Raw genomic sequence first — 57,671 nt, 5'->3', positions numbered from 1 at the left:
AAAAAATTTGTTAGTGATAAATCTAAAAGCATGAGTTTTGATAAGCTGTTTGTTTTTATGGTTATATTTGAAATTTTAATTAAGACACAAAAAATTAAAATGGATTCTCATTCAGCAATCATGGTAATTATGGGTAGTGCACTTATAATACAATTTATCAGTTATTTAGTTTGCAAATCCAAATACTAATGATTGAAACAAAATGTTCTTAACCTACAGGCATTTTTTTTGTATTAAGAGTTACATCGGCATCCCCTATACAGCTCACGCCAACAAATAAAACGGATATATATTATGGTACATAATGGTATAATTGACTTGAAATTGTTGCGTAATTGTATAGTAGGGCAACTTAGCGAATGGGGGAAGATATATGGAAAAGGGAAAATTAATCGGAGAAGGAAGAACAGCTGAAGTATTCGAGTGGGGACAAGATAAAATTTTAAAACTTTTTAGAATCGATTTACCTAAAACGGCGATCCAAAATGAATATGAAGTTAGCATTGGCATTTATAACCAATTGAATTCAACACCTAAAGTTTATGAACTTATAGAAGTTGATAATAGAAGTGGTATCGTATATGAGCGAATTAATGGAATAACTATGATGAAAGTAGTAGCATCTAACCCCTGGAAAGTAAAAAAAGAAGCACAACGGTTAGCAGAATTGCATAAATCAATTCAGCAAAAGGTTAATTTTAAGCTATCTACTTATAAAACAAGGCTCAAGGATAATATATCAAATACAGCGTTATTAACGGATGATATAAAAACGAGATTGTATAAATATATTGATAAACTTAAAGATGATAACATATTATGTCATGGAGATTTCCACCCAGATAATATACTTATAACAAAAGACGGAGAAATAGTCATCGATTGGATGACTGCAACTCAAGGGAATCCATTAACCGATATTGCGAGGACATCAATAATGTTTAAGTTTGGTGTTGTTCCCAATAAAACATTTCCTGAAAAACAAATTATTAATTTTATTAGAAATAAGTTTTATTTAGAATATATAAGCCATTACCTAAAACTAACAGGAGTTAAGATTGAACAAATTGAACAATGGGAACTTCCTGTTGCTGCAGCGCGACTTACTGAATGGTTACCAAAAGATGAAAAAACGGCACTATTAAATTTTATCGACAAAACAATGGAGACGTTAAAAATCTAAATTATTTAAAATTAGATTTGTTTAGATCTTTAGTATAACACTTCCATTATGCTTGCCTATAAAATATCAAAAGTGTTTAATAAAAGAATTGAAGAAGTATTTATTTTTGAGTAATATACCACACAAAAGGTCTATGTTATTTATGGTGTGGTTCTTCTCAATAGGAGTAATATAGACTTTTATTATTGCTTGGCGTAGACTATGGCTTACATCAGAGAGTCCAAAGAATTGCTCTATTAATTATTTTTAACGACATTTCAGCTCCGCAGGAGATGATTTAACCTATTCAGGATATACCAATTTAAATACATAAAAGGAGATAATACTATGTCTATGATTTATAGTGATTTATACCAATTCAGCAGTTATGTTTCGCCTATTAACCTTTCATTTCATCAATATATTTTGTTAACCGATGAACCAATTTTAGTTCATACTGGTAGCATAGAACAAGCAGAAACCCTAATACCACAATTAAAAGAAATTCTAGGCGACAAAAAATTAAAATATGTTTTTGTTTCACATTTTGAATCAGACGAATGCGGTGGCTTATCTTTACTGTTAAAGAATTTTCCTGAGGCAAAGACAATTTGTTCAAGAATCACAGCAAGGCAGCTAATTGGATTTGGGATTACAGATGAAGCAATAATTAAAAATCCTGGTGAGAAATTGATTAGCAGTGACTATGAACTTCAATTCATTAGTTACCCTTCAGAAATGCATCTATGGGAAGGTCTTCTTCTTATGGAGAACAAGCGTGGAATATTCTTCAGCGGTGATTTAATATTCGGTATGGGAAAATTTAATGGTGAAGTAATATATGGAAACTGGCAGAAAGAAGTAGATAATATCACATTAGAGCAGATACCAAGCACAGAACAAAGAGCAAAGGTTCAGCAGGCTTTATCCGAATTAAATCCAAAGTTTGCGGCTGTAGGTCACGGTCAATGTCTTAAGTTCTAACAGAAATAAGTATTTATGTAAAGCAACATAACTCTAAATGAGTTATGTTGCTTTTTTCTTACTACATCCAACAACAAATCAGATATACATGGGCGCTGTGAGCTAGTCAACTTATTCTCTTTTATACTTTCCAGAATTCAAACAAACTAAGATAAGTGGTCTCAATGATTTTTTAAAGTCTACATTAATTACCAAATATCTTAAGCATCTTAAATTTATCGTGATTTACTATTATTGAACCATTCAATCGTTGCTTTTCCATGCTCTTCAAGGATCTTATTACTAACTTGTTCATGTAGCCACCCTAAAGTCTTATTATTCAAAAACTGTCTCATCTGGTCTTCTGCTTCTAACATTACAACTTTTATTATGCAAGGACATTTCGTATGTGTATCAGGCAAATTATTTTTATCTAAAAAAATCTCATTTTGCCTAATCTCTGCACACTGAAATAACGGGGTCGTCCCTTCTACTGCTTCAACTATATTCCAAAAGGTTATGCTTTCTGGAATACGTGCTAACTCATATCCCCCATTAACACCTGGAATTGACTTCACAATCCCTGATTTCCTTAATTTTGTATATACTTTTGATAAATAACTTTCCGAAACTCCTTGAAATGCCGCTAAATCTTTAATTCCAACAGCCTTTCCCGATGGAATATCTACCATATATAATAAACAATGCAATGCATACTCTACTCCTATTGAAAATTGCAATACGCTCTACCTCCTAAATAACAAGATAATCTTCACATATGATACTTCATTATTAGTAAAGACGTTCTGGGTTATAAAGATTACCAAGTAACAGGCTTCGCGATTGAAGGTACTGCAAAATACCTTGAGTTAGGTTCAGATTTTGATATGATGAAAGAAAAGTTCTCTTTTTTAAATAGGGTGTTAGAGATAACAGTTACATCAGCAAAGCAAACGCTTTAAATTTTGTATTTTCTTAACTAATTTTAATTCCTTGAATAGATAAGTCGTGATAGATTACAATCTATCACAACTTATGATAATTATACCCTACTTATCATATTCCCCAATCATTCTTATATTCGATTTTTAAGATTTGTATTTTTATAATACATTTGTGCCTTTACTGCGAAAATAGTATATAGAATAATTAAACAAGGAAAAATCAACCAAAAATACCCCCTCATCATTGGAGGCCGCTGAAAAAAGCACTCTTTATTTAGTAGAGTTTTCAAGCTTGAATAGAAAAAGCATGAGATATTCATATTTTGGATATCTCATGCTTTTTATTTTATAATTAAGTTTTAAAAGCCCTATTTCATGCTTTTCAACTTAATTATTCTCTTTAGATTCACAGTGAAGATTGATAATGCACCTTGAATTTGCATACTAATTAAGCCTGACGATATTGCTACATCATAGCTATGTTGGTGCTTAAGTTCACTGTTTTTAGCCTCTATCATATAACGTTCCCTAGCTCGTTTTTTAAAATATTCACTTTTTTCGAACTCTATTTGATCTTTGTGAGTATTTGACTTTATTGAAACTGAATAAGTTTTAGATTTAGCGCCTTCTTTATAACACCCATCTTTATGAACACAATTTTTACACTTTTCTACATTAAAATAGTAGGTTAGCACTTGATTTTTACCAACATTCTTCTTTCCCTGTTTTGCTTTTTTAATAGCCATATGACCTGCCGGACATACAAATAAACCAGCATCTTTATTAAACTCAAATTCATCTTCTTTTTTTCGCATTCCTTGTGAAATTACAGGATTTAGTCTTGAAATTAATGCAATTTTATTTTCTTTTGTATATTCTAGGTTTTTCTTTTCAGAATAAGCTGTATCTCCAATTACTTCATTTACATCTATACCAGCCTCACGGCTTTTTTCTATTAAGGTTATGAGCTCCTTTCCATCACTTTTTTCGCCAGTTGTAATAACAGCTGCTGTAATTAAACGTTCTTCACTCATAGCAAGGTGTGATTTATATCCAAAAAAAGAACTATCCTCAGTTTTATGCCCCACTTTTGCATCCTCATCTTTTGATATTTTTAGATTTTCTAAGTCATCATTAATAGCTTCCATTAAGTAGTTTAATTTAGTTTTCACAGCTGGATTTGCTGCAGTTTCTGGCTTCTCGTTTATGGTATCAATTAATAATTTGCAGTACTCAAGAATATCTTCAAGTACTCCAGTTGTAACTTTATTAGGTAACTCTTCTTTAATACCAGGATGTACTCCGTACAATGTTTTTCTTAAGTTTTTTGCACGTTTCAATAATTCCTCGCTTGCTGACTTTTGGTTATAACGTGACTTGGTATGCGTAGCATCAACTATTATTGCTTTACTTTTTAAAACTCCCTCTTTTATAGCAAGTTCTACAGTCTTGTTTATTAATAAATCCAATAAATTCATGTCTTTAAGGCGAAGCTTTCTAAATTTAGTTAGTGTACTTGAGTTTATTAAATTTGTTTCTTCTGGGGCTAAATTTAGAAAATATTTAAAGGACATGTCATAAAGAGTTCTTTCAACAACATCTTCATCAGACAATTCATATATTACTTTCAAAAGTAAATATTTAAATAGCATTATGGGGTTAATAGCACCTCTACCCATAGATGAACTATAGTTAATCATCAATTCGTCATAAACAAATGAAAAGTCAACAAGGTCATTAATTTGCTTTAAAATGTTATCTTTCGGAATAATTAACGAATATAAGCTATGGTATGTATTTATTTTTATTTCCAATTGTCCTTTTAGCATAATAGTTTAGCCCCTTTTATTTTATTCTACTATACTAATTCGACATATCTTTTAAAATTCCTTTTTGTTTTTTAGTCTTTTATATAAAAAAATCGCCATCTTTAATTAGATGACGATTTTTCATATAGTTTTTCAGTGGCCTCCATCATTGCGAAAGGTGTTTCAAATAAGAATGACCCCCAAAAGGACGCTCCTGTCCTTTGCCATAATCCAGGCGTATAGTACAATAATTTCGGATTCAATACTGCCGAAATATCAGTAGTTTTTGTTGTAACCAACGATATTGATATTGGAATATAACATACTACCCATGATAGCCACATATTTGACAATTTCTTGTATCTCTCCGCTTTAGAAGAGACATCAGAAAAAATATCATCACCAGCTCTTTCATCTATTTTTTTGAAGTATTGTTTTCCAGATCTTTTTGTACCAGCAATATGTTCCCACCCGCAGTCCTTAAAAAGGATAATATAATTATGAAAATCGTCCTTTGACTTAAAGTTACGATAATCTACTTTTATAATAGTATTGGCAGATGAAGTTTTGCAAAATTCATATTTTGTATGTTTTATATCCAATTCCCAACCTCGGTTTGCCATTTCATTTAACCATTTTTCTTCTTTATCTAAGCTGATATAGCATCTAATTTTTTTCATATTGACACCTCTCTCTATTTCAAATTATTTTGAGTAATCTCAATCATATGTTTCATTCTTTCAAAATCAAGAAGTAATACTTTCTTTCCTTCGTCTGTGATAAGATAAACTTTACGCCTGTTGTCATCACTTTCAACAGGTTGAATAAACTTTAATTTCAGCAAATTTTCAATGGCTCCGTATAAAGTCCCTGCCGCTATTCTTACATTCCCGTCGCTTAATTCTTCAGCTTTTTGCATAATTAAATATCCATGTGCTGGTTCAAGTAGAGATAAAAGAATGTAATAAACTGTTTCTGTAAGTGGTAAATTTTTATTTTTTTTCATTTAATTCTCTAACTCCTTCGTTATAAAGTCTAACTATATATTTATATGATATACAGCTTGACTGTATATGTCAATACTAAAAAACCATATAACAAAAAGTTTATATGGTTAGTATAGTAATAAAAAAAGAAGGCATCTAATTGCCCTCTATATCTCTGTTATTAAATTGTTATTATTAATTTCTTTTACAGGTTTAATATTAAAAACTGTACTAAAATAAAAAAAACCACGCATAAGCTTTACTTAAACAGGATTTTTAGCTATAATTAAATGTGGATATGATTATGTGATAATAAACCCACTATATATTTCATCTTATTATATCACATAATGAACGTGAATGTCAATGATTTTTATAAAAACATGGGAGCGTGAGAAAATGAATGATTATGAGCTAAATAAACAAGAGGAACTTGTATATCTTAAAAGTACAGTTAACTTCCTCGAAAAAGAATTACGTAAAGACGAATATGAGATAAATTTTAGAAAAAGAGACCTTATTGCTTCAAGAAGAGATATGTGGCAAGAATCTGTTCACTCTTCAAATGATCTTGATAGGATTCCAGAAATGCTCCAACAACTCTCTGAAGTTGATAGTCAAAATTATAATTATGAAAAATCGGTGGAACGAATAAAAAAATATACACGGATTTTAAACTCACCTTATTTTGGAAGGTTTGATTTTAAGGAAGATGCTTATAATGATACAGATCAGATTTATATCGGTCTTTATAATTTAATAGATAATGATACAAGTTCAATTTTAATATACGATTGGCGCTCCCCTATTTCAAGTATGTTTTATCAGTGCGAACTTGGTAAAGGATCATATAATGCCCCCTTCGGAATAATTTCGGGTGATATTTTTATGAAGAGGCAATATAAAATTGAGAATTCTGAACTTAAGTATTTTTTTGATAGCAGCATAACAATTAATGATGATATCCTACAAGAAGTGTTAAGTCACAATTCTTCTTCAAATATGAAAAATATTGTTGAAACCATTCAAAAGGAACAAGATGTAATTATTAGAGATACTGAAAATGAGCTTTTGATTGTACAAGGCGTAGCTGGAAGCGGTAAAACATCTATAGCACTACATAGAATTGCATATTTGCTTTATGTTGGTATGGGATCAAAGCTATATTCCAATAATATTATTATAATTTCTCCTAGTTCTGTTTTCAGTAAATATATTTCTGGAGTTTTACCAGAACTAGGCGAGGAAAACGTAGAGGAAACTACTTTTGACGATATTGTAGTTGATTTTTTAGATAATAGATTTATATTTGAAAGTAGAAAGCAGCAACTTGAAACTTTGATTATTAATGATAATCAACAAAATTTAAATATAAAAATGGAGAACACTAAATTTAAAGGTTCGAAAACATTTATAACTATTTTGGATAGACTAATACATTATTATGAGCATAAATTAACGCATTTTGAAGACTTATATTATGATGGAAAAATTATTGAAACAAAACAGCAGCTAAATAATCTTTTCTTAAACGGTAAAATGAATATGCCAATATCAAAAAAACTTAAAAGAATTGAAAGTATGATGCTTAGTAAAATTCATCCTTTAAGAAAAGCAAGACTTGAAAAAATTCAGGGGATTGTTCAAAACGGCATAGGACATGAATTAGAACTAAAATCTTTTAGCAGATTAATGGCAATTAAAGAAGCTAAAGTATTAATGAATCATATTCATAAATTTACTGAGGTTGATTATTCGGATTTGTATAAATTACTATTTAATAAATCCGGACTTCTTTTAAAACTTTCGCAAGGGTTAGAATTACCAAAAAACATTAACCAAATGGTATCAGAAACCATAGAAAGTCTCCATAAAGGCTATATTAATTACGAGGACTGTGCTCCCCTTTTATATATCAAACTAAGGCTTAACGGTAGTCGCGCGTTTTCAGATATACGGCAGGTTGTTATTGATGAAGCCCAAGATTATTATCCACTTCAATACGAAGTCTTTAATCTTCTGCTACCTAGAGCTAAGTTTACAGTACTCGGTGACTTTAACCAAACCTTCGAAAAACGTGGTGATAAATCTATATATGATGATATAGAGAAAATTCTACACAAGAAAAAGAGCATAAAGCTTTCTATGAATAAAAGTTTTAGGTCTTCTATCGAGATTAATGAATTTACTCAGAAAATATTAAATAGCAAACAGGAGTTTGTTCCCTTTGAGAGACATGCATCGGAGCCGCAAATTATATTTAAAGACAATGAAGAGTTGCTTTATGAGACTATAATCCAAGATATTCATAACTATGAAAGTCGTGGTTATGAGTCTATTGCAGTTATTTGCAAAACGGAGAAAGAAACCCTATTGGTTCAAAAAAAGCTATCCAATTTAACTAACATTAAATTGTTAAATACAGAAAGTACTGACAGTATAAAGGGTACCCTTGCTATTCCTTCTTATATATCAAAAGGTCTAGAATTTGATGTAGTACTTGTGTTCAATGTTTCAAAGGACAATTATAACAGTGAGTTTGATAGGAATCTTTTATATGTAGCCTGTACGAGAGCACTACATCAGCTTGCTATTTATTATACAGGAGAAAAAAGTGAGTTTATTTAATGTATAAATCATTCTGAAGAAATCTTAATATTTTTTATTATATTTTAAATTTTTTCAGGGGATTTCTTCTTGTTGTGTTACTAAAGATATGAAAGCCTTTGAAAATATGGTAAATTAAGAGTAATTATACTTTAGTACTACAGATGGTTAGGTGGAAATAGATGATAAAAAATATTTTAAATATGAATAAAGAAAATTTCAAGAAAATATATGAAACAAATTTTAATTCTGTCTATTCTTTTGTATTTTTAAGATTAGCAGCAAACAAAGAAGCCACCGAAGACATAGTTCAGGAGACCTTTATCAGTGCAATGAAAGGACTCATTAACTATAAAGGTACAAGTTCCCATAAAACTTGGCTATGTGGAATAGCAAAAAATAAAATATTAAATTATTATAGAACTAACATTAGAAAAGAAGATTTTGCTTACACAGAAGAACTCGATTATGTAAAGGATAACCAAGATATTGAATTTATGATTATAAATTTGGAAACTAGAAAAATAATTCTAGAAACCTTAAATAATTTGAAACCTATTTATAAGTATGTCCTTATTCTCAAATATATGGATGATCATAGTGTAAATGAAATTGCAAATTGTTTATGCAAAACTCCAAAGTCTATCGATGGCATATTACAAAGATCAAAAAATAGTTTTAAAAAAGAATTTCTCAAAATATCAGGAGATGAATTATATGATAAAAGAAGATAAACTCTTAAAAGAAATGTTTAAATTCATAGATGTAGAAGTTGAACCTCCAGATGGAACGAAACAAAGAATATATCAAAAACTTTTTTATAATTCAAATCAACGCAGTTGTTGGTGTTTATCTTGTCTTTCTTGGGTTGCAGAAAAATTTTTGAAGTTGTTGATTCAGGTATGGATTTTAATATGTATTTTTATGACTATTTTCAGTCCAACTATCGCATTTTAATTTTCACGAGGAGGTTAAATAATTGAAATTTTTAAAATATTTTATCAAAGAGTGGTTATTCCCCATACTTGTAGCAATAATCTTGGCAATTCTAATATATAAATTCCTATTTTTTAATATTACAGTTCCCTCGGAATCAATGTATCCGACTATAAAGATAGGCGATAAAATTACCGTTACAAGAGTTTATAATAAAGATAACCTAAAAAGAGGTGATTTAATAGTTTTTGATTCTGAGGAATTAAAAATACCATTAATAAAGAGACTTATAGGACTTCCAGGAGATGAAGTTATTATAAAAAATAAGGGGCAAGTTTTTATTAATGGAAGCAAAATTGAAGAGCCATATGTAGTATATATGGAGGATTTAGATAAAAAATTTAAAATTCCTGAAAACAAATATTTGTTTTTTGGAGATAATAGAGCTAATTCATTTGATGCCCGAAGATGGGAAAATCCGTACATAGATGGTAAAGATATAAAAGGAAAAGCACAGTTTATTATATATCCATTTAAGAGATTAGGAAAATTTGTAATTGGAGATGATGCTCTTAATCATTAGAATTATTGACAAAGGTTTAATTTACGCCCCACTTCAAACTATCTGTATGCGAACCCAATGCAGTAACAAGTACATCTGTTACAAGATGTACTTGTTACGAATAGTTACCGTACCCCCTATTTAGTTATAGTTGTATTTATAAAATTTGTAGCAATTACAATTATTCCAGAAATAAGCGATCCCAATGCCCATTTTTCTTTTTCAGAAAATAAACCTGCAACTCCAGCAGTCAAAAGTGTAAGTCCTACAATTGAGCTCATTTGAGCACCTTTTTTTAAAACTTTTGGTGATGGATGTGTTGCTTTTTGTGCATCATCCATTGCTTTTTGATATGTTTTATTAGATATTTTTTTTGTATCATCCAATATTTTTTTATTATATTCTTTCATTATATCCTCCTTATAGAATCACATTTAATAATTGGTTCAAAATAGTATCCTTGAGTTAATTACTGCACTTACAAGTGCACAGACACTAAATATAATTGCTGCCCACGCCCATTTGTTTTTTTCACGTTTATGCTTACTTACAATCAGTCCAATGATACCTACACATAATATTACAAGTGCCAATATACTTCCTACAATAAACCCTACTTCCATTAATCTATCCCTCCCCTTTTATTTGCATCCGTCCATATCCGAATAAATATCCACTGTTTTTTGTATCAATTGATCACTCACTATATCAACACCTAGTTGTTTCATCATTTGCTGTAAAAATTTCAACCTACTAACTGTTTCCGAAAGATTACGCTCAAAAAGAACAGGATTAATCCATACATTTAAAAGAATCATAAAAACTTCTGCACATTCACTAGGATAGTCTGTTGTAATGGATCCATCTTCTTTCCCTTGCAAAATGATCTTAGCAATTTTAGGAGCATCCTTAATAATACAATCCTTAATACCTGTTACTACAAACTGTGGGTTTTTAATTTGTGAAATTAGGACATTATTCATAGACTGTATACTATTATCTGATAAAATACAGTCTAATATATTCACGAGTTTTTCTCTGGCATTACTTGCCCGTATATTTATAAGTAAATTATTAAACATTTGAGTAGCATAATTAGACCTTTGTTCTAGTACTTTATTCAAAATTTCTTCTTTAGACTTGAAATGATGATAAATCGCACCTTTTGACATACCTAATGCATTAATGATGTCTTGAATACTTGTTTTATCATAACCTTTTTCTATAAATAGTTTTGCTGAAAGTGACACTATGTTTTCTACTGTTCGTTCTGGATAATTATTTCTTGCCATTTATTTCTCCTTTTATACCGACCGTTGGTATGTATATATATTATTGTACTTTCCTTGTTTTGTCAATAGTCATTAATCCAACATTATGCAAATTTACAACGTTAGGCATTAAAAATGCTGATTCTGGTTCGTCTAAAATATATAAACCATTTCCACTAAATCTATTCCTAATAACTGCTAAAAAAGATTCTCCATGAGATTGTGAGTGTAGTGAACCCCCTCCATATAAACTGCAAGCATCTATATCGTCTATATTTGTAGCCATATTATAGAAGCTTTCTGCTCTTAAGAAAAAACCATCATTGGGTAGATATAAAAGGGAAAGCACAGTTTATTATATATCCTACACTTACCTAACATCTAATGATATTAGATTACTCGCACCGATATATAAGAAAACTCTGTCTTAACTTTATATTTCATCTTCTTCAATAACAATCATAACAGAATATTGAGTTGAAAACATACCACCAGTTGAACTATATTGGATGTCATTAATTTTCAATTTATTATTCTTGATAAAATCATTTACTTCCGTCACTAAACAAAATCTATTGGAGTTACTAAATATCCTTATTTGTCTCAAATGCTCCCATCCCCCTTCTATTTATCATTATAGATATTTTTTAAATCATACTTATATCATTTATTAAACACCACTTTTCTAAGATTAACCTCTAATCATTAATTTCATTTATTTCTGGTGTTTTTCTAAACAAGACTTACATACACAAGCTTTACCCTTTTTATCATTAGGAATCAAATCTAGAATGTACTTAGGGACTTTAACTGTATCACACCAACATCCACCTTGACCATGTTTACAATTATTGTCTTGTCCACAAAGTGGACATATTCTCTCTAATCCTTCTACTCTCACTATTATCACTCCTTCATCTTTTTTTACATTTTAAAAATGCTATTATGAATATAATAACATTATTTTACATGATATTATACTTTAATAAATATCTGTCTACACTACTACTTGTACAAATATAATACATATGAAGAGCTATCTAATGCAATTGCTAAATATATTATTGTTTAGGTTATAAATTCACCATAATATATTACAATTCAGATTTTAAAATAGAATAAACACATTGGTCATACTTACTTTCATTAATCCAATAATGTTCTCTTAACCTTCCATCTATTTTAAATCCATAGCTTTCACTTATACATTAGCTTAAATTTCTACCTTGATTCAATTACAATCTAATTTTAATTATAATGTATTTATATTTTTAATTTCCATATTTGATTTTTCATTTCAACTATGTTTGTTCCAATGCTTTTAATTGAACTATTTTCTTCACTTGCATTGTCAATCTTTACCTCTAGTCTGACTAAATGTTTTTCAATATCATCTAATTTTTTTTCAAGCCTTTCAATCTTATCTAAAGTAATTAACCCCATAAACTCATCCCCTCTTATTTATATGTTATGATTCAAGAAGTTCTCATACTCCTATGAACTATATAAAATATATTAATTTATCATGTTTTGCTATGTTGACATAATCATTTATTTTTAAGAACAAATTATACACAATTTATAAATTTGCATCAATAACCGTCCTTCAAATAAGAAACCCAGTTTCTCAAACTTCATTCGTTCCTACAAATTTGGCACAAATAATTTATTTAATTATACCACAATCACCATAAAACATGTATATTTTACCATTTATAGATGTGTAATAGCATCAAAGTGAAATATAATATATTTAAAAATTATGAGGAGGAAAAATATGAGCAATGTAGAGAGTGATATCAAAGAAAACCTCAAGCTGAGCAAGAGTCTAACAGAAGAAAATGATAGAATATTTACAGATATAGTTTGTTATTTGAGGGTAAGTAATTTAAGTGACGAAGAACAAGAAGAAATTATTAGTGATATATTGAGAATGTTTTTAGATTGGCAAGAGGAAGGTAATACTGTAAAAAGCATGTTGGGTGAGGATTATAAAAAATTCGCTGATAATATAATATCTGCTGTAAATCCTAAAACCCATGTTCTAAAAACAATTAAAAAGTATTTAGGACTTACAATTGAAGGATTTTGTATGATTTTCACTGTAGATTTTATTTTCTTATACTTGCCTAAGTTGGCAAAAGGAAGTGCTGATTTTAATGTTACTTATGACTACACATTATCTATGTTATTAAACGGTTTAATTGCAGTTGCAATATTTTCTATATCGATAAATTATATAGGTAAAAATGCTTTTGAACTTTCAAAAAAACATTATTCTAATCTTGCTAATTTTATATTTGGATGTAGTGCTATGGGTTTGATAATACTTTTATTATTATCATCGAAATTAAGCCCTATAATAGTCTTCTCCATAAATATTCGCTATATTATAGGTATAATAGCAGTTTATTGGGTTTATAAAGGGGTAAAAAAAATAATGAAATCTAAAGTGTTATGGATCCCGGAAAGTTAATAACGCCCTTCAACAATTCGGGATCAATATTAGAATTACTCGCATTTGTTTTAGTATTGCTATTTTAACATTTGGATCAAATCATTTAAGCACCAAATTGAAAAATATTGGTTAATAATACTCTCAATTCTTATAAGCAATTCTACTAGTAGGTCGTTCTTCTGGTTTGGTACATTCTGATCATATTTGTTTCGAACTATTCAGATTTTGTTCGGTAGAAGAAATGAGTAACATCTTACATGTTTTTTTCTCATTTTATTCTGAATCCACTTCTAACGCTTGTAATAATTGTTTTAAGAAAGCATGGCTGTTTTTAATCATGGCTGTTCTTTCATTAGAATCCATCTTTAGTAATGCACGTTCCTCAAAATGAAACAAGTGCGAAAGAATCTCATCAGCATATTGTCGTCCTTCATCCGTGAGCAGGATATACTTGTTTCGCTTATCCTCATCTGCGACTTTTTTTCGGATATATCCTTTTTTCTCAAAGGTTTCCAAAATGGTACTCACTGTTTGCTTGGGAAACAGGAGCTTTTCGCAAATAAACCGCTGTGTGCATTGATTTGGATACTCACGGATGGTATAAAGCGCAAAAAGCGCATTTGATGTAAGCCCGTGTGACTTCGCCCATTTTTCATAGAATGCACTGATCCCGAACCAATAATCATAATAACTTTTTACCTGATCTTTAATTTCGTTGCTCATACAAAATCGCCTCCCTGCTTCTAAATTTCATTGTATGGGCAATAAGTAAAATAGTAAATAGGATCATGGTTAATAGCTGCGCCCCCGGAAGTGCCATCCATACCCCTTTAATCCCCCAAATATGTGGTAATGTAAAAACGCACAATGGTGTGAAAAGAATAGGGTCTAAGTAAACAAGCAAGGTGGAGAAGAGTGTTTATTCGCAGGCATAAAAATAGGAACTAAACAGCTTTCCAATGCCCATCATCGGAAAAGCAACGCAGATGATTGGCAGTGCCGAATCAATGATTCTTGCAGTTTCTTCCGATGTGGCAAAAAATTGTGGTAGCAGTGTTCGTGCTGGGATTGAAAACAAGAGAAACAAACCACTGAATGTGACAACCGCTAAAAACCCTTTGTTACGTATCTTTTTCATAGCTTTGTAGTTTTTCGATCCATTGCAATAGCTGATTAGTGGTTGCATGCCTTCTCCGATTCCCTCTAATAACAAAAGGACTGAAGCAATTAAGTAGTTGATAACCGCATACGCTGAAACTGCTAAATCTCCGCCATAGGCAAGGCACTGCCAGTTATTAAATATGGTAATGAGCGATGGCATGAGTGATAATCCAAAGGGCGAAATGCCTATTTGCATCATTCGTCCAATCATCTTTTTGTTCAATTTAAATTGAGAACGCTCGATTTTGTTTTCTTTTTGCTTCCACAAGCAAATGATACTGCAAACAACTGTAATTGCTTGAGCCAAAACCGTTGCAAGGGCAGCTCCCGCAAGTCCCATAGGGATCACCATGGTAAAGCAGGCGTCCAATACGATATTTACAATTAAGCCACCTCCCATAATAATCATTGCCTGCACGGTTTTGTGGCTGTTTCGTATAAGTGGTATTAAACCGGAAGCTATGATTTGCATACTGCCACCGATGGCAATGATACGGATATATGAAATCGCGGCGTCATAAATCTTTCCGGTTGCTCCAATAGCTCTGACAAGGGTGGGACTAAAAATTACGAGAAAAGCAGTAACGACTACACTTACAGCAAGTAACGCAAAAAAAGTATTCGCTCTTGCCTCATTAGCCCTTTGGTTGTCATTCGCCCCCCTGTAAGTGGACATAAGGACAGAGCCGCCTACTCCAATTCCCATACCCAATGCAAGCAGTAAAGCAGTAATTGGCCAAACAAGACCAATCGCCGCAAGACCTATATCACCAACTGCGTGACCGACAAATAATCCGTCTACGATGGTATAAAGACCGTTCAGCAACATAGTCAGCATGGACGGGATTACAAATTTAAAAAACTGTTTTTCAATTGCTTTTTGCTCCATGTGTTCACCTCAAATAGTATTAGTCTGTTTTCGGACTAATATTATTTTAACATGCCTTTTCTTTTTTGTCACGCGGTCATTTTTAGTAAAAGTGATATATCATAATGTTCATTTTTTCTTTCTTACTACTTTTCTTACTCCTAAAATCATCAGGTCTAGTAAATTAAATATCACTCCTAAATTAACTAGTTATTTGTACCCAATAATTTATTTATACCATACCATTATAAAACATATTTTAGGGGTAGATGAAATTGTAAACATATTATCATTCCCATGTCTTAGAATATATGCACCGTTAGTGGTCCTGTTATTATGACGTTTCAAATATAAATATGTATACAGTTATTTTTGAAACATCTTAATAACTCAATTACACTTATGTTACATTCAGAATATCAATATACATTTAATATATTAAAACCCACATCTAATAATATGTCTTAACTTATAATTAATTTACCTAATATAATGCTCCTTAGCTTTATATCTTATTAATAACCTTAATTATTTCAACATCTAAATGTTCTCTTAGAATATGCAAAATTGCACTAAGACTTTTCTTTTTAAAAACTAACTCGTTGGAGCCAACATTATTGTAATATAGAATTTGCACTTCATTTGTTTTATTGTAAATCTCTACTTTTTTCAATTGACTCCATGCCATACAAGCATTGCCATATGCCCAAAATCCATTCTCATAAATACCTTGTTTTAATTTTGAAATAAGGTACGATTCAATAAATAAGCCTAATCCAAGTAACATATCAATGGACTTTTGCCTTTTATAAATCATTAAACTTCCTACTATTGCACCCATAAGAATCACTACAATCCTAAAGGATTTACTATTCTTTGATGGTATGATTAATTTTCTTTGCTTAATAAGTAATAATGTAGTAATGACTAGCATAGAAGACATTAAAATCAATGTTGGGATATATGTTTTAACCATGTTTTCTCCTTTCTTCTCTAATATAACCTACACTCCTGTGAATGCTATTTGGAAATTCTTTATTAATCAATTTGAGTCCCTTTCATTTGCTTTTTAAACATAATGACCTTATACCCTTATGGATTCATTCTACCACTTATCTAAGAACCAAAATTAAATTTCTTGATATAAAGCTAACCTTCTCTTATACCCCTCTTTCTGCCAACGTTAGCCATTAAAAATGCTGACCAAAGTGACTATATCACCTCAACCAGCTGTTTGTTTTTTTCTATCTTCAATTATGTTTTCAATCTTTAATGCCTCATCATTTTCTATATAATACTCACGCTGCTATATGCAACTTTATGATACAATGTTCTAACTATTTTTTTTGATTCTTCTGATTGAAGCACATTTCTTAAAGCTTCAATAAATTCTTCTTTATTATTACATTCATAATCCAATTTCAAAATATCATCCATTGATTTTTTATCTTTTAAATAATTACACTCTATTCCTATTGGGTAATCATTTTCCGCTCTAGAATACACTGTAAACAAAGTATATGAATAATTATCTAGACTAGGAGACACTATCTCGAAGTTTGTTGAAAGTGAATATTTTGATTTACTATCACTTATATTTATTTTTAAAAGTCTTATAAACAATACATCATTAACTTTCTTTTCAAATACTTTTACTTGTTTATTTAATATTGAAAATGGTTCCTCATTGTCTTCATTATTTAAATCTAACTTCCCCCATAAATCTAAATCACTCATTATTAAACCTCCTCATAAATTTTAAAAAATAATGGTAAATGGTCAGAGTATTGCTTTTTATTTGGCTTACTGTTCACAAGCAAATCTTTCTGTCCTATAGCATCGATTATCTTTAAATTCTCGATGTCAAAACCTTTAATCAAACTTGGTCTAATAAGTAGTTGGTCGAAGGTATTCCAATAATATGATATTACTCCACTGTTATTATAATAATATGTACCCATTACATTAGCAACTACATTACCCATATAATGCCACATCGGATTATAAAAAAGCTTTTTCTTTTCTCCATAACTATATTTATAAATTTTTTCAAAACCATAACTTCATTAATAGCACACCGTCTTTTCTTAAAAAATATCCTACCACTTATTATAGACTATAATTACATAACAAATGTAAGTCAATAACATTTAACTTTTTAAAATATATTATTTTTTTTATATTTAAAGAACAAAGGAATTAATGCGTAATATCCTTTTTGAACATGGCACCAATGGCACTTACTGTAGCATATGCTTACAAATATAAAGAAGCACCGTAACCCTAGTACTTCTTAATATGTTCCATAAAAGATTATATTCTGCTCCAAGTAACATTAATATTAAATCATATTGGGGTCAAGTCTATTAGTAGGCTCATCTAATATTAATAATGGTGGATATGTTAATACTGATTGAGCTATACCTATACGTTGTTTCATTCCTAATGAATAGGAACCAACCTTTTTATTAATAGTGAATATATGTATTCACTATTGCCGTTTTGGTTCCATTGATGTTACCTATTTATTACTTACAGTAATTTCTTGAATGAATTGTACATCAGATATAGATGTATCTAATGAAATATTTTTATATTTACCTATCATATCTTTACAATTACTTAGTCCGAGTCCCCTATTTTCGCCTTTGGTAGAGAATCCCTCTTTAAATAGTTTAGATAAAGCAGGGATATCGCCTTTAAAGGTATTTGCTACAACTAGGATTACAGAATTGATTTTGTTTATTAATGCAACATCAATTACTTTCTTTTCACTTTCTAAGGCTGATTCAATAGCATTATCCAAAATTATTCCTAAGCATCTACTCAAATCTATTATATCCATCTTAATAATTGTTATAGGTTCTACTATATCAATTATTATATCTATCCCTAATTCTTGAGCCCGAATTACTTTTCCTGATATTAAACCTTTAATTTGAGGTAGTTTTATGTTTTTTAACAGACCAAGTTTATAATTATTTTTATTCATTTTATTATTTAAAGGATAAATATTTTTATTAAAATGTTGTTCTAAACCTTCAATATCCTTTTCTTCAATAAACGTTGCCATTGATGAAATTATATTTATATAGTCATGTCTAAACTTACGCATGTCCATATATAGATTTTCTAAGTTATTAGTGTACTGCTCCAGATTATCTAACTGAATTTGTTTATATTTGAATTTCGCTTCTTTCTTTAGCACAAAAAATAGAGAGATACATATAATTATCATGATAGACCCATATACTACAATTGGAAGTGTGGTTTTTTCTGATATATAACCATCATCATAAAAATTAATCCAATTATAAATTACATAAAATAAACCAAATGAAAGTACTAACAGTATATTAATTAAAATAAAGCATTTTGACTTACCATTTTCAAATATGAAATCATTATATCGCATTAGTAATTTCCCTATAAATTTACTGAGGACATATACTATTAATGATATAATCGATAAAACACTATAATACACTAGAGTAGATAAAAAAATTTTTCCCCCAAATATTTTTGAGAATACGCTTGAAGTAAAATTATCTACAAATATTATTACTAAACATACTATTATTTGTAATATAAAACTCCTTATTATCTTGTTGTTCTTTTTGTAAAGAAAAAATACGGGTGTAAAATATACCGCTATTTGAGCTAGTCTAGGCTCAAATAAGAATAGCAATATATAAATAGATACTATAGTAAGCATCATAATAACATATTCTTTAATATTAAATTTATATGGGCTAATATTTCTAAAGGTAATTAACATCACAATTACTGATAATAGCACCTTAAAATGGTATTCCATTATTATTAACCCCCATTATCTCATAGTAAAAACATCCATTCCAATTATAGTATAAAACATACATAAATTGCAATAAATAAAAAATCCACTCACAATATAGGAATAATCCCATATTATGAGTGTTTCAACTAAATAAGTTCATATTTTTCATAATTATTATAATTATTTTTGAGTAGTTTATATGTACAAGGTAAGATGCTTAAACTTTGAAGTAGTAACGCAAACATTGTTAAATTAAATAAATCCTTATTTAATAATAATAGATTTATAAATATAAAAACTAAAGCTGTAAGTAAAACTTGCTTGTTTTTTTATAAAAATTGAACATAAATAGGTTGTTTATGTTAAAATATTTTAATAAAGCAAAAATTTGTTTATAAGCAATATTTACTAAATATAATGACAAAAGGGGACAAACCATGCTAAAAATTTTTATTTGTGAAGATAATATAGTTCAAAAAGAGAAGCTAGAAAATATTGTAAAAGACATTGTATTAATTGAAAATTATGATATGGAACTTAAGTTAAGTACTCATGACCCATATGAAATACTAAATACAATAGAGGATAAGAGTATTTCAGGTTTATATTTTTTAGACGTTGATTTACATTCTGATCTTAATGGAATTACATTAGCTGAAAAGATAAGAGAATATGATCCTCGAGGATTTATAGTCTTTGTAACTACCCATGCTGAAATGAGTTATTTAACCTTTTTATACAAAGTTGAAGCTATGGACTATATTATAAAAGATAATTATACTAATATACAACAAAGAATAAGTGAATGTATAAAAAATGCTCACGATAAATATAAAGCTAAATCATGTGAACTTCAAAGAGTATTTTCTATTAAAGTGGAAGATAAGATAATTAATGTTGATTTTAATGAAATCATCTTTTTCGAAACATCTGCAACTATACATAAAGTAATCTTATATTGTAAAAATAGACAAGTAGAGTTTTATAGTAAAATGAAAGAATTAGAAGATAGACTAGATGATCGATTTTGTAGGTGTCATAATTCCTTTATAGTTAATAAAGATAACGTTAAAGAAATAGATAGAAAAAAGCGTATTGCATATATGATAAACGGAGAAGAATGTCTTATATCCACTAGAGGTATAAAAAATCTAATAAATTAAATCATCTCCTGCCTTTGCCTTTTCTGGCCTTCTAATTTCTTCCATGATTTTACCTCAATATTTATTTGTTTTTCTTACGTTCAATAATCTTCACAACAATAACTATAGCAATTATGGCTACAATTCCTCCAAGGGCTGGCGACCACCATTTAATAGTTTGAATAATTCCTTCAGATACTCCTAAATCCAATAAAAAATTTCCCATATTATCCTCTCCTTTATTTTATTTTTTGTTCGATGATAATTTGTTTTGCATTTTCGTAAGTTGCAATGAAGTACACCATATACAATGCGATAATAATTGCGAAACTAGGCACCATATTTGTACCAATAGCCATTTGAATGGATAACTCCACTTTCTTTATTACTGCTTTAGTAATAAACGTAGATAAGACCATTGACATAATGAGTGGCAAAATAAAGTAAATCCCAATCTGTAGAAACAATGTTCTGCGAATCATTCTTCCATCAGCACCTATATTGGCTAATGTTTGATATCGTTTTTTGTTATCTTGCGTTTCAGTTAATTGTTGAAGTGCAAGTACTGCCAAACAAATTATAATAAGCACAAGACCAACATAAGTACATACAAATCCAAGAACTCCATATGTTCCAAAATACGCATTCTCCATAAAATCTTTTGTTATGAAGTAAATTTTCCCATCAACCGCTTCATCAGTCCATATTTTATTCATCTGTTTGAACAATAAATCTTTGTTCACGTTTGCTTTATAAACACCGTTTAATAAATATGATTCTGGTATTAACTTTGTAGCAATTTCATCTGGTACAATAATTGTTCCCTTATCATTTGCACCTATGGGTTCAATTAGTGCAAATGTCTTTTTTATATGTTCTGATCTTTGTGGTGTTAATTCTTGACCAGAAACTGTAATCTTCCCATTGCTTTTTAAAAAATGATCTACATAAGACATTGTGTTCTTGTACGTTGCATTTATAAGATATTGGTTTTTAGATAATCTAATTGGCTTCTCCTTTTGAAGAACCATTTGTTTATTAAAGTCCGTCTCTGACATAAAGGCAACTTTAGATTTTAACAAGTCCTTATCAACAGTAGCTAATTTCACGACTTGCCCCGTAAACATATCTCCATAGGTATAACCCGCAACATATAGAATACTCTCAGAATAATCCTTCAAATTATCTTGCATATGAATTCCATCTTTTTTGGATTTCTCTAGCGGAGTTACTTTACTCTTATTCACAGGCAACATAATGGTAACATCATAAGGTGTAGATTGCTTCGCTATATTCTTCATTTCACCAATAAGGCTAAACCCTGTTCCAAGCACTACAAGCGAGCACAAAAGTAATCCACTAATAACTGTGATAACAATATAATTTGTCTGAAGCTTGCTACCAATTTGTCTAAATAAGAATGGATTCAATCCATGAAAGTACATACGTTTATTTTTTTGAACAAACGAAATCATTACACTAGACGCGGTATAATAAAATAATAGAATACTAACTCCTATAAGTACCATAACTTTAGGCAGCGTTGTTTGGTTAAGTCCAGTACTTGAAAGTATGTATGCACCTAAAATCATACAAATTGCTGATGTAACAAATAATAAAAATGAAATCAATTTATTATGAACTCGCAATTCTTGATTCTTTCTGTCTGCTGTCAATAAATCAATTAATTTTACTTTAAAAATCGAACGCGTGTTAAATATCATAACAACCACAAAAATAATAGCAAAGTTAATAATTGTATCTTTTATAGCCGGAACAGATATAGACAACTGAAATGAAGACATGTCAGTTCCAAATAATTTTAATGCTATTATTGAAAGTCCTTGAGACAATATCACCCCTATACCTAATCCAATTATTAAGGAAAATATACCAACCAAAACAATTTCCCCCACAAAGATAGATGAAATGCGCCACTTGTTCATGCCAAGTGTCATATACATTCCCATTTCTTTCTTTCTTCTTTTCATAATAAACTGATTTGCATATAGTACAACAAAAGCAAGAATCACAGCAATAAGTTTTGATATAAGTCCTATATATTGAGTCAAAATATTGCTAAACATTTTCATTACAGACGATAATTTGCTTAATCCTGGTTGGGATGCCACTGAATTAAATGCATAAAATAAACTAACCGCCAGGGCCAATGTCAAAAAGTAGACCACATAGTCTTTAATACTCCTACGTACATTTTTAAAAATAAGCTTAAAAAACATCATCAGCCTCACCTCCTAAGACAGAAACAATTTCCATGATGCTATTAAAGAAGGTTTTTCGGTCGTTACTACCTTTGTTTAATTCATTGAATATTTTCCCATCTTTAATAAAAATAATTCTTTTACAAAAGCTTGCATTATACGCATCATGAGTTACCATAAGGATTGTGGTCTCTTGATTACGATTTAAATCTTCCAAGCTTTTTAATAGCATTTTTGCAGATTTACTATCAAGTGCTCCTGTTGGTTCATCTGCTAAAAGTAAAGATGGATGAGACACAATAGCACGAGCTGCTGCCACTCTTTGTTGCTGTCCTCCAGACATTTCATAAGGATACTTATTAAGTACTTTCTCTATATTTAAAGCCAAAGCTACATTATCTATTTCTTTTTTCATTTTATTTACAGGGCAATGATTAATGGATAAGGCTAGTGATATATTCTCATATGCTGTCAATGTGTCCAATAAGTTATAATCTTGAAACATAAATCCTAATTTTGCGCGTCGAAATTTGGAAAGCTTACTTCCACTTAAAAGAGTGATATCTTCTTCGTCTACATATACATGTCCTGATGTAATAGTATCAATGGTAGAGATACAGTTAAGTAATGTGCTTTTCCCACTTCCACTAGAACCCATGATCCCCAAAAATTCACCTTTATTAACTTCAAAAGAAACACCATTTAATGCATGTGTAACTTTACCTTTATTCCCATATACTTTTTCGATATCTTGAACTTTTAAAATTGTATTCATCTGTATCACTCCTCTTTTCTTATCTCTTACACTACTTTATCATTTTTTTATTTTTTCAACTATCGATTAACCTTACCGTAGCATTACCATTTTGTAAGGTTTCATCACCAAATGTGATAAATCCTCTCCTATATATTTAGTATAACTTTGTCAGCATCTATTTTTATAAAAAAGTAAAAACGTTATTCATTCACCTCATAAATGTTATTTGTACCCTATCATTTGTAACATCTGCTTGTTTTTTTGTAAAAATTTAAAATGCTTGCTACTAAATATAGTAGCAAGCATTTTTATATATTTATTTTACTTCTTAAACACAATTCTAAATTGTTATCGCATTGATTATACTATTTCGTCTTTGATTGATTCTATTACATTACTTTTTTTAACGCCTGTTGAAGAAATCTCATACGCCAAAAATATAGATGCAATTATAAGCATAGCATACGTTAAAATTGGTACAACTGGAAAAACAGATATAAACTCAGACCATGTGATTAACGTTAATCTTAACATATACCAACAAATAAATAATACTATTGGTATGCTAACAATAATTGGTGTTAATGCAAAAAACAAACCTTCTATCATCAACATTTTATTTAATCCCTTTGGTGTTAATCCTACTGCCCGAAGCATAGCAAATTCTCTTTTGCGCAGTCTAAGATTATTAGAAATGGTAGAAAAAGCATTAATAATGCCAATTATTCCAAACATTATGGCTACAGAGAAAATACCAATAGAAACGGCTTTTTGAATCAGTTTGTCATTATTTTTTTCTTCGAGTAGACTCCATATACTAAAATCTTCGGATCCAAGATAAGAACTGCAAATTCGAGTCAGTTCTTTCTTCACACGTGGGCTAGCGCCATCAACAACCAATAAATCAATTGCCATACTACTAGATTCAAGCACGCGTTCTGGCATAAAATTACTAACTAGTTGCTGATAGGTTTTCATAGGAACTATATATGCTAAGCTGTATCCACCCATTTCTAGCTCAGAGGGAGAAATCTCTGTAACATGGCCCACTTGAGCATTAAATTTATAATTTGTATTCATATCATTTTCTATTTTTTCGTTTATTACTAGCTTATCGCCTTCTTTTATATTTAACAATGGTATTTTTTGCACAACTTTTGAATTCTCTGATACATAACGTGTGCTATCTAATAATACTCCTGTTGTCACACCATCCTTATAATATGATTCGTCATCAGCACCAATTTTTTCACAATACTTTTTAAAAGATTTATCGCTTAATCCAACTAAATTTGTTATAATTCTATGCTTTCCATTCTTACTATATATATTATGTTTGGAGGGTACCTTAGCAAATCCTCCATATTTAGCAAAAACATCTGACTCCTGTTTTGATGTTACATAAGTTGAAGTACGTACCTGTCTTCTAATGACACTATCTTTAACTTCAGGCAGAGAAGTAACTTCATTTATCATCTTATCACTTGGTTTATCAATCATTTTTAGGCTAATCTTCATATCATGAGTAGGTATTTTAGCGTTTTTAGAATTGACTAAATTGAAGATGGCTATAATGTTCATATACCCCGCTATTAAGATAAAACACATTGAAAGAGACAATACAGCCGTACGCAAAGCCTTTTTGTTAGCTGAAAATTGTGATATTGCTAGTTCACCTTCTATACCAAATATTTTTTTGATTATTAAGTGGGCTTTTTGTTTTTTTAATTTTACTTTGGTACTATTCTGACGTATTCCAGTAATAGCAGATACTTTCATCATTTTTCTTGCAGGAATATATGCTGAAACTAAAATAGTAATCAATGAGATTATGATGGAAAAACCAACTACTACCCATGAAAAAGAAACATATGCATTCCTATAATCTTCTGTAACACTAAGAATTTTATTAACTTTAGAAAACACAATATTACTAAATATATATCCTATCATGATACCAATTGGTAATTGAATAATCCAGAGTAAAAGTCCTTCATAGAGAACAGAAGACTTAATTTGCCTTGGAGTTGCTCCTAAACTTTTCAGAATACTTAGTTCCTTAATCCTGCTGTTAGCAGATAAAGAAAATGCATTATAGATAATAAGAATAAATGACCCCATAACTAGTAACATAATTGTTATTGCCATTGCTATCATCATAATGATTTGAGTGTTTGCACCACTTTTATCGCTAATCCCATATAAAGTTAATAAAGGCGTATTATGCCTAACTGGATACTCTCCATGTTCATTTTTGGTTAATCCCGTAGATTTCGCAATCTGCGGTAATGTTTCATAGATTGTGCGAGGGTTCACAAAACGCATATAAACCGTAAGTTCATCTTCCGGCTTGATGCGCGAAGTATCCAAGTATCCCATGGCGATATATCCGGGGTATGCAGAACTCGCGGAAATATCCAATTCTCCAACTATGGTATATATATTAGTTTCTGTTGTCTTAAACTTCTCGCCTGATTGTTTGTAATCATTAGGTCTAATTAGTTCACTACCAAGCATTCGATTACCGGTAGGAAGAGTCAACTTATCGCCAATTTTATATGAAGGATTATCCGCGAAGAATAATTTTGATACAACAATTTCTCCGGATTTTTTAGGAAGTTTACCTTCAGTAAGAGTGTTTTTTAAACCCATGTCTAGCCAAAAATTTGTATTAGCATCTCTCAGTGATAGATACGGACGTTTTGTATTGGAAAGTTTAGCAGTAACCCACTGTCCTTTAATCATCGTGGCTTCAACCTCGGGATTTTCTGTGACATATTTTAATTTATCACCAGATATAGGGTCGCCTAATTCCCCATTCCAATAACCTGTATTTTCAATTGTTGTGGTTAATTTTGTTTCCCATTTAGAATGTATAAATATACATAGTGAGCATAGAAGTGCTGAAGCAATTATAATAGCAACTAGTATAGAAATTGTATGTCGCTTATTCTTTTTCATATGGTTATATGTGTATTCATTCATAATTTTCATTTTTTAATTACCTCATCTGACACAATTCTACCATCCTCAATTGTAATCACTCTATCTGCTGATAATGCAATTTTTTCGTCATGCGTAATCAATATCATAGTCTGATTATACTCTTTATTTGAAACCCTCAACATCTCAAGAATAGCTTCTGTATTTGCTCTGTCAAGATTTCCAGTAGGTTCATCTGCTAGAATAATAGACGGTCTATAAATTAATGCTCGTGCTATAGCAACTCTTTGTTGCTGACCTCCTGAAAGCTGATTTGGTAGATGACTAAGCCTTTCGTTTAAACCAAGCATTTTTACAATCTTATCAAATTCTTCTTTTTTAGGTTTTTTACCATCCAGCAGCATAGGCAATAATATGTTTTTTTCTACATTTAGTGTAGGAATAAGATTATAAAACTGATATATTATTCCTACTTTCCGCCTTCTAAATAAAGCTAATTCAGTCTCATTCATTGATGAAATATCAATGTCATCGATATATATTTTTCCTTTTGTAGGGTTATCCACTCCCCCTAACATATGAAGAAGTGTAGATTTTCCTGATCCACTTGATCCAATTATTGCAACAAATTGTCCTTTGTTTATCCTCAAATTTAAATTATCCAATGCAGTTACCTTTGTATCACCCATTCCATAGGTTTTTGTAAGATTTTCAGTTCTTAATATTTCCAAAATATTCTCCCCCTCTTTAATAAGGCCTGCTATCATAACATTTAGTTATTTTAGTCCTTATTTTCTTCTAACCCCATTATATCTTTGTTAAGTGACCGTTCGGTGACACTGCTTACAATCAATTCATTTCCTTCTGAAATGTAATTAATTCGAATAAAACTTAATTGTGAATCGCGCTCCCCCTATTTTTTTATTTTCTGCTCGAATTTCACCGTTTTGTTTCTTAACTATAGATTGAGCAAGAGCAAGTCCTATTCCTACACTATCTTTGGCTGAATTTTTACCTTTGTAAAATCTAGTAAATAAGTGTGGTACATCCTTCTTATGAAATCCTTCTCCATTATCTTCAATAATAATTTGTGTGCAAATAGGGTTTTGTTCATAGACTATGGAAATCTCTCCTCCACATGGTGTATGTTCTACACAGTTTTTAACAACATTTAAGATAACTTCATTGTTCCAATAAAAATCTCCCATAAAAGCTACATCACTATCCTCTTGAATAGAAAGTTGTTGCTCCTTTTTTTCTATCATTAAGATTAATGGCTCAACAGCAGTACATACCAATTCATAAACATTAATCCATTTACATTCTAATGTTAAGGTTCCTACATCTAGTTTAGAAAGTATTAACAATGACGAAACCAAATGATTAAGACGGTATATCTGAGCTGAAATACGCTCAATATACAAAGCATCCTCCCCATTTATAGGCCTATCATCTAATAATTCAATCATAAGTGACATTGACGTAAGTGGCGTTTTCATTTGGTGAGAAATATCTGCAAGGTAATTTGTTAATTTTTCTTTTTCTTTCCTTTCTTTTTCTCTGGTTTCTCTAAGAAGCACAACTGTTTTATATAGTTCATCTTCTAAAATAGAGAATTCGTCTTCTTTCTTCTGAGGATTTATTCTATAATTTCCTTCGTTGATAGCGTAAAGATATTCTGCAAGATTATCGATACGTTTACGCTTTATATGATTTAGACCTATCAGAAATCCTCCAAAACAAAAAAAGAGTAAAGTGATCAAAAACAAAATACCAACCGTAACTATATTAAAACTTTTACGATTATTATAAGAACCATATAAAAAATCTTCACTATATCCATAGTGCTCTAATATTTTTTTCCCTTTATTAATTTCTGTTATATTATTAGTTTTTAGCGATGATACCAATACTTGTTCAATATTAGGATCAGCCTTAACACCAAACGCTATAAGCTGTGCAGCTTTTTCATAAAAAAGCTTCTCTGTCTGCTTAAAAATGAAATCTCCAAGTATAATAGAAAAAATTGTTATACATAAAAAACTAATAACCATCCATACAGTAAATTTCTTTTTATTCATATTCCCCTTACTCATCCAACCTATAACCTATTCCTCTCACTGTTTTTATAATTGTATTATTCGTAAGTTTTTGACGAAGACGCTTTATAGCTACTGATAATGTATTATCATTTACAAATTCCCCATCGCTATCCCACAGTTTTTCCAATAAAATCCCTCGTGTTAAAGTACGGTTTTTATTTTCTAATAGTTGTTGAAATAGATTATATTCACCAATTGTAAGTTCTATTTCGAGATTATTTTTATATACCTTTGTTTCTGATTTAATCATTTTAATATTCCCACACCATAGAACATCTTCTTGTATCTGCTGTTTTACAGTTCTCCGCAAAACAGCCAATATACGAGAATGCAAAACACTTAATTTAAAAGGCTTGGTTATGTAGTCATCCCCTCCAATATCTAGTCCTTTTACAATATCGCATTCTTCATCCCTAATAGTAAGAAAAATAATAGGAATGTCTTTAATTTCTTTTACATAGCGGCAAAAATCAAAACCTGACCCATCAGGTAAATTTAAATCTAGTAATATTATGTCAATGTCTGTTTTAAAAAGCTCTTTCCCTTTTTTTAAATTCTCTGCATGGATAACTTTATAACTATTTCTCAATAAAAATGACTTTATACCTAAAGCAATTGTTTCATCATCTTCAATCAAAAAAATCTTAAGCATTCTCTAACCTCCTTAACCTTTACATTTAATAATCACACTATTTTTCTTTTTAACTTTCAAGTATAAATAATTTTTCTACCGTAGTGTTTAATAGTATAGCAAGGTTCATAGAACATAACAACGCACCAAGAAATTTCCTCATAATAATGACTCCATAATGTAAAAAGTTTTTCTACAATTTTTTTTAATACTAACCTAAACAAAATGTAAATAGTTTTATACTTTTGTTGATTGTGGTATAAAAATAATTTATAGATTAAGTGGCAGGATTCCCACCTGTTAGAATATACACCCTGTCGGGACGCACCGCGAATCGGTGCCATACCCCTAGTACATTTTAAAGTTATTATATTATATAAAAAAGCCATTCCCTTGCTAAAAACAAGTTAGTTAAATACATGAAAAAAGAGAGAAAATTAATCTCTCTTTTTATAAAATTCCATAACTTCTGACCTGCTAAACAATGTGCTTTTCTTTGATTTTTTAACAGGAATTAGCTTTGATTCTTTTAGTAACTGGCTGACGTATTGCCTTGACCTCCCAACAACATAAGTATGCCATATTCACTTTGCATATGAAAAGTGAATCGACAAAGAAATTTATCTAAATAATGTCATAGTCAATTTCTTAAAGGATTATTATATTAAATAGAGAATTACTAAAGTATAATTTATGTATCTAAACTTTAAAAGGAATTGTCAAGGAAACAAAAAGGTAGTAGCAACAGAAAGAAAGCTAAAATAAAAGCAGCAAAATCACATAAAAAAATAGCTAATCAATAGCTGATGCTAGCTTCGCAGAATTTAGAAGAATGTTAGAGTATAAAGCTAGATGGTATGGTAGAAAAATAATAATAGCAATGTAATAAAAGATATATTGTTAGAGAGGTTGGAATGACCTTGATAGCTTGAATAAACTTGTAGCATTAGCTATATTGATTGAGAGTTATAATGTAATTAAAAAAATATCTTGATTTGGAGTGAGTAAAGTGGAAAAAAGCAAAAGAACAATATACAATCAAAATTGGGAAGAAAAGAATAGGAAATATTCTAGTTATCTAAAGAGTAGGAGCAGTTGCAAATCATTTATACGCAATCACGCAACCATGGAAGACCTGGAATCAATAGAGCAGTTAATTTCAGAAAGAAAAAAAATATTATCAGATGAAGGCGAGAACAGTTAGTGTTCTTGTCTTTTTTTTACTATTCTGAATGTTTGCAACGATATATAAGAAAATTAGTCTTAGTCCAATAGAGATTTTATCCTAGGATCATTTTTGGCAAAATCAAGGGTTTTGTCTTTTTTAAATGCCCCTTTTACTAATCTTTCATATTTATCTTTGCCCCAACTGTTGGTCACATTAAATTTCATATGCTTATATAGTTTTGACTTCATAGCATCATCCATGCTACGTGCTTCATTTACCATATTTATAATCATTTCTATAGCTTTATCTTTATCCTGTTTTTCTTTTGCATACCATAAATCTAACGAATATTTATGGTATGCTCCTAAATCAAATGCATCAGCGACCTTTTTAGCACGCTCTATGTATTCTTCTGCTTCACTAAATTTCTTTTCTTTATATGACAGATTTATCATTAGAGATAACGCCCCAAAGGTTTCATGAGCATTTTTCCTTAATTCACCCTCATAAATGCCATAAGCTTCATCAATTTTCCCGCTACTTTCATATAATAATGCCTGTTGAATTTTTTTATCCACCTCTACTTCTGGAATTTTATCTAATAATTCTTGAGCTTTTTTATACTCTTTTTTAGCCCTATACATTGCTGATAATTCTAATTTTGCCATAGAAGCTGTCTTTTCTTTACTACTTGTTGCTACAAGTTCAAGCCAAACGATGATTTTCCTTTCATACTTATCTTTTTCCTCAATTTGAGGCCCTAATAAATATATTCTTAATACTACTGATATCCAATATATCAACTCATCACAATTTGGATATTTTTTAATTAAATCACTGGCCTTTTCAAAAGCCTTTTGGAGTCCCTCTTTTGATGCCATTTCACCTACCTCTTTTGTAAGCTTTTTTACTTCTACATCTGTTAATTCCTCATTAAATGCCAATAATGTATTAACATCAATTTTTAAAACACGTGCAAGAGGTGCTAACAGTGCTATATCTGGGCATGATATTCCATTTTCCCACTTATTTACTGCTGGTGTACTTATATTTAAATAATTAGCAACTTGCTCTTGAGTAAGATTTTCCTTTTTTCTATAATTTCTAATAACCTCACTTATTCTCATAAAATTAACTCCTCCATTTTTTTGTACATTTAATTAAATTAGGACTTCGTTAATTAACTGATATCAAATCTATATAATTTAAACAATTGAAGAATTTTCATCTTTTATTCATAAAAATTAACTATTAGTTAATTTAATTTTCCTAATAAAAACATTTAGAATCTTACTTATGATACAGTATTTCCACTTGCAAGCATAGCCTTAACCATTTTATATCAATGGTTAAAGCTAAAAACAACCTCCGTTACTTATGATACGATTCAGCGTTCCTAATCATAATACTTTTTCGCCGTTAAGTCACCATATTTCTTAACTCAACAATACGCGAGTTAGCTAAAGCATTTGGTGCACACAATCCAGCTTCTAAAATAGCTTACTTTCTCCATAATATTGGAGTAATAAACCGAACGGAAATAGTAGCAACGTATTACCCAAAATCTAAGACGTTTCAAAACTAAATATGTATACAGTTATTTTTGAAACATCCTAATAAATCTACCGAGTATTTACTACTTGGTAGCTTTCTAATATCTTTTATACTTAATAAATCAATAATTTTTCACTCCTGCTTTCCTCTTTTTAATTCACCAAAATAATATGTTTACAAAAAACTAGTGCAAATTCTATTTGCACCAGTTTTTTAAGAACGAAATAGCATCTCCAAAATTTAACATTAGAAGTGAAAAAATAAGCATTTGCATTAAAACTTGTATTAAGTTTATATTTTTATTAAAGTGAGTTTTTTTAACTCCATAAGGGTTTTTGTGAATAAAGACATGGAAAGGGGTGTATAAAAAAAATATTACCACCATACCCATAAGATAATTTTTTGTTACATAGGATGAAGCTAGTATTAATACAAATGACATATGCAACCAGATCAAATATCCATAAAAAACCTGTTCTAAACAGAACCAGAAATATTTTACTATTTTACTTTTATCCATATAGTAAAAATCCCTCCTAACCATTAGTTTAACGTATAAATAACACTCTCTTATATTAACATTATATGGTAAATATTAATATAGTTGTATGTCTCTGCTTGAATTCCAAATATTTCTTAACTATATGTTTAGGCATTAGTTAAGCTCCTGGTGGTCCAGGAGCTTTTATTTCTTGTTCCTTATAGGAGTAGTGCCAACTAAGCTGTCATGAAGTGCAAAACAGTTAAATTTTAGTTAAATTTAGTTAAATTTTATTTAATGGCTATGTTAGACAATAATGATGATAATACATCTAAAATTGGCTTGTCCATTTAATACAAGCCAATAAACTTTTCCCTAATCATTATGAAATATAATATTTTATGATAGCTAAAATATTGTAAAAATACGATTAATGGATTATTTAAGGAAAACACGTATAGGCTACTAAAAATTATACTTATACATTCTGCCATAAAACATTTATTTACTATAACCTACATTCCTATGAATGCCATTTAGAAACTGTTTATTAATCAATTTGAGTACAATTTTCTTGTAAAACATATATCCTATCCAAGCACCGAATGTATTTAATATTATGTCATCAATATCAAATGACCTTCCGAAATTGCCTACATAGTAAGATAAAAGTTGAACAATTTCTATGCCTAAAGAAAACAAAAATGAAATTAAAATTGTATTTTTCATATTATCAAACTTTCTCCATAGTATTGGGAGTAATAAACCGAACGGAAATAGTAGCAACGTATTACCCAAAATATTCTTAATCCAAAATTTAATCATAAAACTTTGCATTTCGGGATTTTGCCTAATACTAGAAACATCCTTTACCGTATTAAAGACTGGTACAACATTTATTGAAACATTACCCTTTTGACCAGTCCAGTTTATAAATAAAGGGAATAAAGTTATTCCTATAAAACAGAGAATATAAAGAAAGAAAAGGTTTAACACAATCTCTCTTTTAATTGAAAATTGACCCTTACTGCGGTTTTTGAGAATTGAAACTATTAATTTTTTCTTTTGTTTTTTATACCAACTTTATAGTAAAAATAGTATAATTAAATAAATACTGTTAAAGCATCTCCTGAGAAGCTGAAGTATTAACTAATACATGCATATGTAAAACCACTTAAGGAAGTTGATAATGAGATAAATTCTCACATAGAATATTTCGGAAAATTTTCATTTAGAATAGGGAGATGATAATATGACCACGGTTTTATTATTTATATTTAATTTTATAGTTATAATCGGCTTAATAAATTTATTTTCAAGTAAAGTTAGTAAGTATGCAATTAACAAGTTTAATATTACCAATGATACTATTGACCATCTAAAAAAAATATTAATCAGATTTGTTATTATAATTATACCTTTAAACTTACTTTTTTCACCTATAATATTTTCTATATGCTCATCTACGATAACAGTTATAATAATTAGTATAACTGTTATCGTAGATGGAATATGTGTAATCTGTTTAACTAGTTATTCAAAATTACAAAAAAATTAAATAACTAAGTTACTAAAAGCTTATTCTCGTCCAAAAATAAATAGTTTGTATATTATACATTGAGGTCGTTAAGTTCAGCTATATGTCCATAGATCGTTATTAAGGCATTTAACCGTACGAAATACACAATTCTAGTAATTTTTTTATAGTATAACCTGCATGTTTCATCCTTATTTATCTATATTGCCAATCTTTTGGAAAACAACATATGAATATACAGTTGGCACAACTATAATTGCTACTACAATAATTATGAAAGCTATTCCATTGAAACTTATTCCTGTAATAGCTAATAATATATTTAGGATACCTCCTATAACCCATACTGGTGCAGCCATCCTATGAGTTTTTCTCCACACTTCTTCATTTGCTAAAGTCCAAGGATTTTTTATTCCTACAAAATAGTTGTATTTAATTCTTCCCATAACATTTCCTATTGAAATAAATAGCAATGAACCCAATATTGGTATAAAAACTGACTGATTTATTACAACTCCTGTAGCTATTAAAAGTGTAGTCACTTCTATGCCAAGTAAAAATATAACTAGTAGGTACTTTAAATATTGATAAGTTGAATGAAACCCATCATAATTTTTTCTTTTAGGATCTATATAAGGAAGCAGAATAAATAATAAATAAATTCCTAAATTTATTAATGGAAGGCCGAAAGTTCCGAATAATTTGCTACCATAACCATCTATTTGCCCTTTATGATTCCAGTGTGTTGGTACTCTATCAGGGAGTGATGGATAGAAATATGCTCCAAGTGCAAACCCTAATACAATAAGAATTAAAATTAACCAATCTTTCTTCAAAATATTATTTATCTTTTTCATTTTCAACTCCTCCTTCATTAACATGTGCTGTATTAAAGAACCAATTAGTTACTTCCTGGAATACCGTAGTATCAAGCGAATAATAAATATATTGCCCCTTGCGCTGATCGGTTACAAGCAATGATTGCTTTAATGCATTAAGATGGTGAGAAATACTTGGCTTAGTCATATCAAAATGCTCTGCTATTTCCCCTGCAGTCAAATCACCATCTTTTAATAATAAAATAATTTTTCTCCTTGTTGGATCTGCAAGTGCTTTAAATGGTAAATTGAGAATTGACATATTAATTTCTCCTTTAATACAATTAGATATTTAAACAACAGTCTAATTGTATTGCTAATTTTTTAAAATGTCAATCTTTTCTTATTACAAATCCTATGCTATCAATATAGGTAGAATAATTATGAATAAAGCTTGTTGCTCCCCCCTTCAGTTCAAATTCCATACGCTTCATCCAAAAAGTTTTTAAGCCGGTAGGCTTTAAGTCTTCTCTCTCATTTCTTTTAGAACTTCTTGTCTAGAGTTCGCCTGTAAGTCACGTAGAATAACTACACATTAACAGTATGAACTTTCTCCGTAATGACTTGAAATAAGAGGTGAAAAGACAATTGAAATTTCATTTAGAAATTCTCCTTTTGCCAATATAAAATTATCGTGAGCCTGGCAGGAAGTCAGGCTAGCGAATTCTTATTTCAATTCATATAGGAGAAATTTCATACTCTTACGTATACTCTAGCTTTACCTTGCTTCCTCCCTGTCCCTGCTCTGACGGCGTAACTATTAGTTTTACAGGCACTCTACTGCGAAGCTCCTCCACATGACTTATTATTCCCACAGATAATGTACTTGAATGAAGTTTTTCAAGTGAGTTCATTACTACTTCTAGAAGATTCGTGTCTAGTGTACCAAATCCTTCATCTAAGAAGAAGAACTCTAGTGGAGCACTCCCTTTTAACTGAATTTGTGAAGACAGCGCAAGCGCAAGACATAGTGAAGTTAAGAAGGTTTCTCCACCGGACAATGTATTGGTTTCACGTCTTGTTCCTCCATTAAAATCATCCCTCATTACAAAGGCTCCATCAGAATCAAGCTCCAATGCGTAACGTCCTCTTGTTATGTCTTTTAATCGTTTTGAGGCTTCCATAGATATGTATTTTAGCTGCTTCATAGCAACATATTCCACAAATTTATTCCCTTGAATTAACGTGTCAATTTCTCTTAAAAGACTAAGCTTGTGTTCTATAGCGCTTCTCTTTATTATAAGGTTTTTAACTTCTAGTAGCTTTCTTTCCATTTCCTCAAGGGCCCTATATTGAGCTCCTATTGCTTTGGTTTTTTCTTCTAAAATCTTCCCAAGTACTTCTCTTTTTTCTTTTACCTCTTCAAAGAGTGTAGCGTCTATTTCTTTTCCATTAAGTAAATTTTCTACTCTTTGTAAATTATCTATTATGCTACGTTTAGATTCTTCATACTGTTTTATTTCTTTTTCAATTAGTAACAAGTCTCCTCTTGAAATTAAATAAAGACAAGCTATTTCAGCATTTTCAAAGGAATTTTCTTTAAGAGCTATGTCTAATTTTTTTTCTCCATCTTCTAGCATCTTTAAAAGCATTTCGCTTTTGTTTTCTTCACTGGTTTTTTGAGTGTCTAATCTTTGCTTTTCTATATTTTCTTTTTCTAAAATATCTTTTAAACTAGCCTCAATAGATGTTATATCCTTTATTTCATTTTTCACCTTCTCTATTTCAATTTTAGGTGTACGATCCATCTCGGGGGTAAATCCACAGAGTTCAACTATTTGGATAGTCAAACGGTCTATTTCTGCCTTCTTTTCCTTACCGCTGGTTTCTATTTCCGTTTTTGAAGTGGTAAGATCCCTTAAGCACTTGTCTACGTCAGATGCTTCCTTTTCTAATGTTACTAGCTCTACTCGAAGCTTCCTTGCCATGGCAGTTAGTTTTATTACCTCATTGTCTATATCTTTAAGTTGCTGAATTTTTTCCTTTATGGATACTGATGTTATACTACCACTTTGATTTTGCTTAAATGAACTCTCCTGATTAAGCAAATCTACTTTTAAAAGCTCATGCTTTTCGCGCAGCAGCTTTAATCTGCCTTCTGCAATAGACAACTCTTCATCTATTACTATTAGCGCTTCGTTTTCTTTTCTTAAACCTTCTCCAAGTTTTACTTCTTCCATATCTACTTTGCTTTTTTCATCACGTAGCTTATTTAGCTCTAAGTCTATCTCAGTTTTTTGCTTGTTGTAGACTTCTAAGTTTTCCTTAAATTGAATTAATGAGGATTCTCTTGCATCTTTCTCGCGGCGAAGCTCCTCAATGTTTATGTCGTGAAGCTTAACATTAACTATTTCTAATTGGCTATTTATATACTCCTCATCGCTTATTAACCTCACAAGTTTTATTTGCTCTTTTTGATAATCTTTAGATAAATTTTCTAAGTTTAACTCTCCACTTTGCTTTAAACTCTTCTTAGTTTCTAAACCAGTATTCACTATTAGCTCTGCTACTTTTGGATGATGCTCCGACCCACACACTGGGCATAGTCTTGGCTTACCAAGTTCGTCTCCCTCTTTTAAACTAGAGGCTAAAACTGCTGCCATGTTAGCTTGTTCTATTTCCTTTATCTCACCTTCTATAATTTTAAGCTGAGCTTTCACACTTTCTATAGATTCTTCTGCATTTTTTAGATTTAACCTACCTTTTTCGGTTTCAATGTTAATATTTCTATATTTCCCTTGTAGTTCACCCTTTATTTTATGGTTTTCTACAGCTTTCTCTAGGGTATCCCGTAGCGAACTATAGGCCTCCTGTTTTTCTAGCAACAAATTATTATCTCCCGGGAAATTATTTGCTATTTTCTTACTTTTTTCTTCTAAAAGAACTAGTTTATTTTGTTTGCTTTCCTTAAGTATAATAGCTTCTCTATGCATTAACTTTGTGGTATGTGCACCCTTCTTTAAATCTTCCCCTTTTTTCTTAAGCTCTTGTACATTTTTCGTTGCGGCCGAAACTTCTAGTTCACTGTTATAGGCATTATACAATTTTTCTCTATATTCTGGTGGTATTTCTATTCCACTTAGTTTTTCTTCAGTAACGCCCAATTGATTTTCTATTTTCGACTTATTGGTAACAATAATTGCACTTTTTAGATTTTTCTCACTTATATTGCTTCTAATCTCTTTATGCTGTTTTAAAAGGATATCTTTTTCCCCCGCTAGATAGCTTATTTTCTCTTCAATATTCGTAGCTTGTTTAAGACTTACTTCCTTTTCAATTAAAATAGGAAGTTTATTGTTTTTATCAGTCCACGCTTTATCATAAGAAGTTTTTGTAATATTCAGCTTTTGACATACAACTAAAAAAGCACTGCTTAGTTTTTGAAGTGTATCCTTGTTTATCGCTAATCTTTTCTTAGTTTCATATACATTGTCAATATAGGGTTTTACATTTAATGCTGAACTTCCCCTCGTAAATTTTTCTTTTTTATTTTTTATTTCTGGTACTTGTTTATTTAAGTCAGCTTCTTTTTTTACATACTGGCTTTTTTCTTGTTGTAGCTCCCAGATAGTTTTATATTCCTCGTACTCTTTATCCACAGTTTTTTTATCAGCCTTAATTTGTTTTTCTTCCTGCTTTAAACCATCTAGTACGGATTTTATTTCATTATGGCCTTCTTCACCTACATCTTCATATCCCTTCATTTCCCCCTGAATCATAGTTTGAGTCTTTAGGTTTTCATTTCTAACTGATCTTATTTTTTCATAAAGCTTGGTACCGTATTTTTCTAAGGCAAATATTCGCTCTAGCATATTTCTTCTTTCTTTTCCTGTAAGCTTTAAAAATTCATTGAATTTACCTTGAGGTAACACGACTGACCTTGTAAAATCCTCAACTTTCAGTCCTATTATTTCTATGATTTTCGTGTCGATGTCCTTTGGTCCTTCTGCTAGTACCTTGTTTTCATCAGCATTTTCCTTATTTATTTCTATAAGCCTTGCATAAGCAGTTTTGAAGTTTCCAGTTTTTAATCTCTTTATGCTTCTTTCTGCTCTATATAGTTTTCGGGTTTCCCCTAGTCCTATTTCAAAATCGAAGCTTATTTCTACAACATTTGTTTCTGTGTTTACAAACTCTTTGGTGTCTCTGGATACTTTTCCATAAAGAGCTATGGTTATCCCATCTAAAATTGTGGATTTACCACTAGCTGTTGGACCGAAGATACCGAAAAGTCCTTTTTCCGTAAGTTTTGAAAATTCAATAGTTTGTTGCTGTACAAACGAATTTAGCCCCTTTATTTTAAGATTTACTGGTTTCATCTTTGGGTTCCTCCTCTTCATCTAATGCTATGTTTAAAAATAATTCCATAATTTCATCCGATGGCTCTAGCCCACCTTTTGCCTTTGTAAAATATTCTCTAAACATTTCCTCCATGGATTTTTCCCTTAGGCTTTCCTCTAAATCTGCTTCGCGTTCTATCCCCTCAAGTATTGGCTCTATGGAAACTATATCAGGTCTAAGTCTTTTCATTTCTTTTATGTTTTCGGTGCTTATTATTTCTTTTGTCTTTATTTCAAGGTATACCCAAATGTTTCTTTCGCCCTCACTTTTGCATTTTTCTATCGCTTCCTCGGTGCTGTTACATTTCCATACTTCTATAGGCTTGTAGTTTCTAAACATTATTTGTGAGACTTCCGCTTCGCCCCCAGCTTTAACATCTACGAGGTACGCTCCCTTGCTATAGTTTATTTCGCTTTTGCTATATTGAATTGGGGATCCGCAGTATCTTATCATCCCCTTAGTTCCTGGCACTTTCTGTGGTCTATGAAGATGACCCAAGGCTGAGTACTGAGCTTTCTTTGGGAATTTAGATGGTGAAACTGAAAGACTTCCCCCTAGTTGTATACTTCTCTCTGACCCACTTTCCTCTCCACCCATAACATAGAGGTGTGACACTGCTAGGTTTACAGTATCTTCCCTATATTTATCAGATATATTTTCAAACAGTTCTCCTATTCTGTCAGAATAGCTTTTTTGCCTCTCTTCATCATTAATCTCTATTGAAAGTACTTCATTTAACCTTTTTTCACTTGGATAAGGTAGTGTTATAATAACTGCTTTTTCCCCTCTTATACTAAGCTCTAAGTACCCCTCGCCGCTTTCTATTATTTCAAAATCACACTTTCCGTCATTGTTAAATTCTCCAAATACGCCTTGCCTTGCTATACTCTTTGGTTCCCCTAAAAGTACCACCCCATGACCGTATGCAAGAGGGCTCGGTGCAACTAATCTTTCTGGATTATCATGGTTACCTGCCACAACTAACACTGCAGTTTTCCCGCTACTTGTTATATCCTTAAGTGTGCTATAAAACATTTTTTCAGCTCTTGCTGGTGGATTTCCATTGTCATAGATATCTCCAGCTATAAGTACTAAATCTATATTGTTTTTTTCAACTATTTCTATAAATTCTTCTAGAAATTCTTCCTGTTCCTCTAGTCTACTGTATTGCTCTAAAGTCTTCCCCAGATGCCAATCGGAGGTATGAAGTATCCTCATTTGTATCTCCCCTTTTTTAGGTTTTTCAGTTTCGCAGAAGATTATTTAACTTCTACGGCTTCATCGTTACTGAATAAATATAGGTAACTTTCTTTAACTTTTTTCCCAAGTGTTGCTTCAATTGCCTTTGCATAATAATCTAGCTGAGATTTATATTTCTCTATTAAGAGATTTACATCTCCATTTTTTAAGGAGTCTGTTTTATAATCCACTAAAACTATCTCTCCATTTTCCTCAAAATAGCAGTCTATTATTCCTTGAAGCATTATTTTTTCCTCTCCATATATTTCGATTGGGAGGTTTTTATCTATATCTGTTGACTTAATTTCCATATGGAACGGTATTTCTCTTTTTAAAGCTTTTTGATTATAAGCTTTTATCATTCTTTGTCCAAGATCTGTTTTAAATAACTTTAATAATTTATTGACCCGGACGGATTTGCCCTCTTCTTTTGAGATTAGCAATTTTTCAACGTAAGTCTCAATTTGTAATCCTATTTCACTTGTGGTCGCCACTTTAGTTAAATCTAATCTTTGCACCACTGCATGCATAGCGGTTCCTTTTTCTGCGGGGGTTAATCCCTTCGCCTCTTCTAGGAATCTGGGCTTATTTATAAGTTTTGGCTGGTACATATTGTTTGAATCGCCTTCAGTAATTTCTGCATTAAATTTTCTTTTAATCTCTGTTACTGTAAGTACTGTAGGCATTTTTGTGGACATTTCGTATTTATAAATAAATCCTAGCCTTTTTTCTATTTCACAGATGAACTTCTCATCTGTAGGTTCTTCCTGAAGTGCTGTTAGCTTTTCCTGTGAGCTAACAGTAATTTCTTCTTCATAATTGTCGTTTTTCTTTATGTTTTCTCTATTCCAGAACCTTACCGTAAAGCTTGCAGGATGACTTAATAAATTCGTTGTACTATCATCTATTTCTATTAGTTCACGCAATGGTTTTCCGTCTGCATGCCTTATTATCGCCGGCACTATCCAATCTAAATAGCTTTTACCTTTTAAAATTTCATATTCTCCTAGCTTTTCACTATTCTCTTCTAAACTAGAACTCATTCTAGTTAAATTTCTCTCTGTATTTCTCATTGACCCAGTTATTATTAGCTTTTCCTTCGCTCTGGTTAAAGCTACATATAGTACCCTCATTTCCTCTGCAAGACTTTCTATCTTTATTGTCTTTTTAAGCGCTTGTTTTAGAACTGTAGGATAAGAAATCCTTCTAATTGGATCAACAAAATCTGGGCCATAGCCTAATTCATGATGAAATAATATACTCTTATTTATATCCATTAAGTTAAAGTTTTTTCCCATGCCACTTAGAAATACTACAGGAAATTCTAGCCCTTTACTTTTATGTATACTCATTATCCTAACTACGTTTTCATTTTCCCCTAAGGTTTTAGCACTGCCCATGTCTCCACTACTTATTTTTAACTTGTTTATGAAATTTATAAAATTAAACAATCCCTTGTAACTAGTTTCTTCATATTGCCTTGCCCTTTGGAAAAGCACTCTTAAATTCGCTTGTCTTTGGGTTCCTCCTGGCATGGCTCCTATATAACCGTAATAACCAGTGCTAGTATATAAATGCCATATGAATTCATCAATGGGCATATACGTGCAAATTTCTCTAAAGTGGTTTAATTTTTCAAGGAATTTACCGAGTTTTTCTGATTTTTTAGTGCCTTCTAAGTTTACCATTGCTTCATAAAAACTTACTTCCCTTTGACCTACTCTTATATCTACCAGTTCCTCTGAGGTAAACCCTCCTATTGGAGAACGGAGAACTGCTAGCATAGGAATATCCTGTCTTGGGTTATCTATAATTTGAAGTAAACTCATGATTATTTGAATTTCTATGGTACTAAAATAGCCTGTGCCTGTATCTGCATACACCGGTATGTCTTCTAGCTTCAATTGTTCTAAAAATGAGGGTGCCCAATTTGAGGTGGCCCGAAGTAATATTACAATATCCTTATATTCAACGTATCTATAACCTTTTATTTTTTTGTCATAAATTTTAAAAGCTTTTTCATCTTTATGTAGCATTAATTCTTTTATTCTTTTTGCAACAATTCTAGCTTCTAATTCAATATTTGTAGGGGTTTCATCCTCATTTGTTTTGCCATGTCCCTCACCTTCAATTCCATTAGTTGTTAACCGTCCCTCATCTTCGACCTCTTCACCTTCGTTTTCTTCTCCTGCATCTTTAACTTCCTTTTCAATAAGATGTAGCTCCACTGCTCCGCCTATTACTCCAGGACCTTCAAGTTCATCAAAGTGAGCTCCTAAATTCAACGCTTCCTCATCTGTATAGTCAAGATCTCCAATGTTTTTGCACATTATTTGTTTGAAGATATAATTTACTGCATTTATAACCGGTCCACGACTTCTAAAATTTTTGTATAGAGTTATTTTTCTGGTTTTTTCGCCGTCAATTTTTGAATAACTATTATACTTTGCTAAGAAGAGCTCTGGCCTTGCCTGCCTAAATTTATATATACTCTGTTTTACGTCTCCTACCATGAATACATTTGGGAAACCTATTTTTTCTCTTGAGATTATATTTAATAGAGTTTCTTGCACCATGTTGCTATCCTGATATTCATCTATCAAAATTTCTTCGTATTTATTTCTTAGCCCAACTGCTACTGCGGAAGGTTCTGGTTTTCCCTGAGCGTCTATTACTATTTCCCCCTCTTCATTTTTTTCCATCAAAATGTCAAGGCAGTAGTGCTCAAAATCATTGAAATCTATAATTGAACGTTCTTTTTTCTTTTCTCTATATTTTTCCTGTAAATCTATAACAAGCTGAGATAGTTCACGCATTTGTGGATACAATGTTTTTATATCTCTTAAAGCCGTTTCTGAATTTGCATTCATTATTTGCTGCCCCAGTTCCCCTAATTGTTTCTTAACCTTATTTCTTATCTCTTGTACTACCTTTTGTTTTTCCTTATCTTTGCAGGCTTTTATCGTTGTTAGTTTTGGGAAGCTTAAATTTTCAAACGCTTCTGCTAAGCTTTCAAAACAATTGCTTTCAGCGCTTATTAAATCTGCAATTAACTCTAAATCTGATTTGAACACTTCGTAATATAATGCTATAGCTTCATTGTTTTCTATGATTTTCAATGCTTTAATCATTACTTTTTCAATGCCTAGTAGCTCTATTTTAACATCTTCCATTAAAACCTTTGCCCAAGGGGTATCACTAAAACTATACCCATCTTTTATGTTAAAATCCTCTGCAGAACCCCGTAGCCATTTTGTTGGATTTGTAGAACTCATGGCAAAATTATAAAGGCTTAACACTATAGACTTAAGGCCTAAATCTTCTTTATTATTACTATAGGCTTCAACAAGTTTTAAGAAACTAGAATCCTCGATTAGATTTATAGAGCTAGTATCCTTTTCTACAAATAAATCGCTATCTTCATCTTCGGTTTCATTTTCATCATTCATTTCTACATATCTATCCTCAAATAGTTCCTCTAGAGCTTCTTGTTTTAAAAGCACTGCTTCTGTTGCATCTGCTATTCTAAAATTAGGGTCTAAATCTACTATATGAAAATTGCTTCTAATAACCTCAAGGCAGAAGGAGTGAATAGTTGTAATGCTGGATTTATTTAATAAGGTTAACTGTCTTTGCAGTAGTTTACTTTGTGGATTTTTATAAAGTTCCTTTGAAATAGCCGCAGCTATTCTCTCCCTCATTTCGGATGCCGCCGCGTTCGTAAATGTAACCACTAATAACTTATCTATATCTGTAGGCCGATCTTCATCTGTTACTATCTTTATTATTCTCTCAACTAGTACCGCTGTTTTACCTGAGCCTGCCGCTGCAGCTACTAGAACGTTGCAATCGCGAGTATAGATAGCCTTTTTCTGATCCTCTGTCCATGAAACCCCTGTTTTTACATGTTTAATTTCATTCTCACTCTTTAACATTACTCCTCATCCACTCCGATCTCTTGAGTCTTTACACTATTTTGCTCAATTTCGACTGACGATAAGAGTTCCCATATTTCCTTGTCTCTCTTATCTTTTATTATCTTATAGGTATTTTCCTTTAATGTAGGATCAAATTGGCAAATAGCCGTGTATTCACAGTAAGCACAAGGTGTAGCATCTTTTTTCTTATATGGCTTTATGTCTATTTCTCCACTTAACATTTGTTCACAGGTGCTTATTAGGTTTTCCTTTACATGGCGGAGTAACATTTCAAACTGCTCCTTAGTTGCAACTGATGATCTTGAGCCTAACTTCCCATCCTTTTTTATAGATGCTGGGACAACTAGAGATGCGCCTTCAATATTTCTATCCATTTCCCTAATTATCTTAGTATCTGCTAGCAGTAACCCCTTCATTTTTAAAGCCTTCATTATTGCTTTTTCCAGTTCTTCTTCATCTAAATCATTTTTAGCTTTTATTACTGGGTCATCTATTTTAAAGTACAAAATACCTGCTGGGAAAATTGGCTCCTCTGAAATTTCGTTTTCTTTAGAAATCGCTCTTTCACTTTTAAGCATGGCGTCTAAATACGTCAATAGCTGTATTTGAAGTCCGTAATATACATCGGATAGTTTAAAATCCTTATTTCCAGATTTATAATCTATTATCCTGTAAAATTCTTCTCCTTCATTAATTAACTTATCTACTCTATCTATTCTACCAACTAGATTTACTACTTCCCCTGTGGATAGTTCTACTTTTATTGGTGGATAATCTCCATCTTCAAATCCAAAGGATACTTCATAGCCAAAGGGTTCAAATCCACTGTTTTTCATTTGCTCAACTATCACCATAATAGTTCGTTTTAAAACTCTTTTTAACCGCTCTGTAAAGTACTTGTACCTTGGGGTACTATTTAATATATAGCCACTTATGCCTTCCTCTGCTTCTTTTTCTACAATACTTGCTATATTTTTTTCACACCATTCACGCTGAAGGTCCGCCCATTTTATTTCATTTTTATCCACAAGCTTTGAAAAATCATCAAGTACACTGTGCATAAAGCTACCTAAGTCTGGAGATGAAAATGTAAAAGTTTTTCGCTCCTTAGCTTTTAGGCCATATTGCACAAAATATGCAAAGGGACATTCTTCATATTTTTCTATTCTAGATACGCTAAAATAATTTTTGTCTCCATAAAGTAGTTTTACTTTTTCTTTCTCAAGCATTTTCATTTCATTTTTGTAGTCAAATCCCTGAAACATGGTGTTGCTTTTTTCTCGCCATAAAGGGTCCTTTTGGTACCACTTATAAATCTCAATCCAAAGTGGCGATATAACTCCCTCCTCTAAATATTTTCTTAGATAAAATATCAGCTCGTTAAATGTTGGAACTTTAGCACACAGCTGCTGCATATCATTCGTTTCTTGTAGCCTTTCACTAAACTGAGTTATATTGCTCTCTTCTATTAGACCTTTGAATAAGGCGTTAAACCTAGATATTATAATAGAAGGTCTTAACGTTTTGCCTTCATAATCTGCAATAGGATAACTTATATTTAAATATTTACTTGGGATGGTTATTGTAGCATAGATTAAATACTGCTCATTAAACACCTCAGTTTTTGTGTCATTTGCAAGTTCTAATGCATTTTCTTTTAAAATCATTCTATCATTGTCCGTTAATATTCCATCTTCCTTGTTTGCCATTGGGAATACTCCATCATTTACCCCTATAATGTACAGTGCACTTATATCATGACTTTTTATGCGCTCCACGCTGCTAATAGTTACTCCATCTAGTGCAGGTGGAATAATTCCCATTTGATGTTTACTAAATCCCATGGATAGTACTTTTACAAAGTCCTCAAGGGATAGGGTTTCATTGCCAAGGACTTCCACCATCTGATCTAATAGTTCCATAACTAAGTTCCATATTTTACTATACTCGGTAACGAGCTCTTGCGCACCTTCCCTTTTGAAATTTTCTATCCACTCCTCTATTGTTTTATATATATTTATAGTTTCTAGAAATTCAAATAAAGTTGTGCATATTTTTTTTGTGGTACATCCGCCTTTTAATTTTTCTTTGAATTGTAGTAGTGGATTTATGACTTTCTCTCTAGTATCATTTAAAATTTTAATAGTGGCTTCTATTCTTTCAGCTTTGTCCTCAGGAGAACCTGCAACTTTTTCTACAGGTTTCTCTGCACTTTGTGATGCAGCTTCGTCTATGCCAGCTTTATCATTATAGTAGTCTCTAAAATAGTATTCTATTTTCTCCTGCCATAGATCAGGTTCTGTCCATTTTCTTTTGCCCTTTATGCCCGCTGCTATTACGAAGTTTTCTAGTATGTCTATATGCTGCTTTTCTATATCTAAAAGCCCTGTTTTAAGATACCTAAACATTGCCTCATAGCTAAAGTTCTTAGTGAAAATCTCAACGACTCCGGTTATTAGCACAATTAAGGGGTTACTTGTTATATCCTTTTTCTTATCTATAAATAATGGAATATTATATTCTGTAAATATGGCTTTAATTAACTTTTCATAGGAGGGTAAGTCTCTTGTTACTACTGCTATTTTATTAAATCTTATATTCTCATCACGGCATAGTCTTAAGATATCCTTTGCCACGTGTTCCACCTCGCAGTATCCATTAAGAGCTTTAAATACCTTTATGTTTTCACATTTCTCAGTACTTGGTGTATATGGGAATGCAAAATAATTTTTTTCAAGAAAAGATAGTTCATTATTGTTTTTAAATTTATATTCTTTATTACCTTCCAGCTCTATAGGTGCTTCGATACTTGTCCCACTATCCTCTGCTAAACTTAAAAGCTTATTTTCTGTAAACTTAATGGAATAAAATGCATCAGATTCCTCCATACATTTTGAATGCTCTGAACTTTTTAATGGAAGCGTTATATTTATCCTCCTAGCTTTTTTATATAGCTTTTCGAGTATTCCATACTGTTGTGGTGTAAAGCCTGTAAACTCATCGATCCAAAACTCAGAACCATCAAAAATATTGCATTCATCAAGGGCACTATTTAAGCGTGTTAAATCGTCATCTGGATCCAAATAGTTTTTATTTAAAATATTATCAAATTCTCCGTATATAAGAGATAAATCCATTATTTTATCTACTAGCAAGGTGTTTTCCCCTAAATTGCCTAATGTCTTATTTAAATCTTCAACAGAAACATTATATTTTTTAAACTCTGTAATTGCAGAAGCTACATTATCTACAAAGCCTTTTTGTCTAGCCGCTCCTTTAAATACCTTGAGTTCATCTTTCTTTTTTTGAAGTATGCTATGAATAAGCATTGCCTTTCCTGAAGTATCCATAGGTTTACGGGTTATGCCTCCAACCTCGCTAAACACTTTGTACGCTAATCTATTAAAACTAAGTACTTGGACGTTCTTTATTCCTGTAGATCCAACTACTTTTATAAGATTTTTTTCAGCTTGAAAGGAAAATTGTTCTGGTACCAAAAGTACTAAGGGTTTTTCGCTCTCGGCGGTACTTCGTTTTTCTATGTCCTCTAAGCAGAACGTACTCTTCCCTTTTCCAGCTCCTCCGTATATAAATCTTAAACTCACAAAAACACGTCCTTTCTTTTAATTTATTATATATAATTTCCCCACATAGTTCGTTTTGTATTTATTATATTATACCATGCGGGACATATTAGACTTGAATGTTTAAAGATATTTCAGAAGCAAAGTCTCCCATTTCTATAAGTTTGAGTACCTACTATAAGTAGGAGTTACTTGCCCTAACAAATAGAAAACTTCAGTGGTAGTATACCACTACTTCTGAAGTCGTCAATTTATCTTCTGCGAATCTGTTGAAGCGACCCAGGAGATGATTTAACCACATAATAACTTAAAATATTTGTATATTAGGCAAAATAAAATTAACTGACGAAAAAGATTGAAATATATAATTATTATACATATTATTCATATAGATGCATTTATTTCGTCATACTTTTACATTCTTATATAAATGCAACCCTTTAACGCAATTTTCAGTATATTTTCATTACATGTATGTTTAAATATGTTTAAATATGTTTAAATATATTTAAATACAAGAAAAAAGGGTCTAAAGATGAAATCTATAAAACATCAACTAATTATCATTGCTATATTAATTTTAGGAATACCATTTTTTATATCAAATTTAATTTCTGATTATTACGTGTCGAATCAATAAAAAAAAGATGGGCGATTTAAAACTTGAAGAATTGAAAAATATAGTTAAAAAATATAGTGCTAAAAATAGTTATGCTTATGTAATAGACTGAGAGAGGTTTTAAGTAGTTGCTGAGGAAGTAAGAAGACTTGCAGAACAATCCGTGAAACTGTAAATAACATTCAATATGGCGCGGATGGAGAATTTGTAAGCTCCATGTCAGATGAAATTGCACAAGCATCACAAAATCAAGCACAGCTTGCACAAAAACTTAATGAGTTGGTTCAAAAATTTAAAATTTAAAGTTTAGGGTCACTTGGCACACTTAGAATTAACATATACTAAAATTGGCTTGTCTATTTATTACAATCCAATAATTTCCCACTAATAATTATGAAACATAATAGACGTGTAAATTACCTATTTTAATTCCTTTTCACTTAGAGCATCAATATAATCTTTGCCTTCTTTGAGCCCTATTCCAGTAGCCATTCTATATTTTTTAATTGCTTTGATATTTTTGCCTTCTAAAATAAGGCTTTTTAATTCAGCCATTGTTTCATCTGACACACGCATTTCACCCGGCAGTCCTATTTCACTCGGAATACCAACTTTATCCGCAATCATATTTAAAGTTCTCTTCATTTGCGCAATGTCAACTCGCATCATACTAATAGTATTTGATGTACTTGATATATTTAACACTACTCCCACTACTCCCGCTACTATAAGTACCAAAATAAATGTATCACTCATAATTTCACTCCTTTCAACTTTGTCATAATATTACATTTATGCATAATAAACTATGGTTTATTTGCCTACTAATCATAATGCAAATTATAAGCAATCGTAACCTGGTAATATTTAAAAATTAGATATCTTTAAATTTAAAAACCACTAAAATTGGTTTGTCTATTTCCGACAAGCCAATAAATTTTCCCACAATAATTATGAAACAATATAAAATATTGTTTATTTTATCTTCTTAAGTTTCAGATTTAATATAATCTGATTCATAATTGATAAAATACCAATTACAATACAACTAATATTATTATTTTTAAAAGTGTTAGGGAATGCTGCAAATAAAAACACCCAAATTATAAGCATTACTCCTAATGCTATGTCACTTGTTCCAATTATTTTAACCGCACTTGTATAATTTTCATTTAATTTCTCCTGAAATTGAGGACTAAAAAACACCTTGAATTTCAAACTATATTCATTAATTTTTTTAAAAACATTATAGTTTAAGCTAAAACCTAGCCCAACAAAAATTAATGATATTATAATCACTACTAAATTAATCATCTCCTGCGGAGCTGCATATTAACGACTTCAGAAGGGTATTTACACTCCCACTGGAGTTTTATTTTTGCTAGAGTGATTAACTCTCACTTATAAAAATTGGAGACTTTCCTTCTGAAATGTCATTAAATATCCTCATACTGAAATTCCCCTTCTCAATTTATTAATTGTTGCATCTATACAACTATTGATATTCCATTTTAAATTTATCATGAGCCTTTATGGTACAAGTATAACTGTAAATTCATTAGGGATAAATCTAGTTGTATTTAGGAATCCATGCAGTGCAGCCGAATGCATTCAGCACAATGCATGGATCCCTTTAATATATTATATGTTTCTTATGTTTATTTTGTACTTTGAAGTTTTTCCATAATTATATCTTTCATTTCTACCAATTTTTCTTCTGCAGCTTTTAAAGTTTCTCCCTTTGAGTACATGTATATTTTAATTTTTGGTTCTGTACCTGAAGGTCTTACAGCATACCAGCTCTCATCATCAAAGTAGAATTTAAGTACATTAGATACTGGAATTCCACTAGATTCTTCTGTACCATTAATTACGTCATAAGCTTTTTCTATATCGTAATCTATATATTTAGTAAGCTTCGCAGTGCCTATTGTCTTTGGATTATCTTTTCTGTATTCTTCCATCATTCTAGAAATTCTTTCTTGTCCTTCTATGCCTTCTAGAACTAGAGATATTAGGTTTTCTCTATAATATCCAAATTCCTCGTATATCTCATTTAATATATCTATTAGAGTTTTCCCTTGTGATTTATAGTAGGCTGCAGCTTCACATAAAAGCATGGAAGATATCACTGCATCTTTGTCACGAACGAAAGTCCCAGCAACATACCCAATGCTTTCTTCGTATCCAAATATAAATTCATGGCTATCATCTTTCTTAAAATCATTGATTTTACCACAAATATTTTTGAATCCTGTAAGTACTTCGAAGGTTTCCACGCCATATTTCTTAGCTATTTGCCTGCCTAAATCCCCTGTTACTAGCGATTTTACTATGGCCGCATTGCTAGGAAGCGTGCCTTTTTCTTTCATCCCTTCTATAACATATTTTATTAATATAGCCCCTGTTTGATTACCATTGAAAGCAACATATTCTCCATTTTTATCTCTGACCATTATAGCAAGTCTATCGCAATCCGGATCTGTAGCTATTAATAACTCTGCCCCTTCTTTTTTACCAAGTTCCTGGGCATATTTGAAGGCTTTTACATCCTCTGGGTTTGGGTATCCAACGGTTGTAAAGTCTGGATCTGGGTTTTCTTGCTCTGGCACTACTATTATATTAGTAAAACCTCTTTCCTTTAGTACTCTTCGTACAGGCATATTTCCAGTACCATTTAGAGGTGTATAAACAATTTTTATATCTTTATCTATGTTATCCCTTAAAGCTAGTCCCTTTACTTTCTCCATATACTCATCATCCATTGCTTTTCCAAGCATTACTATTAATCCTTTTTCCTTAGCTTCCTCAAGATCCATGATCTCTATGGTACTAAAATCTGTAATGCTCTGAATTTTTTCTGTTATACCATTTGCAGTAGATGATAAAATCTGAGCACCATCTTCCCAATATACCTTGTATCCGTTGTATTCTTTAGGATTATGGCTAGCAGTCACAACAATTCCTGCAGCAGTACCTAACGTTCTTACTGCATAAGATAGTTCTGGAGTAGGTCTTAATTCCTCAAATAGATAAGCCTTTATTCCATTTGCTGCTAAAACTTGTGATGCTGTAGCTGCAAATTCAAGAGAAAAATGTCTGCAATCATAAGCTATTGCTACACCTCTATCCATATATGCTTGTCCATAACCTTTAATATAATCCGCAAGCCCTTGCGTTGCTCTTGAAATTATGTATAAATTCATTCTATTAAGTCCCGCACCTAATTTTCCTCTTAGACCTGCAGTTCCAAACTCTAAGTCCATGTAAAACCTATCTTGAATTTCATTATTGTCTTTTGATATTGCCCTTAATTCTTCTCGAGTCTTTTCATCAAAATATTTATTATTTAACCATTCTTCATATTTTTTTATATAAGTCATTTTAACTCCCACCTTCCAAATAATTACCATTTGATAACATTATACATTACTTCCTATTCATTTTAAACAGCTAATAACAATTTTTAGGATAAACTTTACATATAGTATAAATATCTGTAACGACTTATCCTTTTGCACATATAATATATTAGGATACCTTAATGGCACTTCAGAATGAATTCCTCCTTGGATCCAATTGTGCTTATTATTATTTCAACAATAGTTAATAACCATTAATTAATTATTTATCCTTCTGAAGTCATTAACGGTACCCTTTTAGTGATTTATCAATATAATCTTTACTTTAAAATGAAAGGGAGTAGTTCGTAAGGCTTTGCCTTATACATCAAATCGACATACTGGCTTACGCCCGGTTTGGTGCAAGATTTACTTGGAACAAGACTTTTGTTTTAGCAAATTCGCAAGATTTGTTAAAACAAAAGTCTTTATTTTTTTCATATATATTTGTGAGGGACAGTTTAATGTTCAATTAGTTGTTAACTGTCCCTCGGGTTTTGACCAGACTAAAGTTCAATTAGTTGTTAACTGTCCCTAAGGTTTTGTTTTAAGGTTTTGTTTTGACTACATGAAAATCCTATAAATTTTGGTGGTACAAAAGCATATGATTATGGCAATGGCTGTGGGAATTAATACAGATAATATTGTCCATTTTATACTTCCGGTTTCTTTTTTTATAGTCCATACTGTTGTGGCGCACGGAAAGTGCAATAGTGAAAATAACATTGTGTTTATGAGTGTTAAGTATGTCCACCCATTGTTTAGCAAAATCTCCCTAAGCTGATCTATACTTTCAAATTGAAGCATGGATCCTTTAGATAAGTATGCCATTAAAAGAATAGGTAGCACGATTTCATTTGCTGGAAATCCTAAAATAAAGGCTATCAAAATAAAGCCATCTAAACCTATGGCATTCGCAAAGGGATTTAGAAAATTTGCTGCATGGGCTAGTATACTTATATCTCCAATCATGGCATTGCCAAGAATATAGGTTATAGCACCAGCGGGCACAGCTACCATTATAGCTCTTCCCAACACAAACATGGTTCTATCAATTATAGATGTATATAATACCCTTCCGAGTTGAGGCTTTCTATAGGGTGGCATCTCTAATGTAAAGCTTGAGGGCATACCTTTTAGTATTGTTTTTGATAATGTATAGGATGTTAGTAATGTAATCCCTATACCTATAAGCACTAAAAGCACTACCATCAGTGCAGCTATAACAGACCTACTAGCAGGCGTTATACTCACTCCTACAAACACCATTGATAGAGCTATAAGAGTTGGAAATCTACCATTACAGGGTACAAAATTGTTGGTTACAATGGCTATAAGCCTCTCTCTTGGTGACTCAATTATTCTGCAGGCTATTACCCCGGCAGCATTGCAACCAAACCCCATACACATAGTTAGTGCTTGTTTTCCATGACAGCAAGCTTTTTTAAAAGAATGGTCTAAATTAAAGCATATTCTAGTCAGATATCCAGCATCTTCAAGTAGTGTAAATATAGGAAAGAATATTGCCATAGGTGGAAGCATTACGGCTACTACCCAGGCGAAAGTTCGGTATACTCCTAGTACTAAAAGGTTATTTAGCCAAAGGGGAACTTGTATATAGATAAAGAATAAACTGATCTTTGCTTCTATCCAAAACAAGAATTTTGACAAAAACTGTGAAGGATAATTTGCTCCCTGAATTGTAAGCCAAAATATCACTGCTAGCAGTAGTATCATTATTGGGATACCCGTTTTTTTAGAGGTAACTATGTCATCAATTTTTTGCTGAGACAATAACCTTTCAGTGTCTTTTATAACAGTTTTTCTTGTTATATCCTCCGCCGTTTTATAAATAGTTTCTACAATGGTGTCTCTTATGTTTTCATTGTTTTGTGTTCTAAAAAGTTTTGATTTTTTTAGAACCTCCTTAATATTTGCGTCTTCCTTTAGATTCAACAATTACACCTCCCTATTAATTACTTCTTAAGTCATAACCTAAAAATTTGCTTATAGAATTTAAAAGCGATTCATCTCCATCTAGAAGTCTTAATGCAAGCCATTTAGCATTAATTTTGTCCTTAAAAATCGAGATAATCATTGGGGTGAGCTGTTGCTGCTGCTGCGTAATACTTTTAGGATATTGAATTTGTACGGGACAGGTATGAATTTTATTAGTGCATAAATCATATATGGTATCTTTTAAAATATTCATGCCTATATTACTTCTTGCAGTAGTTGGCACCACCGGTATACCTAATTCCTTTGATAAAGCTTCTATATTTACACTTATGTTTTTACTTTTAGCCTCATCCATCATATTTACACAAGCTATTACTTTATCAGTAATTTCAATCACCTGCAAAAGCAAGTTTAAATTTCTCTCAATACACGTGGCATCTAAAACAACCACTGTTACGTCTGGCTTTCCAAAGCAAATGAAGTCTCTAGCTACTATTTCTTCGACAGAACTTGCAAGAAGAGAATAAGTGCCTGGCAAATCCACAATAGTAAAGTCTGTGCCTTTATGACCATATTTCCCTTGAGAGTTTACAACGGTTTTCCCTGGCCAGTTTCCTGTATGCTGATGAAGTCCAGTCAGTGCATTGAACACTGTACTCTTTCCCGTGTTTGGGTTTCCTGCAAGTGCAATGACATAATCTTCTTCTTTTAATTTCTCTACATTAAAAAGATCCTTTAATCCCTGCTTATTACTAGAACTGTAAGTTAGCCCCATTTTTTCTCCTTTCTCTATTAATATTTATATTTATAACTATTTAGCCCTGAGATGACATTTAACAGTCATTGTATTCTAATAGCTACAATTCTATGTCTCTTACTATAATATTTTGAGCTTCTTCTTCTCTCAGTGCAATACAAGTATCTCTTATAAGATATGCCGTTGGATCTCCAAAAGGACTCTGCCTAAGTACGTGGATAGTGGTGTTTGGCACTATCCCTAAATCCAGCATTCGTTGTCTTGATAAACCTTCCGAGAGCAATTCTACCACTTGCACTTTTTTCCCTACTGCAATTTCTGTTAGTTTTACTATTAAGGTTTCCATTTTTTCACCTGCCTTGATATTGTCTTATGACCCACAAGAATAAAAAACAAGTAAAGATAACGAAAAATAGACTATGCTAGAATAGACTCGTATACTGATTTGTTATTTATTTTAATGTGCCTTTGCTTTATATTATGTGTTTAAGGCTAAAATCGTCACTTAAAATAAAAAAAGAAAAGTTCCCAACACCGGGGACGGTTAACAACTATTTAAACTATTGACTTTAGAATATGAATATCATCCTGACCCATAGGCAATAATTTTAAGAAAAGCTTATGGGAAAGGATGATTTTTTATGTCAAGAACTTTTAGATTAAAAAGTGAACAATCTATATATCATATTATGTGCAAAAGTATCACTGAGGTAGATTTATTCAAGGATTCTGATGATAAGAAAAAGTATTTATCCCTTATAAAAAAATATAAGATCCTATATGATTTTAAACTTTATGGGTACTGCCTAATGAATAACCATTTACATTTAATAATTGATGCTAACGGATCAGACATATCAAAAGTAATGCATGGAATAAATTTTTCTTATGCAATGTATTTTAATAAAAAACATAAAAGGGAAGGTCATCTTTTTAGAGATAGGTTTAAGAGTATAATAGTTGCTAATGAAAGGTATTTAAAGACCTTATCGCTATATACACACAATAATCCTACAGCCATAGTGGAATATAAGGATTGTCCTGAAAAATATGCATTTTCTAGTCTAGCAATATTCTTAGGGAAAAGACGTGATTCTTTTAAATTAATTGATTATGGATTTATTATGAGTCTTTTTGGAAATAGCCTTAAAACTGCAAGGAAAAATTACTATAACCTTGTTTTTAGAGACAACGAAGAAAAGCTGAAAGAAGAAATTGATTTTGAATTTGAAGATGAAAAAACAGAGTATAAAAGTGATAGGAAAATACTTATAAGGAACTTTAAACCAGAGGATATAGCCGAATTTATAGCGTCAAAACTAAACGTATCAAAGGTTCATCTTTATATGAAGTACAGCAGAAAACTTGTAAAAGCAAAAGCGTTAACAGTTGTTCTAATGAGAAGCCTCTGCAACTTTAAATCCTGTGATATATCTAACACACTTGGGAACATTACGCAGGCTAGAGTATCAAAATTAAGCACTATCGGTATAGAATTAATTGGAACAGACGAAAAATACGAAAATATTATAGGTGATTTTATTAAATCCTATGCTTAGCCATTTGTAATAAACGAAAATTTTTCAGAGAATAAAATATGGTTATTTTATTCAAATATACTTGGACAAGCATACATAAATATGATCTTCTATTAATGTATAAGATAAAATTATTAAAACAAGTTCTCTTAAATATGCTGAGCAATGAAAAAATACATGTTTTTTTAAACATGCATCTTTTCATTACTCGTTAACCGTCCCTATCTATTTCACCATTTGTTTAATTGTTTGTTAACCGTCCCCACTTTTTATTTTCTTGAGGTTAATCACAAAGCCCCATTAAATTTTACAGTTACAACGCAACCCGCGCCTTCTTTACTTTCCACTTCTATATTTGCTTTATGAATGGTTAATATATTGCGTACAATAGTGAGACCTATCCCTGAGCCTTCCACTTCATGTCTACTTTTATCTCCCCTATAGAGCCTTTCGAATATATAAGGTAAGTCTTCTTCCTTAATACCAATGCCTGTATCTTCTATTTTTAATATTACTTTTTCATCAGCTTCTTTTAAAGCAATATCAATTTTCCCCTGCTTGGGAGTAAATTTAACTGCATTTGAAAGCAAGTTAATAATTACCTGTTTTATTTTATCTCTGTCTCCTAAAATGTTGCATTGTTTACTTGTGTTTAACTCTAAGGTCATGTTAATATTCTTATTTTCTGTTATTAATTCAAATTCTTTTACAACTGAAGAAAGGATATCTTTCAAAGAAATTTTCTCCGTGTTTAATGCTATTTCTTCTCCTTCAACCTCTTTTAATGCATTTAAGTTGTCTATAAGCTTTCCAAATCTAATAACTTCTTCATTAAGATAAGTCAATCTTTCATTATCTACGGGGAAAATACCATCAATCATAGCTTCAAAATTATTTTGTAAAATATTAAGAGGCGTTCTGACTTCATGAGATATATCTGATATTAACCTCTTTCTAAGGACATCCTGATGCTGAAGCTTTTCTCCAAGTGTATTTATGCTATTTCTTAAATCTTCAAGTTCTAAAATGCTACTCTTATCATTTGCCCTTGCATTATAGTTTCCATTTGAAAGATTGACTGAAATCTTTGAAACTTGCCTAAGCGGAGTAGAGAATTGCTTCGAAATAAAAAGACTAATTAATATTGTTATTAAAATTGAAAGTACGACACTTAAAATAATACTCTTATTTATTGAGAGTTTAAAATCCACATCCTCTTTGGATAATAGAACTGGTGCGTATTGCCCTATTTCTATGTATCCTACAATCTTGTCCTTAGATTTTATTTCAAAGGTACTTGTAGTATAAACCCCTTCATTTTTGACGTGCATAGTGATATTAGTATTGTTAACTAT

General features: G+C 31.1%; 51 protein-coding genes and 4 pseudogenes (2 of these 55 running past the window's edge). 14 read left to right on the top strand and 41 right to left on the bottom strand.

Annotated features, from left to right (window positions below):
* From ACWJKE_RS15050 to ACWJKE_RS15040, 3 genes are all read left to right on the top strand, one after another.
* Window positions 1–189 carry the final stretch of a hypothetical protein gene (locus ACWJKE_RS15050; protein WP_462952704.1) on the top strand. 207 nt of this gene lie to the left of the window's left edge, so 189 of the gene's 396 nt are visible here — the last part of the coding sequence; the start codon falls outside the window, past its left edge; it ends in the stop codon at window positions 187–189.
* A 184-nt stretch (window positions 190–373) separates the two neighbouring features.
* Window positions 374–1,183, top strand: a complete 810-nt coding sequence (locus tag ACWJKE_RS15045) for an aminoglycoside phosphotransferase family protein (protein ID WP_216303911.1) — start codon at window positions 374–376, stop codon at window positions 1,181–1,183.
* Between the two features lie 327 nt (window positions 1,184–1,510).
* Window positions 1,511–2,146, top strand: a complete 636-nt coding sequence (locus tag ACWJKE_RS15040) for an oxygen-binding di-iron domain-containing protein (protein WP_216303912.1) — start codon at window positions 1,511–1,513, stop codon at window positions 2,144–2,146.
* Window positions 2,147–2,361: 215 nt separating this feature from the next.
* On the opposite strand, the gene ACWJKE_RS15035 is transcribed toward ACWJKE_RS15040, so the two are convergent.
* A complete protein-coding gene (locus ACWJKE_RS15035; RefSeq protein ID WP_216303913.1) occupies window positions 2,362–2,865 on the bottom strand; it encodes an RrF2 family transcriptional regulator in 504 nt (167 codons plus the stop codon).
* 54 nt (window positions 2,866–2,919) lie between these two features.
* On the opposite strand from ACWJKE_RS15035, the pseudogene ACWJKE_RS15030 reads away from it, so the two are divergent.
* Window positions 2,920–3,087, top strand: a pseudogene (locus ACWJKE_RS15030) (FMN-binding protein); the annotation flags it as partial.
* A 350-nt stretch (window positions 3,088–3,437) separates the two neighbouring features.
* On the opposite strand, the gene ACWJKE_RS15025 reads toward ACWJKE_RS15030, so the two are convergent.
* The 3 genes from ACWJKE_RS15025 to ACWJKE_RS15015 all read right to left on the bottom strand — a co-directional run bounded on the left by ACWJKE_RS15025 (window position 3,438) and on the right by ACWJKE_RS15015 (window position 5,883).
* A complete protein-coding gene (locus ACWJKE_RS15025; RefSeq protein WP_462952569.1) occupies window positions 3,438–4,898 on the bottom strand; it encodes an IS1182 family transposase in 1,461 nt (486 codons plus the stop codon).
* Window positions 4,899–4,999: 101 nt separating this feature from the next.
* A complete protein-coding gene (locus ACWJKE_RS15020; RefSeq protein ID WP_216302454.1) occupies window positions 5,000–5,557 on the bottom strand; it encodes a DUF2812 domain-containing protein in 558 nt (185 codons plus the stop codon).
* Window positions 5,558–5,571: 14 nt separating this feature from the next.
* Window positions 5,572–5,883: a PadR family transcriptional regulator gene (locus ACWJKE_RS15015; protein WP_216302453.1), complete on the bottom strand. Its 312-nt coding sequence runs from the start codon at window positions 5,881–5,883 to the stop codon at window positions 5,572–5,574.
* Between the two features lie 379 nt (window positions 5,884–6,262).
* Between ACWJKE_RS15015 and ACWJKE_RS15010 the strand changes: the two genes are divergently transcribed.
* The 4 genes from ACWJKE_RS15010 to lepB all read left to right on the top strand — a co-directional run bounded on the left by ACWJKE_RS15010 (window position 6,263) and on the right by lepB (window position 9,989).
* The gene (locus tag ACWJKE_RS15010) at window positions 6,263–8,491 is read left to right on the top strand and encodes a HelD family protein (RefSeq protein WP_216302452.1); all 2,229 of its coding nucleotides are present in this window, start codon (window positions 6,263–6,265) and stop codon (window positions 8,489–8,491) included.
* Between the two features lie 161 nt (window positions 8,492–8,652).
* Window positions 8,653–9,204, top strand: a complete 552-nt coding sequence (locus tag ACWJKE_RS15005; protein WP_216302451.1) for an RNA polymerase sigma factor — start codon at window positions 8,653–8,655, stop codon at window positions 9,202–9,204.
* Window positions 9,188–9,427, top strand: coding sequence for a hypothetical protein (locus ACWJKE_RS15000; protein ID WP_216302450.1), 240 nt, complete (start codon window positions 9,188–9,190; stop codon window positions 9,425–9,427). Before ACWJKE_RS15005 ends, ACWJKE_RS15000 begins: the two co-directional genes overlap by 17 nt.
* A gap of 22 nt (window positions 9,428–9,449) precedes the next feature.
* Window positions 9,450–9,989 carry a signal peptidase I gene (lepB, locus tag ACWJKE_RS14995; protein ID WP_216302449.1) on the top strand — a complete coding sequence of 180 codons (540 nt, stop codon included), beginning with the start codon at window positions 9,450–9,452 and terminating at the stop codon, window positions 9,987–9,989.
* A 116-nt stretch (window positions 9,990–10,105) separates the two neighbouring features.
* Here lepB and ACWJKE_RS14990 read toward each other — a convergent pair whose 3' ends face one another.
* The 7 genes and pseudogenes from ACWJKE_RS14990 to ACWJKE_RS14960 form a co-directional block, all read right to left on the bottom strand.
* The gene (locus tag ACWJKE_RS14990) at window positions 10,106–10,378 is read right to left on the bottom strand and encodes a hypothetical protein (RefSeq protein WP_216302448.1); all 273 of its coding nucleotides are present in this window, start codon (window positions 10,376–10,378) and stop codon (window positions 10,106–10,108) included.
* A 36-nt stretch (window positions 10,379–10,414) separates the two neighbouring features.
* Complete coding sequence (locus ACWJKE_RS14985) at window positions 10,415–10,591, bottom strand: hypothetical protein (protein ID WP_216302447.1); 177 nt, start codon at window positions 10,589–10,591, stop codon at window positions 10,415–10,417.
* Window positions 10,592–10,609: 18 nt separating this feature from the next.
* The gene (locus tag ACWJKE_RS14980; RefSeq protein WP_216302446.1) at window positions 10,610–11,260 is read right to left on the bottom strand and encodes a TetR/AcrR family transcriptional regulator; all 651 of its coding nucleotides are present in this window, start codon (window positions 11,258–11,260) and stop codon (window positions 10,610–10,612) included.
* 115 nt (window positions 11,261–11,375) lie between these two features.
* Window positions 11,376–11,567, bottom strand: a pseudogene (locus ACWJKE_RS14975) (AAA family ATPase); the annotation flags it as partial.
* 105 nt (window positions 11,568–11,672) lie between these two features.
* Window positions 11,673–11,846, bottom strand: coding sequence for a hypothetical protein (locus ACWJKE_RS14970; RefSeq protein WP_216302445.1), 174 nt, complete (start codon window positions 11,844–11,846; stop codon window positions 11,673–11,675).
* 108 nt (window positions 11,847–11,954) lie between these two features.
* Window positions 11,955–12,140, bottom strand: a complete 186-nt coding sequence (locus tag ACWJKE_RS14965) for a cysteine-rich CWC family protein (RefSeq protein ID WP_216302444.1) — start codon at window positions 12,138–12,140, stop codon at window positions 11,955–11,957.
* 362 nt (window positions 12,141–12,502) lie between these two features.
* On the bottom strand, window positions 12,503–12,682 hold the full coding sequence (locus tag ACWJKE_RS14960; protein WP_216302443.1) for a hypothetical protein: 180 nt from the start codon (window positions 12,680–12,682) through the stop codon (window positions 12,503–12,505).
* 334 nt (window positions 12,683–13,016) lie between these two features.
* Between ACWJKE_RS14960 and ACWJKE_RS14955 the strand changes: the two genes are divergently transcribed.
* On the top strand, window positions 13,017–13,715 hold the full coding sequence (locus ACWJKE_RS14955; RefSeq protein ID WP_216302442.1) for a DUF1129 domain-containing protein: 699 nt from the start codon (window positions 13,017–13,019) through the stop codon (window positions 13,713–13,715).
* Window positions 13,716–13,970: 255 nt separating this feature from the next.
* Here ACWJKE_RS14955 and ACWJKE_RS14950 read toward each other — a convergent pair whose 3' ends face one another.
* The 7 genes and pseudogenes from ACWJKE_RS14950 to ACWJKE_RS14920 form a co-directional block, all read right to left on the bottom strand.
* Entirely contained in the window at window positions 13,971–14,420 is a 450-nt protein-coding gene (locus ACWJKE_RS14950) for a MarR family winged helix-turn-helix transcriptional regulator (protein WP_216302441.1), read from the bottom strand.
* 196 nt (window positions 14,421–14,616) lie between these two features.
* Window positions 14,617–15,747 (bottom strand): MATE family efflux transporter, encoded by a 1,131-nt coding sequence (locus ACWJKE_RS14945; RefSeq protein WP_462958921.1) that lies wholly within the window; start codon window positions 15,745–15,747, stop codon window positions 14,617–14,619.
* Between the two features lie 484 nt (window positions 15,748–16,231).
* On the bottom strand, window positions 16,232–16,702 hold the full coding sequence (locus ACWJKE_RS14940; RefSeq protein WP_216302439.1) for a hypothetical protein: 471 nt from the start codon (window positions 16,700–16,702) through the stop codon (window positions 16,232–16,234).
* A 311-nt stretch (window positions 16,703–17,013) separates the two neighbouring features.
* Complete coding sequence (locus tag ACWJKE_RS14935) at window positions 17,014–17,463, bottom strand: hypothetical protein (protein ID WP_216302438.1); 450 nt, start codon at window positions 17,461–17,463, stop codon at window positions 17,014–17,016.
* A gap of 2 nt (window positions 17,464–17,465) precedes the next feature.
* Complete coding sequence (locus ACWJKE_RS14930; RefSeq protein ID WP_216302437.1) at window positions 17,466–17,711, bottom strand: hypothetical protein; 246 nt, start codon at window positions 17,709–17,711, stop codon at window positions 17,466–17,468.
* Window positions 17,712–18,070: 359 nt separating this feature from the next.
* Window positions 18,071–18,199, bottom strand: a pseudogene (locus ACWJKE_RS14925) (ATP-binding cassette domain-containing protein); the annotation flags it as partial.
* Between the two features lie 48 nt (window positions 18,200–18,247).
* On the bottom strand, window positions 18,248–19,543 hold the full coding sequence (locus ACWJKE_RS14920) for a sensor histidine kinase (RefSeq protein WP_216302436.1): 1,296 nt from the start codon (window positions 19,541–19,543) through the stop codon (window positions 18,248–18,250).
* Between the two features lie 419 nt (window positions 19,544–19,962).
* Between ACWJKE_RS14920 and ACWJKE_RS14915 the strand changes: the two genes are divergently transcribed.
* Window positions 19,963–20,688: a LytR/AlgR family response regulator transcription factor gene (locus ACWJKE_RS14915; protein WP_216302435.1), complete on the top strand. Its 726-nt coding sequence runs from the start codon at window positions 19,963–19,965 to the stop codon at window positions 20,686–20,688.
* 61 nt (window positions 20,689–20,749) lie between these two features.
* On the opposite strand, the gene ACWJKE_RS14910 is transcribed toward ACWJKE_RS14915, so the two are convergent.
* The 7 genes from ACWJKE_RS14910 to ACWJKE_RS14880 all read right to left on the bottom strand — a co-directional run bounded on the left by ACWJKE_RS14910 (window position 20,750) and on the right by ACWJKE_RS14880 (window position 29,343).
* Window positions 20,750–20,893: a hypothetical protein gene (locus tag ACWJKE_RS14910; RefSeq protein WP_216302434.1), complete on the bottom strand. Its 144-nt coding sequence runs from the start codon at window positions 20,891–20,893 to the stop codon at window positions 20,750–20,752.
* Window positions 20,894–20,906: 13 nt separating this feature from the next.
* A complete protein-coding gene (locus ACWJKE_RS14905; protein ID WP_216302433.1) occupies window positions 20,907–22,910 on the bottom strand; it encodes an FtsX-like permease family protein in 2,004 nt (667 codons plus the stop codon).
* Window positions 22,897–23,664, bottom strand: a complete 768-nt coding sequence (locus tag ACWJKE_RS14900; protein WP_216302432.1) for an ABC transporter ATP-binding protein — start codon at window positions 23,662–23,664, stop codon at window positions 22,897–22,899. The genes ACWJKE_RS14905 and ACWJKE_RS14900 overlap by 14 nt, the downstream gene beginning before the upstream one ends.
* Before the next feature lie 342 nt (window positions 23,665–24,006).
* A complete protein-coding gene (locus ACWJKE_RS14895) occupies window positions 24,007–26,640 on the bottom strand; it encodes an ABC transporter permease (protein WP_462958920.1) in 2,634 nt (877 codons plus the stop codon).
* A complete protein-coding gene (locus ACWJKE_RS14890; RefSeq protein ID WP_216302430.1) occupies window positions 26,637–27,320 on the bottom strand; it encodes an ABC transporter ATP-binding protein in 684 nt (227 codons plus the stop codon). Before ACWJKE_RS14890 ends, ACWJKE_RS14895 begins: the two co-directional genes overlap by 4 nt.
* 144 nt (window positions 27,321–27,464) lie before the next feature.
* Window positions 27,465–28,670 (bottom strand): sensor histidine kinase, encoded by a 1,206-nt coding sequence (locus ACWJKE_RS14885; protein WP_216302429.1) that lies wholly within the window; start codon window positions 28,668–28,670, stop codon window positions 27,465–27,467.
* Between the two features lie 7 nt (window positions 28,671–28,677).
* The gene (locus ACWJKE_RS14880) at window positions 28,678–29,343 is read right to left on the bottom strand and encodes a response regulator transcription factor (protein ID WP_216302428.1); all 666 of its coding nucleotides are present in this window, start codon (window positions 29,341–29,343) and stop codon (window positions 28,678–28,680) included.
* 689 nt (window positions 29,344–30,032) lie between these two features.
* Here ACWJKE_RS14880 and ACWJKE_RS14875 point away from each other — a divergent pair.
* Both ACWJKE_RS14875 and ACWJKE_RS14870 read left to right on the top strand, forming a co-directional pair.
* Window positions 30,033–30,202 (top strand): annotated as a pseudogene (locus tag ACWJKE_RS14875) (RNA-guided endonuclease TnpB family protein); the annotation flags it as partial.
* A gap of 129 nt (window positions 30,203–30,331) precedes the next feature.
* A complete protein-coding gene (locus tag ACWJKE_RS14870; RefSeq protein ID WP_216302458.1) occupies window positions 30,332–30,526 on the top strand; it encodes a hypothetical protein in 195 nt (64 codons plus the stop codon).
* A 59-nt stretch (window positions 30,527–30,585) separates the two neighbouring features.
* Here the strand turns inward: ACWJKE_RS14870 and ACWJKE_RS14865 are convergent, their stop codons facing one another.
* The 3 genes from ACWJKE_RS14865 to ACWJKE_RS14855 all read right to left on the bottom strand — a co-directional run bounded on the left by ACWJKE_RS14865 (window position 30,586) and on the right by ACWJKE_RS14855 (window position 33,521).
* Window positions 30,586–31,617, bottom strand: a complete 1,032-nt coding sequence (locus ACWJKE_RS14865) for a helix-turn-helix domain-containing protein (RefSeq protein ID WP_216302427.1) — start codon at window positions 31,615–31,617, stop codon at window positions 30,586–30,588.
* Window positions 31,618–32,240: 623 nt separating this feature from the next.
* The gene (locus ACWJKE_RS14860) at window positions 32,241–32,564 is read right to left on the bottom strand and encodes a hypothetical protein (protein WP_216302426.1); all 324 of its coding nucleotides are present in this window, start codon (window positions 32,562–32,564) and stop codon (window positions 32,241–32,243) included.
* 462 nt (window positions 32,565–33,026) lie between these two features.
* Window positions 33,027–33,521, bottom strand: coding sequence for a VanZ family protein (locus tag ACWJKE_RS14855; protein WP_216302425.1), 495 nt, complete (start codon window positions 33,519–33,521; stop codon window positions 33,027–33,029).
* 256 nt (window positions 33,522–33,777) lie between these two features.
* Between ACWJKE_RS14855 and ACWJKE_RS14850 the strand changes: the two genes are divergently transcribed.
* Window positions 33,778–34,083 carry a hypothetical protein gene (locus tag ACWJKE_RS14850; RefSeq protein ID WP_216302424.1) on the top strand — a complete coding sequence of 102 codons (306 nt, stop codon included), beginning with the start codon at window positions 33,778–33,780 and terminating at the stop codon, window positions 34,081–34,083.
* Window positions 34,084–34,253: 170 nt separating this feature from the next.
* Here the strand turns inward: ACWJKE_RS14850 and ACWJKE_RS14845 are convergent, their stop codons facing one another.
* From ACWJKE_RS14845 to ACWJKE_RS14790, 12 genes are all read right to left on the bottom strand, one after another.
* Window positions 34,254–34,919, bottom strand: a complete 666-nt coding sequence (locus ACWJKE_RS14845) for an SdpI family protein (protein ID WP_216302423.1) — start codon at window positions 34,917–34,919, stop codon at window positions 34,254–34,256.
* Window positions 34,903–35,202 carry an autorepressor SdpR family transcription factor gene (locus tag ACWJKE_RS14840; RefSeq protein ID WP_216302422.1) on the bottom strand — a complete coding sequence of 100 codons (300 nt, stop codon included), beginning with the start codon at window positions 35,200–35,202 and terminating at the stop codon, window positions 34,903–34,905. The genes ACWJKE_RS14845 and ACWJKE_RS14840 overlap by 17 nt, the downstream gene beginning before the upstream one ends.
* 439 nt (window positions 35,203–35,641) lie before the next feature.
* Window positions 35,642–39,259 (bottom strand): SbcC/MukB-like Walker B domain-containing protein, encoded by a 3,618-nt coding sequence (locus ACWJKE_RS14835; RefSeq protein ID WP_462958918.1) that lies wholly within the window; start codon window positions 39,257–39,259, stop codon window positions 35,642–35,644.
* The gene (locus tag ACWJKE_RS14830) at window positions 39,240–40,499 is read right to left on the bottom strand and encodes an exonuclease SbcCD subunit D (RefSeq protein WP_216302420.1); all 1,260 of its coding nucleotides are present in this window, start codon (window positions 40,497–40,499) and stop codon (window positions 39,240–39,242) included. The genes ACWJKE_RS14835 and ACWJKE_RS14830 overlap by 20 nt, the downstream gene beginning before the upstream one ends.
* Before the next feature lie 41 nt (window positions 40,500–40,540).
* Complete coding sequence (gene addA, locus ACWJKE_RS14825) at window positions 40,541–44,455, bottom strand: helicase-exonuclease AddAB subunit AddA (RefSeq protein WP_216302419.1); 3,915 nt, start codon at window positions 44,453–44,455, stop codon at window positions 40,541–40,543.
* On the bottom strand, window positions 44,455–48,063 hold the full coding sequence (gene addB / locus ACWJKE_RS14820) for a helicase-exonuclease AddAB subunit AddB (protein ID WP_216302418.1): 3,609 nt from the start codon (window positions 48,061–48,063) through the stop codon (window positions 44,455–44,457). Before addB ends, addA begins: the two co-directional genes overlap by 1 nt.
* 1,018 nt (window positions 48,064–49,081) lie before the next feature.
* On the bottom strand, window positions 49,082–49,417 hold the full coding sequence (locus tag ACWJKE_RS14815) for a 50S ribosomal protein L7/L12 (protein WP_220319792.1): 336 nt from the start codon (window positions 49,415–49,417) through the stop codon (window positions 49,082–49,084).
* 219 nt (window positions 49,418–49,636) lie between these two features.
* A complete protein-coding gene (locus tag ACWJKE_RS14810; protein WP_268064062.1) occupies window positions 49,637–49,975 on the bottom strand; it encodes a hypothetical protein in 339 nt (112 codons plus the stop codon).
* Between the two features lie 344 nt (window positions 49,976–50,319).
* A complete protein-coding gene (locus ACWJKE_RS14805) occupies window positions 50,320–52,044 on the bottom strand; it encodes a phospho-sugar mutase (RefSeq protein WP_216302414.1) in 1,725 nt (574 codons plus the stop codon).
* A 582-nt stretch (window positions 52,045–52,626) separates the two neighbouring features.
* A complete protein-coding gene (locus tag ACWJKE_RS14800; RefSeq protein ID WP_462958917.1) occupies window positions 52,627–54,021 on the bottom strand; it encodes a nucleoside recognition domain-containing protein in 1,395 nt (464 codons plus the stop codon).
* Between the two features lie 13 nt (window positions 54,022–54,034).
* Window positions 54,035–54,796, bottom strand: coding sequence for a FeoB small GTPase domain-containing protein (locus ACWJKE_RS14795; RefSeq protein WP_216302412.1), 762 nt, complete (start codon window positions 54,794–54,796; stop codon window positions 54,035–54,037).
* Window positions 54,797–54,878: 82 nt separating this feature from the next.
* Complete coding sequence (locus ACWJKE_RS14790) at window positions 54,879–55,124, bottom strand: FeoA family protein (protein WP_165413825.1); 246 nt, start codon at window positions 55,122–55,124, stop codon at window positions 54,879–54,881.
* Between the two features lie 295 nt (window positions 55,125–55,419).
* Here ACWJKE_RS14790 and ACWJKE_RS14785 point away from each other — a divergent pair, with 295 nt between their 5' ends.
* Window positions 55,420–56,337, top strand: a complete 918-nt coding sequence (locus tag ACWJKE_RS14785; protein ID WP_220286316.1) for a transposase — start codon at window positions 55,420–55,422, stop codon at window positions 56,335–56,337.
* Window positions 56,338–56,603: 266 nt separating this feature from the next.
* Here ACWJKE_RS14785 and ACWJKE_RS14780 read toward each other — a convergent pair whose 3' ends face one another.
* Window positions 56,604–57,671 carry the 3' portion of a sensor histidine kinase gene (locus tag ACWJKE_RS14780; protein WP_462958916.1) on the bottom strand. The gene runs 336 nt beyond the window's last position, so only the last 1,068 of its 1,404 coding nucleotides appear in the window; its start codon lies off the right edge, out of view; it ends in the stop codon at window positions 56,604–56,606.

This window comes from Clostridium sp. CM036, assembly GCF_055081135.1.
The sequence above is the reverse complement of the archived record's forward strand: the minus strand, read 5'-3'. Positions and strand labels throughout refer to the sequence as shown.

Coding starts and splice junctions, on each gene's coding strand:
- ACWJKE_RS15045 (WP_216303911.1), top strand. CDS start 374: ATGGAAAAGGGAAAATTAATCGGAGAAGGAAGAACAGCTGAAGTATTC.
- ACWJKE_RS15040 (WP_216303912.1), top strand. CDS start 1,511: ATGTCTATGATTTATAGTGATTTATACCAATTCAGCAGTTATGTTTCG.
- ACWJKE_RS15025 (WP_462952569.1), bottom strand. CDS start 4,898: ATGCTAAAAGGACAATTGGAAATAAAAATAAATACATACCATAGCTTA.
- ACWJKE_RS15020 (WP_216302454.1), bottom strand. CDS start 5,557: ATGAAAAAAATTAGATGCTATATCAGCTTAGATAAAGAAGAAAAATGG.
- ACWJKE_RS15015 (WP_216302453.1), bottom strand. CDS start 5,883: ATGAAAAAAAATAAAAATTTACCACTTACAGAAACAGTTTATTACATT.
- ACWJKE_RS15010 (WP_216302452.1), top strand. CDS start 6,263: ATGAATGATTATGAGCTAAATAAACAAGAGGAACTTGTATATCTTAAA.
- ACWJKE_RS15005 (WP_216302451.1), top strand. CDS start 8,653: ATGATAAAAAATATTTTAAATATGAATAAAGAAAATTTCAAGAAAATA.
- ACWJKE_RS15000 (WP_216302450.1), top strand. CDS start 9,188: ATGATAAAAGAAGATAAACTCTTAAAAGAAATGTTTAAATTCATAGAT.
- ACWJKE_RS14990 (WP_216302448.1), bottom strand. CDS start 10,378: ATGAAAGAATATAATAAAAAAATATTGGATGATACAAAAAAAATATCT.
- ACWJKE_RS14985 (WP_216302447.1), bottom strand. CDS start 10,591: ATGGAAGTAGGGTTTATTGTAGGAAGTATATTGGCACTTGTAATATTA.
- ACWJKE_RS14980 (WP_216302446.1), bottom strand. CDS start 11,260: ATGGCAAGAAATAATTATCCAGAACGAACAGTAGAAAACATAGTGTCA.
- ACWJKE_RS14960 (WP_216302443.1), bottom strand. CDS start 12,682: ATGGGGTTAATTACTTTAGATAAGATTGAAAGGCTTGAAAAAAAATTA.
- ACWJKE_RS14955 (WP_216302442.1), top strand. CDS start 13,017: ATGAGCAATGTAGAGAGTGATATCAAAGAAAACCTCAAGCTGAGCAAG.
- ACWJKE_RS14950 (WP_216302441.1), bottom strand. CDS start 14,420: ATGAGCAACGAAATTAAAGATCAGGTAAAAAGTTATTATGATTATTGG.
- ACWJKE_RS14945 (WP_462958921.1), bottom strand. CDS start 15,747: ATGGAGCAAAAAGCAATTGAAAAACAGTTTTTTAAATTTGTAATCCCG.
- ACWJKE_RS14940 (WP_216302439.1), bottom strand. CDS start 16,702: ATGGTTAAAACATATATCCCAACATTGATTTTAATGTCTTCTATGCTA.
- ACWJKE_RS14935 (WP_216302438.1), bottom strand. CDS start 17,463: ATGAGTGATTTAGATTTATGGGGGAAGTTAGATTTAAATAATGAAGAC.
- ACWJKE_RS14930 (WP_216302437.1), bottom strand. CDS start 17,711: ATGGGTAATGTAGTTGCTAATGTAATGGGTACATATTATTATAATAAC.
- ACWJKE_RS14920 (WP_216302436.1), bottom strand. CDS start 19,543: ATGGAATACCATTTTAAGGTGCTATTATCAGTAATTGTGATGTTAATT.
- ACWJKE_RS14915 (WP_216302435.1), top strand. CDS start 19,963: ATGCTAAAAATTTTTATTTGTGAAGATAATATAGTTCAAAAAGAGAAG.
- ACWJKE_RS14910 (WP_216302434.1), bottom strand. CDS start 20,893: ATGGGAAATTTTTTATTGGATTTAGGAGTATCTGAAGGAATTATTCAA.
- ACWJKE_RS14905 (WP_216302433.1), bottom strand. CDS start 22,910: ATGATGTTTTTTAAGCTTATTTTTAAAAATGTACGTAGGAGTATTAAA.
- ACWJKE_RS14900 (WP_216302432.1), bottom strand. CDS start 23,664: ATGAATACAATTTTAAAAGTTCAAGATATCGAAAAAGTATATGGGAAT.
- ACWJKE_RS14895 (WP_462958920.1), bottom strand. CDS start 26,640: ATGAAAATTATGAATGAATACACATATAACCATATGAAAAAGAATAAG.
- ACWJKE_RS14885 (WP_216302429.1), bottom strand. CDS start 28,670: ATGAATAAAAAGAAATTTACTGTATGGATGGTTATTAGTTTTTTATGT.
- ACWJKE_RS14880 (WP_216302428.1), bottom strand. CDS start 29,343: ATGCTTAAGATTTTTTTGATTGAAGATGATGAAACAATTGCTTTAGGT.
- ACWJKE_RS14865 (WP_216302427.1), bottom strand. CDS start 31,617: ATGAGAATAAGTGAGGTTATTAGAAATTATAGAAAAAAGGAAAATCTT.
- ACWJKE_RS14860 (WP_216302426.1), bottom strand. CDS start 32,564: ATGGATAAAAGTAAAATAGTAAAATATTTCTGGTTCTGTTTAGAACAG.
- ACWJKE_RS14850 (WP_216302424.1), top strand. CDS start 33,778: ATGACCACGGTTTTATTATTTATATTTAATTTTATAGTTATAATCGGC.
- ACWJKE_RS14845 (WP_216302423.1), bottom strand. CDS start 34,919: ATGAAAAAGATAAATAATATTTTGAAGAAAGATTGGTTAATTTTAATT.
- ACWJKE_RS14840 (WP_216302422.1), bottom strand. CDS start 35,202: ATGTCAATTCTCAATTTACCATTTAAAGCACTTGCAGATCCAACAAGG.
- ACWJKE_RS14835 (WP_462958918.1), bottom strand. CDS start 39,259: ATGAAACCAGTAAATCTTAAAATAAAGGGGCTAAATTCGTTTGTACAG.
- ACWJKE_RS14830 (WP_216302420.1), bottom strand. CDS start 40,499: ATGAGGATACTTCATACCTCCGATTGGCATCTGGGGAAGACTTTAGAG.
- addA (WP_216302419.1), bottom strand. CDS start 44,455: ATGTTAAAGAGTGAGAATGAAATTAAACATGTAAAAACAGGGGTTTCA.
- ACWJKE_RS14815 (WP_220319792.1), bottom strand. CDS start 49,417: ATGAGTGATACATTTATTTTGGTACTTATAGTAGCGGGAGTAGTGGGA.
- ACWJKE_RS14810 (WP_268064062.1), bottom strand. CDS start 49,975: ATGATTAATTTAGTAGTGATTATAATATCATTAATTTTTGTTGGGCTA.
- ACWJKE_RS14805 (WP_216302414.1), bottom strand. CDS start 52,044: ATGACTTATATAAAAAAATATGAAGAATGGTTAAATAATAAATATTTT.
- ACWJKE_RS14795 (WP_216302412.1), bottom strand. CDS start 54,796: ATGGGGCTAACTTACAGTTCTAGTAATAAGCAGGGATTAAAGGATCTT.
- ACWJKE_RS14790 (WP_165413825.1), bottom strand. CDS start 55,124: ATGGAAACCTTAATAGTAAAACTAACAGAAATTGCAGTAGGGAAAAAA.
- ACWJKE_RS14785 (WP_220286316.1), top strand. CDS start 55,420: ATGTCAAGAACTTTTAGATTAAAAAGTGAACAATCTATATATCATATT.